Annotated in this window: 41 protein-coding genes and 1 tRNA gene (1 of these 42 only partly in view); 19 read left to right on the forward strand and 23 right to left on the reverse strand. The window is 68.5% G+C overall.

What is annotated here, in order from left to right:
* Nucleotides 1-572, forward strand: partial view of an ECF RNA polymerase sigma factor SigK gene (gene sigK / locus VHD82_RS32070; RefSeq protein ID WP_325712476.1) — the 3' portion only. It extends 16 nt beyond the left edge of the window; the window shows 572 of its 588 coding nt (coding positions 17-588); its start codon lies beyond the left edge, outside the window; its stop codon occupies nt 570-572.
* Nucleotides 569-1,327: an anti-sigma factor gene (locus VHD82_RS32075; RefSeq protein WP_325712477.1), complete on the forward strand. Its 759-nt coding sequence runs from the start codon at nt 569-571 to the stop codon at nt 1,325-1,327. Before sigK ends, VHD82_RS32075 begins: the two co-directional genes overlap by 4 nt.
* 30 nt (nt 1,328-1,357) lie before the next feature.
* Here VHD82_RS32075 and VHD82_RS32080 read toward each other — a convergent pair whose 3' ends face one another.
* The 3 genes from VHD82_RS32080 to VHD82_RS32090 are packed head-to-tail and all read right to left on the reverse strand — an operon-like array spanning nt 1,358 to nt 4,486.
* Nucleotides 1,358-2,551, reverse strand: coding sequence for a cyclopropane-fatty-acyl-phospholipid synthase family protein (locus tag VHD82_RS32080; RefSeq protein ID WP_325712479.1), 1,194 nt, complete (start codon nt 2,549-2,551; stop codon nt 1,358-1,360).
* Entirely contained in the window at nt 2,544-3,212 is a 669-nt protein-coding gene (locus VHD82_RS32085; protein ID WP_325712480.1) for a DUF1365 domain-containing protein, read from the reverse strand. The genes VHD82_RS32080 and VHD82_RS32085 overlap by 8 nt, the downstream gene beginning before the upstream one ends.
* Nucleotides 3,206-4,486: an NAD(P)/FAD-dependent oxidoreductase gene (locus VHD82_RS32090; protein WP_414637603.1), complete on the reverse strand. Its 1,281-nt coding sequence runs from the start codon at nt 4,484-4,486 to the stop codon at nt 3,206-3,208. The genes VHD82_RS32085 and VHD82_RS32090 overlap by 7 nt, the downstream gene beginning before the upstream one ends.
* A gap of 81 nt (nt 4,487-4,567) precedes the next feature.
* On the opposite strand from VHD82_RS32090, the gene VHD82_RS32095 reads away from it, so the two are divergent.
* Both VHD82_RS32095 and VHD82_RS32100 read left to right on the forward strand, forming a co-directional pair.
* A complete protein-coding gene (locus VHD82_RS32095; RefSeq protein WP_325712483.1) occupies nt 4,568-5,731 on the forward strand; it encodes a cyclopropane-fatty-acyl-phospholipid synthase family protein in 1,164 nt (387 codons plus the stop codon).
* The gene (locus VHD82_RS32100) at nt 5,728-6,432 is read left to right on the forward strand and encodes a DUF1295 domain-containing protein (RefSeq protein ID WP_325712484.1); all 705 of its coding nucleotides are present in this window, start codon (nt 5,728-5,730) and stop codon (nt 6,430-6,432) included. Before VHD82_RS32095 ends, VHD82_RS32100 begins: the two co-directional genes overlap by 4 nt.
* Here VHD82_RS32100 and VHD82_RS32105 read toward each other — a convergent pair.
* Nucleotides 6,422-6,736 (reverse strand): hypothetical protein, encoded by a 315-nt coding sequence (locus VHD82_RS32105; RefSeq protein ID WP_325712485.1) that lies wholly within the window; start codon nt 6,734-6,736, stop codon nt 6,422-6,424. The two genes, VHD82_RS32100 and VHD82_RS32105, sit on opposite strands and share 11 nt — an antisense overlap.
* 408 nt (nt 6,737-7,144) lie before the next feature.
* On the opposite strand from VHD82_RS32105, the gene VHD82_RS32110 reads away from it, so the two are divergent.
* The 5 genes from VHD82_RS32110 (at nt 7,145) to VHD82_RS32130 (ending at nt 11,482) form a co-directional block, all read left to right on the forward strand.
* Nucleotides 7,145-8,125, forward strand: coding sequence for a sigma-70 family RNA polymerase sigma factor (locus VHD82_RS32110; RefSeq protein ID WP_325712486.1), 981 nt, complete (start codon nt 7,145-7,147; stop codon nt 8,123-8,125).
* Complete coding sequence (locus VHD82_RS32115) at nt 8,122-8,694, forward strand: TIGR03086 family metal-binding protein (RefSeq protein WP_325712488.1); 573 nt, start codon at nt 8,122-8,124, stop codon at nt 8,692-8,694. The genes VHD82_RS32110 and VHD82_RS32115 overlap by 4 nt, the downstream gene beginning before the upstream one ends.
* A gap of 87 nt (nt 8,695-8,781) precedes the next feature.
* Nucleotides 8,782-9,477 carry a 4-carboxy-4-hydroxy-2-oxoadipate aldolase/oxaloacetate decarboxylase gene (locus tag VHD82_RS32120; protein WP_325712489.1) on the forward strand — a complete coding sequence of 232 codons (696 nt, stop codon included), beginning with the start codon at nt 8,782-8,784 and terminating at the stop codon, nt 9,475-9,477.
* Entirely contained in the window at nt 9,474-10,529 is a 1,056-nt protein-coding gene (locus tag VHD82_RS32125) for a 4-oxalomesaconate tautomerase (RefSeq protein ID WP_325712491.1), read from the forward strand. The genes VHD82_RS32120 and VHD82_RS32125 overlap by 4 nt, the downstream gene beginning before the upstream one ends.
* Complete coding sequence (locus VHD82_RS32130; RefSeq protein WP_325712493.1) at nt 10,526-11,482, forward strand: catechol 2,3-dioxygenase; 957 nt, start codon at nt 10,526-10,528, stop codon at nt 11,480-11,482. The genes VHD82_RS32125 and VHD82_RS32130 overlap by 4 nt, the downstream gene beginning before the upstream one ends.
* A gap of 156 nt (nt 11,483-11,638) precedes the next feature.
* Here the strand turns inward: VHD82_RS32130 and VHD82_RS32135 are convergent.
* Nucleotides 11,639-11,712 (reverse strand) — tRNA-Leu (locus tag VHD82_RS32135).
* Nucleotides 11,713-11,821: 109 nt separating this feature from the next.
* Here VHD82_RS32135 and VHD82_RS32140 point away from each other — a divergent pair.
* Entirely contained in the window at nt 11,822-12,043 is a 222-nt protein-coding gene (locus VHD82_RS32140; RefSeq protein ID WP_325712495.1) for a DUF3618 domain-containing protein, read from the forward strand.
* A gap of 2 nt (nt 12,044-12,045) precedes the next feature.
* On the opposite strand, the gene VHD82_RS32145 is transcribed toward VHD82_RS32140, so the two are convergent.
* Both VHD82_RS32145 and VHD82_RS32150 read right to left on the reverse strand, forming a co-directional pair.
* A complete protein-coding gene (locus VHD82_RS32145; protein WP_325712497.1) occupies nt 12,046-12,516 on the reverse strand; it encodes a hypothetical protein in 471 nt (156 codons plus the stop codon).
* 241 nt (nt 12,517-12,757) lie between these two features.
* Nucleotides 12,758-13,306, reverse strand: a complete 549-nt coding sequence (locus VHD82_RS32150) for a helix-turn-helix domain-containing protein (RefSeq protein ID WP_325712550.1) — start codon at nt 13,304-13,306, stop codon at nt 12,758-12,760.
* Between the two features lie 139 nt (nt 13,307-13,445).
* Here VHD82_RS32150 and VHD82_RS32155 point away from each other — a divergent pair, with 139 nt between their 5' ends.
* Nucleotides 13,446-14,930 carry an NAD(P)/FAD-dependent oxidoreductase gene (locus tag VHD82_RS32155; RefSeq protein WP_325712499.1) on the forward strand — a complete coding sequence of 495 codons (1,485 nt, stop codon included), beginning with the start codon at nt 13,446-13,448 and terminating at the stop codon, nt 14,928-14,930.
* A gap of 29 nt (nt 14,931-14,959) precedes the next feature.
* Here the strand turns inward: VHD82_RS32155 and VHD82_RS32160 are convergent, their stop codons facing one another.
* The 5 genes from VHD82_RS32160 to VHD82_RS32180 all read right to left on the reverse strand — a co-directional run bounded on the left by VHD82_RS32160 (nt 14,960) and on the right by VHD82_RS32180 (nt 22,633).
* Nucleotides 14,960-15,457, reverse strand: coding sequence for a helix-turn-helix domain-containing protein (locus tag VHD82_RS32160; protein WP_325712501.1), 498 nt, complete (start codon nt 15,455-15,457; stop codon nt 14,960-14,962).
* A gap of 191 nt (nt 15,458-15,648) precedes the next feature.
* Complete coding sequence (locus tag VHD82_RS32165; RefSeq protein ID WP_325712503.1) at nt 15,649-17,274, reverse strand: LCP family protein; 1,626 nt, start codon at nt 17,272-17,274, stop codon at nt 15,649-15,651.
* Nucleotides 17,275-17,382: 108 nt separating this feature from the next.
* On the reverse strand, nt 17,383-19,506 hold the full coding sequence (locus tag VHD82_RS32170) for a phospholipase A2 (protein WP_325712505.1): 2,124 nt from the start codon (nt 19,504-19,506) through the stop codon (nt 17,383-17,385).
* Between the two features lie 67 nt (nt 19,507-19,573).
* Nucleotides 19,574-20,809 (reverse strand): GGDEF domain-containing protein, encoded by a 1,236-nt coding sequence (locus VHD82_RS32175; protein ID WP_325712507.1) that lies wholly within the window; start codon nt 20,807-20,809, stop codon nt 19,574-19,576.
* 630 nt (nt 20,810-21,439) lie between these two features.
* A complete protein-coding gene (locus VHD82_RS32180; RefSeq protein WP_325712509.1) occupies nt 21,440-22,633 on the reverse strand; it encodes an MFS transporter in 1,194 nt (397 codons plus the stop codon).
* A gap of 432 nt (nt 22,634-23,065) precedes the next feature.
* Between VHD82_RS32180 and VHD82_RS32185 the strand changes: the two genes are divergently transcribed.
* Nucleotides 23,066-23,980, forward strand: coding sequence for an SDR family oxidoreductase (locus VHD82_RS32185; RefSeq protein WP_325712511.1), 915 nt, complete (start codon nt 23,066-23,068; stop codon nt 23,978-23,980).
* A 291-nt stretch (nt 23,981-24,271) separates the two neighbouring features.
* Here VHD82_RS32185 and VHD82_RS32190 read toward each other — a convergent pair whose 3' ends face one another.
* Together VHD82_RS32190 and VHD82_RS32195 are read right to left on the reverse strand one after the other, a co-directional pair.
* The gene (locus tag VHD82_RS32190) at nt 24,272-26,101 is read right to left on the reverse strand and encodes an AMP-dependent synthetase/ligase (protein ID WP_325712513.1); all 1,830 of its coding nucleotides are present in this window, start codon (nt 26,099-26,101) and stop codon (nt 24,272-24,274) included.
* Nucleotides 26,102-26,188: 87 nt separating this feature from the next.
* Nucleotides 26,189-28,777, reverse strand: coding sequence for a bifunctional FO biosynthesis protein CofGH (locus VHD82_RS32195; protein ID WP_325712515.1), 2,589 nt, complete (start codon nt 28,775-28,777; stop codon nt 26,189-26,191).
* Nucleotides 28,778-28,923: 146 nt separating this feature from the next.
* Here VHD82_RS32195 and VHD82_RS32200 point away from each other — a divergent pair, with 146 nt between their 5' ends.
* The gene (locus VHD82_RS32200; protein WP_325712517.1) at nt 28,924-30,495 is read left to right on the forward strand and encodes an IS1634 family transposase; all 1,572 of its coding nucleotides are present in this window, start codon (nt 28,924-28,926) and stop codon (nt 30,493-30,495) included.
* On the opposite strand, the gene VHD82_RS32205 is transcribed toward VHD82_RS32200, so the two are convergent.
* From VHD82_RS32205 to VHD82_RS32220, 4 genes are all read right to left on the reverse strand, one after another.
* Nucleotides 30,447-30,944 carry a hypothetical protein gene (locus VHD82_RS32205; RefSeq protein WP_325712519.1) on the reverse strand — a complete coding sequence of 166 codons (498 nt, stop codon included), beginning with the start codon at nt 30,942-30,944 and terminating at the stop codon, nt 30,447-30,449. The two genes, VHD82_RS32200 and VHD82_RS32205, sit on opposite strands and share 49 nt — an antisense overlap.
* A gap of 476 nt (nt 30,945-31,420) precedes the next feature.
* The gene (locus VHD82_RS32210) at nt 31,421-32,965 is read right to left on the reverse strand and encodes a glycoside hydrolase family 13 protein (protein ID WP_325712521.1); all 1,545 of its coding nucleotides are present in this window, start codon (nt 32,963-32,965) and stop codon (nt 31,421-31,423) included.
* A 254-nt stretch (nt 32,966-33,219) separates the two neighbouring features.
* On the reverse strand, nt 33,220-33,369 hold the full coding sequence (locus tag VHD82_RS32215; RefSeq protein WP_325712523.1) for a hypothetical protein: 150 nt from the start codon (nt 33,367-33,369) through the stop codon (nt 33,220-33,222).
* Nucleotides 33,370-33,442: 73 nt separating this feature from the next.
* Nucleotides 33,443-34,606, reverse strand: coding sequence for an aminotransferase class I/II-fold pyridoxal phosphate-dependent enzyme (locus VHD82_RS32220; protein ID WP_325712525.1), 1,164 nt, complete (start codon nt 34,604-34,606; stop codon nt 33,443-33,445).
* Between the two features lie 62 nt (nt 34,607-34,668).
* Between VHD82_RS32220 and VHD82_RS32225 the strand changes: the two genes are divergently transcribed.
* Both VHD82_RS32225 and VHD82_RS32230 read left to right on the forward strand, forming a co-directional pair.
* Nucleotides 34,669-36,060, forward strand: a complete 1,392-nt coding sequence (locus tag VHD82_RS32225; RefSeq protein ID WP_325712527.1) for a PLP-dependent aminotransferase family protein — start codon at nt 34,669-34,671, stop codon at nt 36,058-36,060.
* A gap of 29 nt (nt 36,061-36,089) precedes the next feature.
* Entirely contained in the window at nt 36,090-37,145 is a 1,056-nt protein-coding gene (locus tag VHD82_RS32230; protein ID WP_325712529.1) for a glycosyltransferase family 4 protein, read from the forward strand.
* Between the two features lies 1 nt (nt 37,146).
* Here the strand turns inward: VHD82_RS32230 and VHD82_RS32235 are convergent, their stop codons facing one another.
* The gene (locus VHD82_RS32235; RefSeq protein ID WP_325712531.1) at nt 37,147-37,884 is read right to left on the reverse strand and encodes a GAF and ANTAR domain-containing protein; all 738 of its coding nucleotides are present in this window, start codon (nt 37,882-37,884) and stop codon (nt 37,147-37,149) included.
* A 247-nt stretch (nt 37,885-38,131) separates the two neighbouring features.
* On the opposite strand from VHD82_RS32235, the gene VHD82_RS32240 reads away from it, so the two are divergent.
* On the forward strand, nt 38,132-39,274 hold the full coding sequence (locus VHD82_RS32240) for an LLM class flavin-dependent oxidoreductase (protein WP_325712533.1): 1,143 nt from the start codon (nt 38,132-38,134) through the stop codon (nt 39,272-39,274).
* A gap of 1 nt (nt 39,275) precedes the next feature.
* On the opposite strand, the gene VHD82_RS32245 is transcribed toward VHD82_RS32240, so the two are convergent.
* The 4 genes from VHD82_RS32245 to VHD82_RS32260 all read right to left on the reverse strand — a co-directional run bounded on the left by VHD82_RS32245 (nt 39,276) and on the right by VHD82_RS32260 (nt 43,204).
* Complete coding sequence (locus VHD82_RS32245) at nt 39,276-40,592, reverse strand: MFS transporter (protein WP_325712535.1); 1,317 nt, start codon at nt 40,590-40,592, stop codon at nt 39,276-39,278.
* Between the two features lie 56 nt (nt 40,593-40,648).
* Nucleotides 40,649-41,071: a cupin domain-containing protein gene (locus VHD82_RS32250; protein ID WP_325712537.1), complete on the reverse strand. Its 423-nt coding sequence runs from the start codon at nt 41,069-41,071 to the stop codon at nt 40,649-40,651.
* Between the two features lie 14 nt (nt 41,072-41,085).
* Nucleotides 41,086-42,063 carry an SDR family NAD(P)-dependent oxidoreductase gene (locus VHD82_RS32255; protein WP_325712538.1) on the reverse strand — a complete coding sequence of 326 codons (978 nt, stop codon included), beginning with the start codon at nt 42,061-42,063 and terminating at the stop codon, nt 41,086-41,088.
* A gap of 94 nt (nt 42,064-42,157) precedes the next feature.
* A complete protein-coding gene (locus VHD82_RS32260; protein ID WP_325712540.1) occupies nt 42,158-43,204 on the reverse strand; it encodes an AraC family transcriptional regulator in 1,047 nt (348 codons plus the stop codon).
* 143 nt (nt 43,205-43,347) lie between these two features.
* Between VHD82_RS32260 and VHD82_RS32265 the strand changes: the two genes are divergently transcribed.
* The 3 genes from VHD82_RS32265 to VHD82_RS32275 are packed head-to-tail and all read left to right on the forward strand — an operon-like array spanning nt 43,348 to nt 47,030.
* Nucleotides 43,348-44,730 carry a flavin-containing monooxygenase gene (locus VHD82_RS32265; protein ID WP_414637606.1) on the forward strand — a complete coding sequence of 461 codons (1,383 nt, stop codon included), beginning with the start codon at nt 43,348-43,350 and terminating at the stop codon, nt 44,728-44,730.
* Nucleotides 44,730-46,412 carry a GMC family oxidoreductase gene (locus VHD82_RS32270; protein WP_325712543.1) on the forward strand — a complete coding sequence of 561 codons (1,683 nt, stop codon included), beginning with the start codon at nt 44,730-44,732 and terminating at the stop codon, nt 46,410-46,412. Before VHD82_RS32265 ends, VHD82_RS32270 begins: the two co-directional genes overlap by 1 nt.
* A 9-nt stretch (nt 46,413-46,421) precedes the next feature.
* Nucleotides 46,422-47,030, forward strand: a complete 609-nt coding sequence (locus tag VHD82_RS32275; RefSeq protein ID WP_325712544.1) for an acetoacetate decarboxylase family protein — start codon at nt 46,422-46,424, stop codon at nt 47,028-47,030.
* Nucleotides 47,031-47,420: the final 390 nt, after the last annotated feature.

Raw genomic sequence — 47,420 nt, forward strand, 5'->3', positions numbered from 1 at the left:
GGGCGATGCGGCCGCCAGGTCCGGCGGGCCCCTCCCCGGAAGACCTGCTTTCGCAGGTGGCGCGGGGTAGTGAGACCGCATTCGAGCAACTCTACGACGTCGTCGCCGCGCCGGTGTTCGGCGTGGTGCGGCGCGTGGTGCGGGACGTGCCCCAGTCCGAGGAGGTCACCCAGGAAGTCCTGGTCGAGCTGTGGCGCACCGCGACGCGGTTCAATCCGGCCAAGGGCAGCGCGGTGAACTGGGCATTGACGCTGGCTCATCGCCGGGCCGTGGACCGGGTGCGCTCCGCGCAGGCGAGGACCGACCGCGAGCAGCGCGCCGGGGCGGTTTCGCAGGGGCCCGATTTCGATCAGGTCGCCGAGGCGGTCGCCTCCAGGCTCGAACGCGAGCAGGTGCGCCGCTGCCTGTCGAACCTGACCGAGCTGCAACGCGAATCCGTGGTGCTGGCCTACTACGGCGGGCACACCTACCCCGAAGTCGCCGAACTGCTCGACAGTCCACTCGGGACAATCAAGACGAGACTGCGCGACGGCCTCATCCGGTTGCGTGACTGCCTGGGGGTGATCCGATGACCGCCCCGGACGTGCACATGCTCACCGGCGCGTATGCCATCGACGCGCTCGACGAGTTCGAGCGGCGCCAGTTCGAACGGCACCTCGCCGAATGCCCCGAGTGCAGTCAGGAAGTGGCCGAACTGCGGGCTACGGCGGTGCGGCTCGGGCGTGCCGTCGCCGAGGAACCACCGCCCGCGATGAAGCACGAAGTACTCGGCAGGATCTCCGGCGTCCGGCAGGCCGCACCGCTCACTTCGCCGGTTACGCGACAGGGGAAGCGAAGGCGCGAGCGTAATCCGTGGGTCGTCCGGCTGGTGTCGGTCGCCGCGGCCGTCGCGGTCGCCATCGCGGTCGGGGCCGGCGTGGTGGCGATCCGCACCCAGGGCGAGCTGAGCCAGACCCGGGGCGAGCTGGCTCAGGCGCAGGGCCGCGAGAACTCGGTCGCGGAACTCCTTGCGGCGCCTGACCTCCGGGCGATCGCGGGCGCAGGCGCGAAGGTCGGCGAGGGCAGCGTGCTGGTCTCGCGGCGGCTCGACCGCGGGATGCTGCTGGTGTCGGGAATGCCGGACCAGCCGCCGAGTTCGACCTACCAGGCGTGGGCGATCGTCAACGGCACCCCGCGCTCGATCGGCCTGCTCGGCCCCGGCGGCACCTCCACCGCCCTGCTCGTGTTCGACGGTTTGCAGGGCGTCGATGAGATCGCGATGACGGTGGAACCGGCGGGCGGCTCGGCGCAGCCGACGAGGTCGCCCGCGGTGTGGTTCCCGATGTGAGGCCAAGGCCCGCCGGTTGGCCGGCGGGCCTTACGGCTTGGTCAGCCCGAACTGGTAGACGTCGATGTAGCTGCTCCGGAAGCCGGCCTCGGTGTAGGCCAGGTAGAACTCCCACATACGGCGGAACGTCTCGTCGAAACCCAGCTCGGTGATCCGGGGCCAGGCGGCCAGAAACCGTTGACGCCACAGGCGAAGCGTGCGGGCGTAGTGCTGCCCGAACCCGCGCCGCTCGTCCAGGCGCAGCGTCGTGTAGCGCCGGACGGCCTGCTCGAAAGCCTGCACGGACATCAGGTGCCCGCCGGGGAAGATGTACTTGTGTATCCACGTGTAGGAATTCCGCGTGGCCAGCATCCGGTCGTGCGGCATCGTGATGCCCTGCACCCCGACCCGCCCGCCCGGCGCCAAGAGCTTGTCCAGCGCGCGGAAGTACGCGGGCCAGTACTCCTCGCCGACGGCCTCGATCATCTCGACGCTGACGATGGCGTCGTAGCTCCCGGTCGCTTCGCGGTAGTCGCGCAGCTGCACGTCCACACGGTCCTCGACGCCCGCCTCCGCGAGCCGTTTGCGCGCCAGCGTCTGCTGTTCCGCGGAGATCGTCAGGCTCGTCACCTGCGCGCCCCGCTTCGCCGCGCGCAGCGCGAGTTCGCCCCAGCCGGTCCCGATCTCCAGCAGCCGCGTCCCGTCGCGCACGCCCGCGAGATCCAGGATGGCGTCGATCTTCCGGCGCTGCGCGGCCGCGAGATCGTCCGAACCGGGCTCGAACAACGCCGAGGAGTAGGTCATCGTCTCGTCGAGGAACTCCGCGAACAGCTCGTTCGACAGGTCGTAGTGCCGGTGGATGTTCTCCCGCGCGCCCTCGACGGTGTTGCGCTCGGAGCTCGGCTTGCTCGCGTCCACGAAGCGCCGCAACGACTGCAGCGGTTTCGGCACCAGGCTCGCCAGCCGCTCCGCGAACGGGGTCAGCAAGTCGGCCAGATCCATTCCGGACCAGTCGCCCGCCATATAGGACTCGCCGAAGCCGATCTTCGCGTCCACGCCGAGGCGGTGGAAGAACGCCCGGGGCCGGTCGATCCGCAGCACGGGACCGCCGCGGCCCAGCCGCTCGTCGCCCAGTTCGACCGTGACCTCGAGGTCCCGGACCGCGAACCGGAACAGCCGCTCGGCCGCCCAGGCCCGCGCGGTCGAGTTCGGCACGATCGCGAGTTCGGACCACGTCTCAGTCATCGGCGGCCGCCGGTTTCCGTGGAACAACCGGGACCCGGCGCAACCACAAACCTATGCCGTGCCATCGGATCGAAGCCGAGACTCGCTGGGGCAGGAAAGGCCGGGTGACCACCATCTTCACCAGGGTGGCTGAAGACGCGGGCCGCCGGCGGCCACGCAGTGTGGCGGCAAGACTGGTGTGACCGTCCTGGCGCAGCGAAACCACGAGGTTCAGCCACTCGTCCGGACGGGGCAAGTACAGCCGGTACTGGCCGTGCATGGGCAGGAACGGCGAGACGTAGAACTCCTTGTCCGCTGTGGCGCTGCCGTGATCATCCGGCTGCAGCAGGTAACGGTGCATGCCGCCGTAGGTGTTGCGCACCTCGGCGACCACAACGTCCTCGTCGCCCTCGCACCAGTAAACAGTAAGCGGATTGAACACGTACCCGAGCACGCGGGCCTGCGCGAGCATCACGATCCGGCGCGGGCGGGCGAAGCCCTGCTCCCACAACCACTCGACCAGGTCGCCGCCGCCATCGAACCGCGCGAACGGGCGCAGCCACCGCGGCAGCTCGGGCAGTTCGTCCAGATCCACCAGCCACAGGTACATCCGGTGCGAGAACCGGCTCTGCGGCGCGCGCCGGGTGTGCGTGACCACGGCGTCGTAGATCGCGTTCACCATCGGACACCGAGCGCGGCGGCCGCCCGCACGCCCGACGCGCAACCGTCCTCGTGGAAACCCCAGCCATGGTACGCCCCGGCGTATGCGGTGCGGTGGTCGTTCAGCTCGGGCAGCCGACGTTGTGCGGCAAGGGCTTCCGGGGTGTAGACCGGATGCTCGTAGACCATCTCCGCGATCGGCTCCGTGCCCGCGGGCTTGTTCAGCGAGACCAGGTAGCCGACCGGCTCGTCCAGCCGCATCAGGCGGTTCATGTCGTAGGTCACCAGCACCGGGCCCTCGCTGGTGCGGCACGCGGGCTTGAGGTAGTTCCACGACGCGCGGGCACCGCTTGCCTTCGGTAGCACGGATTCGTCGGTGTGCAGCACGGTCTTGTTGCGGGAGTACTGGAACGCGCCGAGTACTTCACGTTCGGCCGGGGTGGGATCGCCGAGCAGCCGCAGCGCCTGATCGGCGTGCGTGGCGATCACGACCTCGTCGAACTCGTGCCCCTCACCGGCTTCGTCGTGCACGGTCGTGCCGTCGGCATGGCGTACCATCGCGCGGACCGGGGTGGCGGTGTGCACGGCCACCAGGTTCTTCGCCACTCTGTCCACATAGGACCGTGAGCCGCCGACGACGGTGCGCCAGGACGGCGAACCGCTGACCGACAACATTCCGTGGTGGCGCAGGAAAGTGAACAGGTAGCGGGCCGGGTACTGCTTGCTCAGCTGGCCGCCCGCCGACCACACGGCCGAAACGAGCGGGATCAGGAAGTGGTCGACGAAGTAGGTGGAGTAGCCGCCGATGGCGAGGAACGCGCCGAGCGTGGTGTCGCCGGCGTCGGGGTGGTCGAGCACGCGGTGTGCGTGCCGGTGGAAGTGCTTGATCTCGGCCAGCATACGGAGATACCGCGGCTTGAACAGGTTCGAGCGCTGGGCGAAGACGCCGTCGAGCCGCCGGGCGCCCGCGTACTCCAGGCCGCAGCCCTGGCAGCGCACGCTCATCGACATCTCGGTCTCCTGCGTGGACACGCCGAGTTCGCGGAACAGTCGCAGCAGGTTCGGGTAGGTGCGTTCGTTGTGCACGATGAAACCGCTGTCCACCGGGATCTCGTGGTTGTCGGGTGTGGTCACGTCGTGGGTGTGGGCGTGTCCGCCGAGCCGGCCGTCGGCCTCGAAGAGCGTCACCTGTCGGTCGTTGCGCAGCACATAGGCCGCGGTGAGTCCGGAGACGCCCGAGCCGATCACGGCGACTCGGCGCTGGGTGGGGTTCGAGTCAGCTTGCACATCCGGCATTCGGAGCCGGCGGACGGGCGGATTGGACCCAATCCGGCGACGGGGTGGCTCCGAACCAGGGGGCACGACCGGAGAGGAGCGATGACAGTGACCGCAAGTGAGGTGCTCAGCTCGCTGTTCGGCGGCAAACTGCCCGTCGGCCTGCGTGCTTGGGACGGCAGTACCGCAGGTCAGGACGATTGTCCTAAAGTCGTGGTGACCCGCCGGGCGCTGCGCCGGCTGCTGTGGAATCTGAGCGAGCTGGGCCTGGCGCGCGCCTACGTTTCCGGCGATCTCGACGTGGAGGGTGACCTCACCGAAGGGCTGCGGCTGTGCTGGCAGTTCTTCCGGTCCGGGCAGCTCGACCGGCCCAGCCTGCGGGAGGTCGCGCGCGCCGCCGTCCGGCTCCGTGTGATCGGCCCCCGGCCGCGTCCGCCGGCTGAAGAGGCGCGGCCTGCGGGGCGGCTGCACACCCGCGCCCGCGACAAGTCCGTCATCGCGCACCACTACGACCTCGGGAACGACTTCTACCAGCTGATTCTCGACCCGAGCATGGCCTACTCGTGCGCGTACTTCGCGAACCCCGGGCAGCCGCTCGCCGACGCGCAGCGGGACAAACTCGATCTGGTGTGCCGCAAACTCGGGCTGCGACCGGGGATGCGCTTGCTCGACGTCGGCTGTGGCTGGGGTGCGCTGCTCGCGCACGCCACGAAGCACTACGGCGTCGACGCGACCGGCGTGACGCTGTCGGCGCAACAGGCGGAGCACGTGCGGGGCCTCGGGCTGAACGTGCGCCTGCAGGACTACCGGGATCTGAGCGGCGAGCCGTTCGACGCGATCGCTTCGCTGGAAATGGGGGAGCACGTCGGCGCCGGGAACTACCCGCGCTACGCCGCGACCCTGCACCGGATGCTGAGGCCGGGCGGGAAACTGTTGCTGCAACAGATGTCCCGGGGCACGGTCGCGCCGGGCGGCGGTGCGTTCATCGAGTCCTACATCGCGCCGGACATGACGATGGTGCCGGTCTGGGAAACACTCGCCAGGCTGGAGGCGGCCGGGTTCGAGATCCGTGGTGTGGAAGCGTTGCGGGAGCACTACGTGTGGACCGTGCGGGCGTGGGCGGAGCAGTTGGAGAAGCGCCGCGACGAGGTGGTCGCGCTGGCCGGCGAAGGACAACTGCGTGTCTGGCGGCTGTATCTCGCCGGGGGCGCGCTGGCTTTCGAGGAGAACCGGATGGGCGTCAACCAGATCCTGGCGCAGGCATGATCTTCGCGATCACCGCCGTCGTCACCCTCGTGCTGATCGGCGGCACGTACATCTTCGCGCGGTCGCAGGGCCGGTTCGACGTCATCGACACCGTGTGGGGCCTCGGGTTCGTGGTGATCGCGCTCGTGTCCGCCCGCTCCGTGCTGCCGACCCTGCTGACGTGTGTCTGGGGCCTGCGGCTGGCAGTGCACATCGAGGTGCGCCGTCGCGGCAGCGGCGAGGACAGGCGCTACGCCGACATCAACCCGGTGCGCGCGTACGCCACGCAAGCGATTGCGCTGTGGGTGATTTCGCTGCCGGTCCAGGTGGCGGGGTTCGGCTCGCCGCCGCTGTGGCTGGTGTGCGCCGGGGTCGTCGTGTGGTTGGTGGGCTTCGTGTTCGAGGCGGTCGGGGATTACCAGCTGCAGCGATTCCGCGGCGATCCGGCGAACCAGGGGAAGGTGCTGGACACGGGGCTCTGGCGATACACGAGGCACCCGAACTACTTCGGCGACGCCTGCGTGTGGTGGGGCTTGTACCTGCTGGCCTGCCACAGCTGGCTCGCCGCCGCGACGATCGTTTCGCCGATCGTGGTGACGGTGCTGCTGGCGAAGGGAACGGGGAAGCCGTTGTTGGAGAAGAACCTCGTCCGCAACCGCCCGGACTACGCCGCTTACGTATCCCGCACCAGCGGGTTCGTCCCGCTGCCGCCTAAACGCTGAAGCGCTCTGCTTCGGCGAGGAGCGCTCGTCGCATGTTCGCCTGGAGGCGCAAGCGAAACTCGATGTCCCCGCGCTCGCGGATCGGCAGCGAGTTGATGTATGCGCTGAATTTGGCGTCCCCGTACGCAATTTCGGCCGCCAGCTCGATCCGGGTCTCCGCGGACATCACGGCGAGCTTCATGTTGAGCAAGATTTCCTCGGCCGCAAGGTACTTCTCGTCTCGAAGAAGGGCCAAGTCCTCACGCACCCGGCGACGTTTGCAGCGGGCCTGGGTCATGTAGTCATATTCGGGGTTGACTGGCATTGTCGTTCCTCCGCTCCCGCGGGCTTCGTGCGAGCCTTCATCAAGGGGCCAAATCCATTCCATAAAACACCCGAGTCGCCTAATGGAACAGGATCGGGTTGCCGGGGATGGGGTAATTGACGACTGTCGAGGCGCATTGCCCCTGGTCGCGGGCCTGCGCGGCGCACCGCGCCGTATCGATATGTGACGTAGTTCACTCTAAAGGCGACTTCGATACACGGCGTGGCCGCCCGCTGCCGCCTAAACGCTGAAGCCGAGGACCTTGCGCAGAGTGACCCCAGCGTCGCCACCAGGTCACCGTCTGGTCGCCCGGCCGCCGAAAACTGGCCGTCCACCGACCGATGACTTTCCCGTTCCGCTGCGGTCTGTACAGGTAGCGCGAGGAAGGGAATCTTTATGACTATGACGATGACCGAAAGACCGGCAGGCGAGGATTTCCTCCGTCAAGCCGATCCCTTCAGACGCGAACTGCTCGCGCACTGTTACCGCATGCTCGGTTCGGTGCATGACGCCGAGGACCTGGTGCAGGAGACCTATATCCGGGCGTGGAAGTCCTACGAACGCTTCGAGGGTCGTTCCTCGCTGCGCACCTGGCTGTACCGGATCGCCACCCGGGTCTGCCTCACCGCACTGGAAAGCCGCGGCAAGCGCCCGCTCCCGACGGGGCTGGGCAACCCGGGTTCCCAGGCCGGCGACGAGCTGGTCGAACAGCCCGAGGTGCCCTGGCTGGAGCCGGTGCCGGACGCGATGGTCGGCGCGGACCCTGCCGACCCCGCCACGATCGTCACTTCCCGCGAGACCATCCGGCTCGCCCTGATCGCCGCACTGCAACACCTGCCGCCGCGCCAGCGTGCCGTGCTGATCCTGCGGGACGTCCTGCAGTGGCGGGCCGCCGAGGTCGCCGTGGTGCTGAACACGACCACCACCGCGGTCAACAGCATCCTCCAGCGTGCCCGCGCCCAGCTGGAACAGGTCACCCCGCACGAGGACGAGGTGGTCGAGCCGACCGCCGCCGACCAGCGCGAGCTGCTCGAGAAGTTCGTGGCCGCGTTCGAGGCCAAGGACATCAACGCGATGGTCGACCTGTTCACCAAGGACGCCATCTGGGAGATGCCGCCGTTCGTCGGCTGGTACCAGGGCAACGAGAACATCGCCCGGCTCATTGACGTGCAGTGCCCGGCGCAGGGCCCCGGCGACATGCACCTCATCCCGATCGACGCGAACGGCCAGCCCGGCTTTGGCCTCTACATGCTCGACGGCGACGTCTACCGCCCGTTCAACATGCCGGTGCTGACCCTGTCCGCCGACGGGGTCACGCACGTGTCCTGCTTCTTCGACACCAGGTTGTTCGCCAAATTCGGACTGCCGGAGAGCGTGCCCGCGAAATGATCGAAGACGGCGCGGCGGCGCTCCTCGGCGGGATCGGCCTGCTCGAACGCGCGGTCAACTACACCTTCGGCAGCCTGCATCTCGTCCGGCAAGAGCACCTCGCGCGCCCGACGCCCTGCCGGGACTGGAACCTGGAAACCCTGCTCGGGCACATGAACGATTCCCTGCTCGCCCTGCACGAAGCCGCCGATATCGGGCGCATCGAGCTGTTCGCGCCCGATGTCGCGGCCGAAGACCCGATCACCGCGCTCCGCGACCGCGCCCGGCTGCTGCTCGGCGCGTGGACGGACGGACCGGAGACCGTGTCGATCGGGGGGAACCAGCTCACCACCAGCATTCTCACCAGCGCCGGCGCGGTCGAGATCGCCGTGCACGGCTGGGATGTCGCGCAGGCTTGCGGCCTGCCGCGGCCGTTGCCCGGCGAGCTGGCCGAGGAACTGCTGGAACTCGCGCCGCTCTTCCTCACCATGGCCGACCGGCCGGGCCGTTTCGGCCCGGCCGTGCCGGTCCCGCCGACAGCCTCTGCCGGTGTGCGGCTGCTGGCCTTCACCGGACGCCGCGCTGCCTAAGCACCAAATGTCAACCAAATTGTTGACAATATTGGCGGGCGTCTCCTAATCTCGTGGCAGCGCTGTGAGGTAGGGAGATGTGCTGCTATGAGGAACGTGATCGTCACCGATACGCCGCGGGCCGACATCGAGAAGGTCGACAAGCTCGCCGAGTACGGGGTCGCCACTGTGCACGAAGCGTTGGGGCGCACGGGTTTCCTCGGTCCGCGGCTGCGCCCGGTGCACCTGGGTTCGCGGATCGGCGGTACCGCGGTGACGGTGGTCAGCTGGCCGGGCGACAACCTGATGATCCACGCGGCCGTCGAACAGTGCCGCCCCGGTGACGTGCTCGTGGTGACCACGACGTCCCCCAGTACCGACGGCATGTTCGGCGAACTGTTCGCCACCGCGCTGCAGGTCCGCGGCGTACGCGGGCTCATCACCGAGGCAGGCGTCCGTGACGTGACTGATCTAGACGCGATGGGCTTTCCCGTGTGGTCCGCCGCGGTCAGCGCCCAGGGCACGGTGAAGGCGACGGCCGGCGCGGTGAACGTGCCGGTCAGCATTGGTGGCCAGCAGATCCGCCCCGGCGACGCGATCCTCGCCGACGACGACGGCGTGATGGTGGTCCCGCGCGCGGACGTCGACCGCGGGTTGGAGCGATCGCAGGTGCGCCTCGAAAAGGAGGAAGCGACCCGCGCGGCGTTCCGTGAGGGTGAGCTGGGCCTCGACAGGTACGGGCTTCGCGCGAAGCTGGCCGAGCTCGGCGTCGAGTACGTGACGGCGGAGGAGTACGGACTGTGAACGGCGTGCGCTGCCTGTTGATGCGCGGCGGAACGTCCAAGGGCGCGTACTTCCTCGCCGAGGACCTGCCGTCGGACCCGGCCGAGCGGCATGACCTGTTGCTGCGTGTCATGGGCAGCCCCGACCCGCGCCAGATCGACGGCATCGGTGGCGCGCACCCGCTGACCAGCAAGGTGGCCGTGGTCTCCAGATCGACTCGAGAAGAGTCCGATGTGGACTATCTCTTCCTGCAGCTCGGCGTAGGCGAAGCGACCGTCTCCGACCGTCAGAACTGCGGAAACCTGTTGGCGGGCGTCGGCCCGTTCGCGGTGGAGCGCGGGCTGATCGAGCCAGGCGAGGAAACCACGACGGTCCGGATCCACCAGGTCAACTCGGATTCGGTGGCCGCCGCTACCTTCGAAACTCCCGGCGGAGTCGTGAAGTACGACGGCGAAACCGCCATCTCCGGGGTGCCGGGCACGGCCGCGCCGATCACGCTCGATTTCACCGGCACCGAAGGGTCCTCGTGCGGCAGCCTGCTGCCGACCGGCAACCTGCGCGACGTGCTCGATGGCGTCGAGGTCACCTGCATCGACAACGGAATGCCCGTGGTCGTGGTGGCGGCGAAGGATTTCGGCCTCACCGGCTACGAAACCCTCGACGAGCTCAGGGATCCCGCGCTCGTGGCACGCGTGCAGTCGTTGCGGCTGCAGGCCGGGAAACTGATGGGACTCGGCGACGTCGACGGTGCGTCGATCCCGAAGACCACGTTCGTCGCCCCGCCGCAGGACGGCGGAACCCTGTGCACCCGCACGTACATCCCGCTCGAACCGCACACGTCGATCGGTGTGCTCGGCGCCGTGACCGTCGGTACGGCGGCATTGCTGGAAGGCGCTGTCGGGCATGACATCGCGCGGCTGTCCGGCAACCGGCTCGACATCGAGCACCCGACCGGCCACCTCCAGGTCGAGGTCGAGCTGGATGGCCCGAAGGTGCGCCGCGCCGGTGTCGTGCGCACCGCGCGGAAGCTGTTCGACGGCACGGTTTTTCCCCGTAGCCAGGAGGATCGATGACGACCCTGCGACACGATGTCGCCCATGTCGGGCACGTGGAGCTGCTCACCCCCGAACCCGAGAAGAGCCTGTGGTTCTTCACGGAGGTGATGGGCCTGACCGAAAACGGGCGCGACGGGGATTCGGTGTACCTGCGCACCTGGGACGACTATGAGCACCACAGCCTGAAACTGACCGCGCACAACACTTCCGGCATCCGCCGCACCGCGTTGCGCGCGTCGAGCCAGGAGGCGTTGGAGCGCCGCGTCAAGGTGATCGACGAGGCAGGCCGCGGCATCGGCTGGATCGACGGCGACGCCGGAATCGGCCCGGCGTACCTGTGCACCGACCCGGACGGGCACGAATTCGAGCTGTACTGGGAAAGCGAATGGTACGAGGCGCCGGAGGAACTACGCCCGGCGCTGAAAAACCAGGCGCAGGCCTACCCCGGCCGCGGTGTGTGCGTACGCCGGCTCGACCACGTCAACTTCCTCGCCGCCGACGTGGAGGCCAACGGCAATTTCGTGCGCGACCTGCTCGGCGCGCGCGCGACCGAGCAGATCCGGCTGGACACCGGACGGCTGGGCGCGCAGTGGCTGCACTTCGGGAACAAGTCCTACGACCTCGTGTACACAAGCGACTGGATGGGCAGCACGGGCCGCCTGCACCACATCGCCTTCGCCACCGACACGCGCGAAGACATCCTGCGGGCCGCGGATATCTTTCTGGAGAACGAAGTCTTCATCGAGACGGGCCCGCACAAGCACGCGATCCAGCAGACTTTCTTCCTGTATGTGTACGAACCCGGCGGCAACCGGATCGAACTGTGCAACCCGGTCGCCCGCCTGATCCTCGCGCCCGACTGGCCCACCATCACCTGGACCGAGGCCGAACGCGCGAAGGGTCAGGCTTGGGGTTTGAAGACCATCGAGTCCTTCCACACGCACGGAACGCCGCCGGTACCCAACGCCTGAACCGTGGCCGCGGTCGCGGACCACCTAAACCGCTCCCGCGGCACGGAAGCGATCTCCTGACCTCGCACCGAATATGTGAGGTCGCGAGTCCCGCGGCCGGAGACGGGGGAGTGACCCCTTCGTGCCCCGGCCCCGCCGGGAGCCGGGGCGGACGGGTGCGCCCGGAGAGACTCGAACTCTCACTGGCACGGACCTAAACCGTGTGCCTCTGCCAATTGGGCTACGGGCGCGACATCTGCCAGCCTAGCGTCGGCACCCGCGCCGTGTTTGCGGCGTGGCCGGTACGCCCCGCCCGGGGCCGTGATCTACGGTGGTGCCCTGTCAAGCTGAGGAGGACTGGTGGCCCGCGACCCCGACACCATCGAGCGTGAGATCGAACAGGCCCGCGAGGCACTGGCGTCGACGTTGGACGAGCTCGGCGAGAAGGCCAACCCGAAGAAGTTGGCCGACTCCGCCAAGACCAGTGTGCTGGCCAAGCTCGAGGACCCCAAGGTGAAGTACCCGCTCATCGGCGCCGGCGTGGTGATCGTCGCGCTGCTGGTGCGCAAGCTGTTCCGCTGAGCTCAGCTCCGGGCTGACGGGACCGTGGCCTTGGCCACGGTCACCGAGCCCGTGGCGGCCGGCAGGTTCTGCGCAGGTTTCGCGCTCTCCAGCGCGTCACCGATGTCGGCGGTCAGCTTCGCCTTCCTGGCCGCCTTGTTCTTCGGTTTTCCCGCCGGTTCGTCCTTCGCCTGCTCGGGGACCGTGTCCGGCTTGCCGGAGCCCTGCGCGGGCACTTCGAGCGGAGCGGATTCCGGCCGGGTCAGCCGCGCAGTCATGTACGCCGCGGTGAACTCCAGCGCGCTGCCGTTGAGCAGATGGACGACGGTCGCCCCCTTCGCGGCCGCCCCCAGTTGGTCAACTAGTTGATCGACGCTGTCACGCGCCGCGATGATGCCCGGCGCGCGACTGGTCAGTGTCTTGTCCTGACCCGCGACGGTGACGGTCCAGTCGTCGTCCTCCTGGACATAGATGGCCGTGATCGGTTCCGCCATTGTCTCCACACCCCTGCCACTGGCTGCTGTTCCGCTGCTGAGAGCGGATTACCGCCGTTCCGTGACGCCAGATCCGGTTAACCCGATCGGGCGCACTTGAGCCGCCGTTCGCCGAACTTTTTGTCGACCTCTATCGATACCCCAACACGACTCTGTGTGACAAGCAATCGACACAAATGTGCTGTGCGTGACGACCACTTGGTCTAATGCACGTGCATCTGCACGGTTGCCGCAAAGAGCGTCACTGAGCGCGTTCGCGAAGACCGGTCCAGAGCACGTCCATCGCGAAATCCGTAGCCCGATCAGGTGTCACTTCTTCGTGCCGCTCGCACCAGATGGCGAGTCGTTCGCACGCTCCGACAACGAATTCGGCGGTCGCTTCCACCCGCAGGGGGGACCCTCCGTCGAAATATCCCGTCATCAGCTTCGCGATCAGATCGGTCTGCTGGAGCCGGGTCGCCTCGATCTCGTCCGACGCGGTGGTGCCGATCAGCGCCATCTCGTGCCGCAACAGCGACCACGACTGCCGCCGCTCACGGATGTACACGAAAAATGCTCGCAAACCACGCCTGAGCGCCTCCTCGGCGGACGTGGCACCCGCGACCGCCTCTTCGGTCACCTCGCGCAGTTCGGCGCGCGACTGGGCGATACAGGCCAGCAACAGGCCTTCCTTCGAATGGAAGTACTCGTACAGCATCGGTTTGGACACGCCGACCCGTTCGGCGATCTCGTCCATCGACGCCGCCACGTACCCCCGCTCGGCGAACACCGCCTCCGCGACGTCGAGCATCTGGCGCTCGCGCTCGGCCCGGGGCATGCGCTTCCGGCGGTTGGGGGTGTTGCTCACGTGATTGACTCTACCGGAAGTAACCTACTTCAAGTAAGGTGGACTCGCGGTAACACCTAAGACGCTCGATGCGGAGGAAGTAATGGGTGAGCGGACCGAGACGGGCGTGGTCATCGTCGGCACCGGGTTCTCCGGCCTTGGCATGGCCATCCAGCTGCGCAAACAGGGGCGCGAGGACTTCGTGATCCTGGAGAAGGCGCACGAGGTCGGGGGCACCTGGCGGGACAACACCTATCCCGGATGCGCCTGCGACATCCAGTCGCACATGTACTCGTTCTCCTTCGAGCAGAACCCGAACTGGACGCGTTCGTTCTCCCCGCAGCCCGAGATCTGGGACTACCTGCGCGGGGTCGCGAAGAAGTACGACCTGTACCGGTTCATCCGGTTCGGCCAGGAGATGACCGGCGCGCGCTGGGATTCCGACGAGCACCGCTGGCACGTCGCCACGAGGGGCGGCGACGAGTTCGCGGGCAGGCACCTGGTCAACGGCGTGGGTGCGCTGCACCTGCCGCAGATTCCCGACCTGAAGGGCATCGAGAACTTCGAGGGCGAGAAGTTCCACTCGGCGCAGTGGAACCACGACTACGACCTGCGGGGCAAGCGAGTCGCGGTGGTGGGCACCGGTGCCAGTGCGATCCAGTTCGTCCCGGCCATCGCGCCCGACGTCGAGCGGCTGACACTGTTCCAGCGCACCCCGCCGTGGGTCATGCCCAAGCCCGACCACGCCATGCCGGAGTGGTCCCGGAACCTGTTCGACAAGGTTCCCGGCGTCCAGCGCGCCTACCGCAGCCTGCTGTATTGGACGCTCGAAGCCCGGGCGGTCGGCTTCAACGGGCATCCGAGCGTGATGAAGATCGGCCAGCTGCTGGCCAAGTCCAACATCGATCGCAGCATCAGTGACCCCGAGCTGCGCGCGAAGCTCACCCCGGACTACGTGATGGGCTGCAAGCGGGTGCTGATTTCCAACGACTACTACCCGGCGCTGGCCAGGGACAACGTGGACGTGGTCACCGACGGGGTGGCCGAGGTCAGGGCACACAGCATCGTGGACAGCGCCGGCGTGGAGCACGAGGTGGACGCGATCATCTTCGGCACCGGCTTCCACGTGACCGATGCCTTCGACAACCTGGACATCATCGGCGAAGGCGGCCGCAACCTGTCCAAGGAGTGGGCGGGCGAGGGGATGCAGACCCACCTCGGCATCACGGTCGCCGGGTTCCCGAACCTGTTCTTCCTGCTCGGGCCGAACACCGGGCTCGGGCACAACTCGGTCGTCTTCATGATCGAGTCGCAGATCCGCTACATCGCCGAGGCGATCGAGCTGGTCGAGCGGAACGACGCGGGTGCGCTGGTGCCGCGGACCGATGTGCAGGCGCGGTTCAACGACGAGATCCAGCGCAAGCTGAACAAGGGTGTCTGGACGCAGGGCGGTTGCAAGAGCTGGTACCTCGACAGCAAGGGCGTGAACCGGACCGTGTGGCCCGGCTTCACCTGGCGGTACTGGCTCAACACCCGCAAGCTGCGCCCCGCCGACTTCGAACTAATCGGCAGCGCAGGCAATAAGTAGCGCCTGAGCCGGCGGGGCCTTTGCGGGGCCTACCCGCCCCCGCCGGGATCCAGGCCGCCCGGCGCCGGCGCGGACATGGTCCGCAGCCTGGTCATCAGGTCGGTGACGGGGATGCCGCACAGCTCGGCCATCCGCTCCAGCGCGGGCCGGTCGAGCTGCACCTCGGTCGCCCCGGCGGCCTGGCGCATCCGGTCGTCGGCCCATCTGCGCAACGGCAGCAGTTCGACCTGGTGGTCCGCGACGATCCGCGCCAGGTCGAGCCGTACCTTCCCCGGCTCATCGGTGAAGACGCGCCGGTGCACCCTGGCCAGCAGATCCTGTGGCAATTCGTCCATCGCCAGGCACAGCTCCACCAGTCGCACCACCGAGCACTGGCGCGTGCCCAGTTCATAGGTCGCCAGCGTCTGCAGTGAGATGTCGCTCTGCAGGTGCTGGTTCAGCTCTTTGCGCGTCCAGCCACGCCGTCGGCGCAGCTTCCGAAGTTCCTCCCCCAGGACCCGTTGATAGACATCACTGTCGATGAGCACTCCTAGTCCCCTGCCTTGACCCTCGGTCGTACCGCACCCCTGCGCCGGTACTTCCGGTCCAACCCGAGCGGTGTCCACGGGTATGTAAGTCGCTGACGGGCTCGCTCTTACGCCACTTCGGCCGAGTCGTTTGAAGTTCAGCGACGGATTAGGCCGTTCGGGCTAATGCGGCTGGACTGAAAAGAGCATGATCAGTTCACGCAAGTGATGCCGTCGGCGGTGATCGGCTTGGTGTCGTCGGGCGGCGCCTGCGTCGTGCTGGCCGCCGAGGACTGGGCTGCGGCGGGCGCGATGTTCTCCGAAGTGGCCGGGCTGTAGTCGGAGCCGACCACCACGACCACGTGCCCGCCGGGAACCGACGCGTCCTGCTGCAGGGTGGGGTTCCCGCCCAGCGCGTCGGCCACGGCCTGCGCGGCGTCCTTCGCCCCGGACGGGTAGCGGACCGTGCTGCGGCTGGTGCGGCCGGTCGCGTTCTTCGTTTCGCCGCCGGTGAAACCCTTGGCGGTCAGAGCTTGCGAAACCGTCGCGGCCAGGCCTTCCTTCGCGGTCCCGTTGTGCACGTCCACCGTGGTTCCGGCGTTTTCCGAGGACGTGGGCGCCGGTGCCGCGGGCTTCGGCGCGCCGGTCAGGCCCTGCACGAACTGGTGCACCTGGTTCGGGTCGACCTTGATCGCGCTGCCGTCCTCGGGGGTGTTGTAGTCCATGTTGACCACCGGGATGGTCTGGAACTGCAGCTGCCCGCCGGTCAGGCCCTTCATCTGCTGGGCGAAGCCCAGGATGTCCCAGCCCTGGTTGAGCACCACCGACTTCTTGATCGCGGCGGTCAGGTCCGAAAGCCTGCCGGGGTCGGTCAGCATCCCGGCCGTGAGCACCTTCTGCGCCATCCCGGCCATGAAGACCTGCTGCCGCACCACCCGGTCGAGGTCGCCGCGCGGCAGGCCGTGCCGCTGCCGGACGAACTCCAGCGCCTCCACCCCGGAGATCGTGTGCCTGCCCTTGGTGAACTTGGCACCGGAGTAGCTGTCGTCGACGTCCTCGTTCAGGCAGACGTCCACGCCGCCGATGGCCTTGGTGATGTCGGAGAATCCGAGCAGGTTGACCGAGGCATAGTTGTCGATCGCCGAACCGGTGAGCTGTTCCACGGTCGCGATCAGCGTTTTCGCCCCGGCCTGGCTGCTCTTGAGCTCGACGTCCTTGGCGTCCGAGTCGCCCGAATCCTGCAGCTTCTTGCGCTCGGCCGCCTTTGCCCGCGCGTACGCGGAGTTGATCTTGTGCTGGCCGTAGCCGGGGATGTTCACATACGAGTCACGCGGCAGCGAGATCGCGACGGCTTTGCTGCCGTCGTTGGGAATGTGCACCATGATCAGGGTGTCGGTGTTCTCCTCGCCGTCGGAGATACCGGCCCGCAGTTGGGCCAGCAGCGAATCCGGCAGCGGATTGCCCTGCGCGTCGGTCCGGCTGTCCATCCCGACGAGCAGGATGTCGCGGGCGCCGTCCGCGGGCTGGTCGCCACTGATCACGTCGGCGGTGGTCAGGCCGTTGACCAGACCCTGCATCGCGGCCCACGCGTAGCCGGTCAGGCTCACCACCAGCAGCGAGACGACCGCGACCACGATCTTCGCGCCGAACTTGCGACGTCGTGGCGGCGGTGGCGGGGCGATCGGGCGGCGCTTCGGCGGGGGGCCGGGGCGCCGGGGCGCCGGCCGGTCACCGGCGGCGGGCCGCCGTGCCGGGCCGACGTAGCGGGCGTCGGTGGGGCGTGCCTGCCGCGGTACGGGCCGTCGCTGCCCACGTTCGTTCCGCGGCGGATTGTCCACGCCAACGCCTCCTTCCCGACGGGTGTCCAGACCGATGGACGTGTCGACCCGTCACCCGGTTGCCGTAGCGTCGCATATCGATCAATGAATGTGGTTCACAACACCCGCTTAAGTGTTCTGCACCACCGTTCTGGCCGGGCGCAGCGTGCTCGCCGCGGCCACGATGGCGAACAGCGCCGTGAGCCCGTGCAACGCGACCGTCACCACGTCCCGGTCGTAGCCGTCGGCCACGTCCAGCAGTGGCGGCACGCAGGCCAGCGCCGTCACCACCCAGGTGCTGGTGGCGCCGCTCAGCCCGATCCGGACCGTGTGCAGCAGGAACACCCCGAGCAACAGTTGGATCAGGTTCTGGATCGGGTCGAGCGGGAGCCCGAGCATCGTGCCGCCGGCATCCCCGCCGAACTGGGTCAGCGCGAAGCCGAACAGCCCGATGGTCGCGAACCCGGTGCCGAGGACGGTGGCCGCGTGTGCCAGCCAGCCCGTCGGCCGTTGTTGCTGGAACAGGACATACCCGTCCGTATGCCTTTCGAACCACCAGAACACGATCAGCGCGGGTACCGCGAGCAGCGCCAGCGCCGTCAGCGTGCGCGGGCCGACGAGCCAGGCCAGCGCATCGTTGACCGGAAGGTAGACGAGCGTGACCAGTAACAGCACCGCGGCGAGGAAACCCAGGTAGAGGCTCATCGGAGCGCGCATCGCCAGCCGGACCACGCCGGAAAGCACGGGCCGCGCGGTCATCCGGTTCAGCGGTCCGGCGAACAAGCCGAGCAGGCACAGTTGCGCCGCACCGAGGAACAGCACCGGCAACGTCGGCGCGGCCAGCGCGCTCGGCGCCCCCGGAGTGCCGAGCAGATTCGGATCCACGCCGCCAACGGTGACCAGCAACGTCAGCCCCACGGCGGCGAGTACGGCTCCGCCGATCAGCTTGCGGGTGCCGCCGATGCGGCTGAACGACACCTGCTGCGCGAGCAGTGCGAGCCCGAAAGCGCCCAGATAGCGCGGAATCTCGGTGCCCAGCCAGCCGGCCGAAAGGTCCGCGAGCACGACGAAAGCGAGTAGCCCCAACGTGGTCGCGGCCCCGCCGCGCCGGTGCAGCGCGAGCATCACCGGCGCGGCCACCATCGTCAGCAGGTAGACCGCGAGCAGCCACAACGGATGCAGCGCGATCCGCACGATCGTCGCGTTCGTACTGTCCGGAATGCCCAGCAGTTCCAATGCCAGTGGTACCACCAGGGTGACCACCACGAAGATCAGCGCGGGCCGGAGCAGCCAGCTTGCCCGGTGCGAGAGGTACTGGCGATATCCGCCGCCGCCGTCCCGGATGGCCTCCCAGCCCGCGCGGTTCGCCCGGCCGCCGGCGAAGTAGAACACCGGCGCCAGTTGCGCGAGCCAGGTGAACGGCCACAGCCCGGACTCGTCCGCGCCGGCCCAGCGGGCCAGCGAGATCACCGATTCACCGAAGATCAGCAACACCAGACTCGTCACGCCGAGCGTGACCCACGGCGACGCGGGCGCGGGTGCCGGCCTGGCTTCGAGCTTGCGGACCGGCCGTGCGCGGCGCATGCGCAACCAGCCGCGCAGCCGGAACACCAGCAGGCAGCCGATGACGGAGACCCCGGCCAGCATGGGGCCGATCGGGTCGCCGACCGGCGGACCCCAGCGCTGGTGCCACGAGTTCACCTTCAACCCGGCCGAATACAGCGATGCCACGACATTGCACGTCCGCGGCGAATCCATCGGGTTGATCCGGCAGGCGTTGTGCATGTCGGCGGACAGGCGCGCGTCGAGCGAGGCGCGGACCTCCGGGCCGAGCGGATGCCCGACTTTGTCGGCGTAGCGCAACAAGTCGTAGCCGAGGTCGTGGGCCTTGCACGGGACGCTGTAGTCCCACTTGGTGTTGTCGTCGCCCCACGGCGTCGAACAACCACCGTCGACGTGCACCGCGCGCGTCGTGCCGTCGCGCGCTTGCAGCGCGCCCGGGACGACACCGGTGACCTGGGTGAAGTCGGCGGGCAACAGGCTCAGCGCGCTGGGTTGCGGACCGGGGTGGGTCAGCGCTTCGATGGCGCGCTGCGCCGCGGCGGCACCGCCGGTGGGCGGGCCCTGGTCCGCGGGCGTGGCCGCGCGCGAAGCCACGAACCCGAAACCGACCAGTGCGAGGATCAGCGCGAGCAGCCAGGCCGACGTGGACAGCGGCCGCCGCAGGCGAGGGGTCTCGGCTGGGTCGATCATGAACTCCAGAGTGGCAGGATCAACGGCTTTCCAACACCGGGGAAACCCCCGGGGTCGGTCCGCCACCCTAATGGTTCGCCGACCGGTGCTCTGCCACCCGCACCTGGTTCCGGCCGCCTTCCTTCGCTTCGTACACCGCCGCGTCGGCCGCCTGCATGAGTTTCTCCAGGGAGTCGCCGTGCGCGGGGTAAACCGCGACACCGATCGAAGCCGTCCGTTCGCCGACCGTGGTCTGATCCCCACGTTTGTCCGTGGTGACGATCCGTAGCTCGGCCACTGCCGACCGGATACGCTCGGCGGCTCCGGTGGCGGTCGCCTGGTCGGTGTCGGGCAGGAGCACGAGGAACTCCTCGCCACCGAACCGGCCGACCACGTCGGTGGGCCGGGTGACCTCGTCGAGCAGTTGCGCGAGATTGCGCAGCACGTCGTCCCCGGCGGGATGGCCGTAGGTGTCGTTGATCCACTTGAAATAGTCGAGGTCGATCATCAGGATGCCGAGGCCGTCGTCGGACTTCATGGCCCGGTTGAGCGCCCGTTCCGCCGACTCCATCCAGCCCCGCATGTTGTACACCTGGGTCTTCGGATCGGTGCGCACGTCGTCCTGTAGTTGATCGAGCTCCGCGAGCCGGTTGAACACCACGGTCACCACCGCCATGATCGCGACTGTCGGCGGCAGCACCACCAGCAGGATCGCGGTGACCGCGCCCAGCCCGACCGTGATCGCTTCGAGCAGGTTGTCCGCCTTGCTGCCGAGGACACTGTGCACGCTCGGCTTGCTCGCCAGGCTCAGAATGCTGCTGACGTAAAGGATCTGGACCGCTTCGTAAACCAGGCCGACCAGGACGAGCTTGCCGAATTCGGTCAGCGAGCCCACGACGGACAGTGACTCCCAGTGCTGACCCCCCAACGTCACGAAGACGGTGTGCGCCACCGTCGCGGCGAGCATGTGCGTGATCGATGAGAACACGAAGTTGTGCGCCGGGCGTCGCGCGACGAACCAGTGCTGCACGCGAATCAGCAGCACCAGTAGTACGGTCAGCGGCACTGGAAGAATAATCGCGGCGGGGAACACCCACACCGCGGTGAGGTCGATCAGGACTGTCCGAACGCGATTCCGTCGACGCTCTTCCTGTCGCCGCGTGAGTTGGATGTGCACCGTCGCGCCGGCGGTGAGAATCGCGAACCGTAGCCAATCGAGAACCGTTAGGCCCGGTGAGTTCGCGATTGCCACCGCGAACCAGACAATGGCCGCCAGTTCCGCGACGATCAGGAATGCGATGAATCCCTTCGGGCGCCGCCACAAAGCCCAATTTCGCGGCCGAAATGAGCGGCGCGTGCCCGAGGAATCACTGGTTGTGTCCGAGTGTGGGGCCTCGGCCGGGATTTGGCCCTGGCCCGCCGGGTGCGAGACCTCCGGCGTGGCCGATTGGCCGGGAAGCGTGTGCGATCCCCGCCTGGAGGAGGGCGGTCCCACTGGGTCACCTTCTCTCGACGAGCCCGGTCGCGGCGGGGTAACTTTGCTGTGCCCGGAAGGACGCCGGGTACTTTCCTTCAACAGGTATCATCCCACCGCATACGAAGCGACGTGCACGCGAGGACCTCGCCCATGCCGAAGCTTCGCTGCTCCACAGCGAGCACCGATTGGAGGTGTTCTCCTTGGCTAACCGCGACTTCTGAGAGTTGGGTGTCGTTGATGCTTTGTTTGCGTGGTGTGTGGAGGTGGCCCGCTGTGTCGAACCGTGACTTCTGATAGTTGTGCCGTGAATCGTGTTCGTTTCGCAACCGCGGAAGAGGTGTACTCCATGTCCAACCGTGACTTCTGAGCCGGCGAGTCGGTTTGTAGGAGTTTGTTTCGTCGGGAAAAACAGGAGGTGACTGGTTGTGGCAAACCGCGACTTCTGATGAAGATCGGGCGGTGGCCCGACGGCGTTACTCATATCGCTGTGGCGGTTTCACTGGAGGTCCGTTGCAACCGGGCCCAGGAGACCGCCAGCGGTATTCCGAGCACCACACCCGCCGCGCCCGCGATGACGATGGCGGTGGTGGCCGAGCCGAGCAGCTGCGCCAGGACGCCGCCGATCGCGACGCCGACGCCTTGGGCGACCCGCAAGCCGGTGCGGTACAAACCGCCCGCGCCGCCGCGTAGTTCGTTGGGAACCCACGTGATGAACGAGGCGCCCACCGTGACGATGTAGGCCCCGGCCGCGCCCGCGGCCGCGAGGGCCACCAGTGCCACCACCAGGCCGGGCCGGACCGAGAACACGAGCAGCACGGCGGTCGGCACTATCGCCAGCACACCGAGCGCACGTTTGCGCGCCTCGGCGGAAACGTACCGGGACAACAGGAAAACCCCGACGACGAAGCCGAGCGGATCCGCCGCGAGCAACCAGCCCACCGCCTGGTCGGGCGCGCCGATCTCCCTGGCGAGCGGTGCCACGAGCCCCTCGGGGATCACGGCGAGGCCGACCAGCCAGGAAAACCCGAGCAGGATGCGCAGCTTCGGCTGCCCGGCGACCCACCGGATCGCGCCGAACCAGCTGCCCTGACCGCCGTCGGCGGCCGGACGCGCGACCACCCACCTGTGCAAGGCCAGCGCGCTGATCGCGAACGTGGCGGCGTCGATGGCCAGCGCCCACGACGTGCCGGCCGCGGTGACCAGCAACCCGCCGCCGGCGAGCCCCAGCAGCATCGCCGTGTTCGTGGTGATGCCCCGGATGTCCTGGCTGCGCAGATAAAGCTCGTCGTCGGTGAATATCTCCCTCGTAAGCGCGTTCTGCGCCGCGTTCGACGGCGCGCCTGCCAGCCGCGCGCAGACGACCAGAACGCACAGCAGCACCAGCGGGATGCCGGGCACCGCCATCACCCCGACGAACGCCGCCTGCACCGCGGCGGTGGCCACCAGGATGGTCCGGCGCGGGTAGCGGTCGGCCAGCTGGGCCAGGCCGAGCCCGCCGGCCAGCGCGGGCAGGAAGGTCAGTGCGTATGCGACGGCGGACAGCAGCGCGGAGCCGGTGCGGTGGTAGACCAGCAGCGCCAGCGCGACGGTGGTGAGCTGGTCACCAAGGGTGGACTGCGCCTCTGCGAGCCACACCGTGCGGAACTCCCCGCTGGCCAGGGCAGCACGCATCGATGGTCGGGCCTCAGTCCTCACCATCCGTCCCTACTCCCCCCTACCGGGTGAACGCACCGCGTCCACGCATTCTGTCGTCTGCCGTGGGGTACCGGGTACGGGCACTCACCCAAGCGACAGGAAAGACAACAGCCAGTATGCCGCTTACAGCCCGGAAGCGAACAGTCACAGCACGACCGTAATCCGGGTTTGGGCCCATCCGGTGGTAAACCCACCGCTTCGGGCTACGACGAACGGCGGATACCCGGAGTGCCGCTGACCGGTCGGAGAGTAAGTCCCACTGGTCATTGCTCACTCATTCGGCGCAACGAGCTGACCGCTCGTCGTCAACTCGGTGGCATCGGTGTGCGGAGGGCGAAGACTGGGGCCGAGGCCGGTGGAGCCGAGGACAGGGCTGCGTCGGGGCCGGCCAGTGGGGAGTTGAACAGGATGAACATGCAGCTGGCGGGCCTGGACGGGCGGGCGGTGGTGGTGACCGGAGCCGGGCGCGGGCTCGGCGAGGCGTTCGCGGTGCACCTGGCGCAGGCCGGATGCCGGGTGGTGGTCAACGACGTGGACCTGGAGCTGGCAGAACGCACCGCGGGCAACATCCGGGCCCACGGCGGTGAGGCGGTGGCCAGCGGGCATTCCGTGACCGATCCAGCCCAGGCCTCGGCATTGGTCCAGTTGTGCGTCGAGGAATTCGGCGCGATCGACGGGCTGGTCAACAACGCGGGCCTCAACTACGAGGCGTTGCCGTGGCAGGAGGAGCCCGAGCAGGTCCGCGAACTGGTGGAAGTCAATGTGCTGGGGGTGATGTACACCGGGATCGCCGCGGTGAAGGCGATGACGGCGCAGGGCCGCGGCGGCGCGATAGTCAATGTCTCTTCGGGAGCTTCGCTGGGCCAGCGCAAGCTCGGGGTCTATTCGGCGAGCAAGGGCGCGGTCGCTTCGCTCACCTATTCCTGGGCGCTGGACCTGGAGGAGGTGGGAATCAGGGTCAACGCGATCTGCCCGCTGGCGCACACGCGAATGGTGTGGAAATCGGAGCGATCGCTGCGCAGTTGCCCGCCGGACCGCACTCCTTCCCGGATCGCGCCGCTGGTGCTGTTCCTGCTTTCGGACAATGCCGAGGGAATCACCGGCCAGCTGGTCCGTTGCAACGGACCGCAGCTGCACATCATGGGCCAGCCCTACCTGAAGTCGCCGATTCTCGAGCGGCAGACCTGGGACACCGAAACGGTGCGGCGCGCGTTCGACGAGGTGTTTTCCGCGCACCTGGAGCCTTACGGGCTGGAGAAGCGGGTGCCACCGCGCTTGCGTAAGTGGACGGAGGGCAGCTCCACACCGCTGCGCACGGCGTGACCGACCCCGGACGGCCGGCGTTTTCGGGCCCGGGGATCGTCCGAAAATCCGGCTGTCCGGGGTTGCCTCGTTTTGTCAAGACCGACTTTGGTCTCCTGTGGACAACTCGAAAAAGGCCCGAGTTGTCCACAGACGGCGAAAAAGTGGTGCGGTGGGTGAGCTGTTGTGTCCACGATGGATCACGTGCAGCTCTTCGTGACCGTTCCCCTCGATGCCCGCCCGTTGCTTCGTCCTTTGTGGACTTTGCTGTTTCTGTTGGCGGCCAGGGTTTTCCGTGTGCGCCGACGATGCCTATTGGTACAGGGCGGAGATCTCGGGCTCGTACCTGGCGTTGATCACCCGGCGCTTGAGTTTGAGTGTTGGCGTCAGCTCGCCGGATTCGGGCGTCCACGGTGTCGTCACCAGGCAGTAGCGCTTGATCTGTTCCACCCTGGCGAGCCGGCTGTTCGCGGATTCCACCGCGCGCTGGATCTCCTGCCGCACCGCCGGATGGTTGGCGAGCATCGCCACGTCGGTGCCTTCGATCCCTTGCGCGGCGGCCCAGCCGGGCAGGATCTCGTCGTCCAGCACGATCAGCGTGGTCACGTAGGGCCGGTCGTTGCCGATCGCCACCGCCTGCCCGATCAGCACGTGTTCCTTGAGCAGCCCCTCGATCCTGGTCGGCGCGATGTTCTTGCCGCCGGAGGTGATGATCAGTTCCTTCTTCCGGTCGGTGATCCGGACGAAGCCGTCGGCGTCGATCTCGCCGATGTCCCCGGTGGCGAACCAGCCATCGTCGTCGGTCACGGATTTGACGGAGCCGTCCTCCTGCAGATAGCCGAGGAACACGAGCGGTCCGCGCACCAGCAGTTCGCCGTCCTCGGCCACCTTCACCTCGGTGCCGGCCACCGGGCGGCCGACGGTGCCGGCCCGGAAAGCCCGCAGGGAGTTGGAAGTGACCGCGCCGCTGGTCTCCGACAGGCCCCACACCTCCTGGATCTCCACGCCCAGCCCGGCCATGAAGTAGAGCACTTCCAGCGGCAGCGCGGCGGCCCCGCTTGCGCAGAAGATCAGCTTGTCCAGGCCGAGCAGCTGCCGGACGGGAGCCAGCACGGCGCGGTCGGTCTCGGCGATCTGCTCCGCCAGTTCCGGCGGCAGTTCCTCGCCTGCGTCGCGCAGTTTGTAGCCTCGCTGCAGCAGTTCGTTCGCCTGCAAGAGGGCATTGCGCCGCTCCTCCGGCACACCGGAGAGCATGTTCTTCAAGCCCGCCACCATTTTCTCCCACACCCGCGGCACCCCGAAGAATCCTTCGGGGTGCACCCGGCCGAGCGCGGAAACGATCCCGGTCGCATCGGCCAGGGTGTGCACATGCCCGGCGTAGACGATCGGCATGTAGATCGAGATCTCGCGTTCGGCGATGTGCGCCAGCGGCAGGTAGGCGATGTTGTTGGTGTGCAGGGGAGTGTCGTGCAGCGCGTGCACGGCGTAGGCCTCGTGGATCACGTTGTGGTGGGAAAGCACCACACCCTTGGGCTCGCCGGTGGTGCCCGAGGTGTAGATCATGCACAGCGGGTCGTCCGGCTGGATTCCGGCGGTGGCCCGCTCGACGGCTTCCGGGTCGGCGGCCAGCAGTTCGGCGCCGCGAGCGCGCACGTCGGCGAGGCTGATGAAGCGCTCGTCCCCGGCCGGGATGGCCGTGGCGTCGATCATCACGATCCGGCGCAGCGCGGGCAGGTCGCCGAGCGCCGGTTCCCAGCGTTTCAGTTCGTCCATGCCCTGCAGCACCACCACCGGGGCGGCGCTGTGCCTTGCCACATAGCCGATCTGCTCGGGCGAGAGCGTCGCGTAGGCAGTGCAGGAGATCGCGGCGACATGGGCCGCGGCCAGGTCCACCACCAGGTGTGCCGGGCTGCTGGGAGCCATGATGAGCATCCGGTCGCGGGGGCCGAGGCCGAGGTCCGCCAGCCCTCGGGAGACGGCGGTGACTTCTTCCCGCAGCCCGGCCCAGCTGAGCGTGGGCTGATCCGGATCGTCCAGCGAGCTGAGCGCGGGCAGCTCGCCGTACTCCGAAGCGTTGCGCTGCAACAGCTTTATGATCGTCTGGCCCTTGGCCTGTTCCGCGACGGACAGCTGGGTGGTCACCTTCGGCCTCCTGGAGTCAGCACTGGCTCCCCACCCTATGTGACTGCCGACACAGGGCGGAAGGTGCTGACCAGGAGAGCTCCCGGCTCAGCTCACGATCGGCAGCGGATGGCGCACCGCGGCGGCGACCCCGTCACTCGCACGCGCCGCGGCGATACGTTCCGCATCCGGCCTGCCATAGGAAGTGGTGCGCTGCACCAGCGGACGTCCGAGCGGCTCGACCATGGCCTCCAGATCGCTGATCGTCTTGTAGGAGCCGTTGGCGGCGCCGGCCATCCGGCTGATCGTCTCCTCCATGAGCGTCCCGCCGAGGTCGTTGACGCCGCCCTGCAACACGGCACGGCAGGCTTCTTCGCCGAGCTTCACCCACGAGCACTGGATGTTGTCGATCAGGCCGTGCAACAGGATTCGCGCCAGCGCGTGCACCGCGCGGTTCTCGCGCACGGTCGTGCCTGGCCGGGCGAGGCCGGCGAGGTAGATCGGCGCGTTCTGGTGGATGAAGGGCAGCAGCACGAACTCGGTGAACCCGCGCCGCCCGGTGTTTTCCAGCGCCCGTCGCTGCAGCTGCGCGATCAGCTTGATGTGGCCGACCCAGTGCGCGGGGGTGTCCACGTGCCCGTACATCATCGTCGACGTGGTCGGGATGCCGAGTTCGTGCGCGGTGCTGACCACCTCGATCCAGCTGGAGGTCGGCAGCTTGCCCTTGGTGAGCACCCAGCGGATGTCGTCGTCGAGGATCTCCGCCGCGGTACCGGGCAGCGAGTCCACACCGGACTCGTGCGCCTTCGAAAGCCAGTCCCGAATGGACAGGTTCGTCCGGGACGCGCCGTTGACGACCTCCATCGGGCTGTACGAGTGCAGGTGGATGTCCGGCTGGCGCCGTTTCACCTCCTGCGCGAGGTCGAAGTACGCGGTGCCCGGCATGTCCGGGTGGATCCCGCCCTGCATGCAGATCTCGGTCGCGCCGGCTTCCCAAGCCTGGTCCACCCGGTCGCCGACCTGCGAGAGCGAGAGCGTGTAGGCGTCGGCATCGGTGCGGCGCTGGGCGAAGGCGCAGAACCGGCATCCGGTGTAACAAACGTTGGTGAAGTTGATGTTCCGCGTGACCACGAACGTGACGTCGTCGCCCACCGTGTCCCGGCGCAGGCCGTCCGCGAGCTCCGACAGCGCGTCCAGCTCGGCGCCGTCGGCATGCAACAGTGCGAGAGCGTCCTCATCGGACAGTCCGGCCGGGTCGCTTTCCGCGCGGCGCAACGCTGTCGCGATATCGGTGTCCATCCGCCGCGGCGCGGTCGGCACCTTCTCGGCAAGCTCTTTCCAGTCGCCGTAGACGGAGTCGAAGTCGCTGCGGCGGTCGCCCGTGCGGCCGATGGTGTCCACCTCGACGTGCAGGTCGGTGCGGCCCTGCTGCTGCCAGCCGCCGTCCGGCTCCTGCCAGGGCTTGCCCTCGGGGTTGACGTCCTTGGCGAGCCCGGTCTCCGGGTCGGCCAGTGCGGCGACGTGACCGGCCACCCGCGGGTCCAGCCACGGCTCGCCGGCCAGGATGTACTCCGGGTAGATCGTCAGCCGCTCGCGCAGCTCGTAGCCTGCCGCGGCAGTCTGCCTTGCCAGCTCGTCGATCTGCGGCCAGGCACGTTCCGGGTTCACGTGATCCGGGGTGAGCGGCGAGACGCCGCCCCAGTCGTCGATCCCGGCGCGCACCATCTGCTCGTACTGGCGGCCGATCAGGTTCGGCGGGGCCTGGATGCGCATCTTCGGGCCGAGCACGAGCCGGGCCACCGCGATGGTCGCGGCCAGCTCCTGCAGATCCGCGTCGGGGGTGGCGCGCATCCTGGTGTCCGGCTTGGCGCGGAAGTTCTGCACGATCACTTCCTGGATCCCGCCATAGGTGCGGGCTTCCTTGCGGATCGCGAACAGCGCGTCCGCGCGCTCCTCGTAGTTCTCACCGATCCCGATGAGGATCCCGGTGGTGAAGGGCACCGAGTGCCGGCCGGCGTCCTCGAGCACGCGCAGTCGTACGGCCGGGTCCTTGTCGGGAGAGCCGTAGTGCGGGCCGCCGCGTTCGCTCCACAGCCGGGTCGCGGTGGTCTCCAGCATCATGCCCATCGACGGAGCCACTGGCTTGAGCCGCTGAAGGTCCTGCCAGGTCAGCACACCCGGGTTCAGGTGCGGCAGCAGGCCGGTCTCCTCCAGCACGAGGATCGCCATCGCGCGCACGTAGGAGATCGTGTCGTCGTAACCGTGGGCGTCGAGCCATTCGCGAGCGGCTTTCCACCGGTCCTCCGGACGGTCGCCGAGGGTGAAGAGGGCCTCCTTGCAGCCCATCGCCGCACCCTCGCGGGCGATCGCCAGCACCTCGTCCGGCGACAGGAAGGGGGCGTCCACCTTGCCAGGGACGGTGGCGAAGGTGCAGTAGCCGCAGCGGTCTCGGCAGAGCCGGGTGAGCGGGATGAACACCTTGCGGCTGTAGGTGATCACGCCTTCCCTGCCGATCGCGGCCAGCCCGGCGTCCCGGACGCGGGAGGCGTGCGCGGAAAGCGTTTCGAGGTCTTCGTCGCGGGCGTGCAGCAGCACGGTCGCCTCGGCGATGTCCAGCGTCTTGCCATCGCGCGCGCGGGCGAGCGCCCGGCGCATGGCGGAGGCGGTCGGACGGTCCTGCTGATCAGCGGAAGCCATAAGCCAAACGGTAGGACCGGCGCGCGAGCCTTCTCCATGACCGCTCAGGTGATCCTCCCCGGGCGTTTCTCCCAGTGTGGTGTTTCCGCAGCTCAGCGGTATCGAATTCGTTGCGCCCGGCCGCCGCGTTGTGTATTACCTAAAGCGTGGGATCGATTGTCGGCAAGCGCATCAACGGGCGGACCTACTACTACTTCGTCGAGTCGGCGCGGGTGGACGGGCAGCCGCGGATCGCGGCTCAGCGCTACCTCGGCTCGGCGGAGGACGTCGCGGCGGCGGTCGATGGCGGGGGCGGGATGCCGGAGTCCACCCGGCAGTTGTCGTTCGGGGATGCGGCCGCGGTCTGGGGCACCCTGGAGCGACTCCAGGTGGCCCGGACGATCGATGAAATCGCGGGACAACGCAAGGAATCCGTGGGCAAGCACCTCGCCCTGGCCGTGCTGCAGCGCGCCACGGCGCCGTGCGTCACGCTTTCGGACTGGTGGGCCGAGACGGCGGCGGAACGGTTCATCCGGCCGAAGCTGTCGGCCGAAGCGGTTCGGGACGAGAACTTCTGGCGGGTCACCCGGCGGTTGAGCCGCGCTCAGCTGGAGCGGATCGAAGAGGAGGTGGTCGCCAGGATCCCGCTCGATGCCCCGGCCACACTGGCCGTGGACATCCCCAATTTCGCGACCTACGCCGAATCGGACACGGCGGACGCCGCGCTGGCCGGCCTCAGCGCGGTGGTCACCCGGGATGGCGCCATTCCGCTTGTTTCCCATGTCTACCAACGGGGAGTGCCCTTCGAGGTGGCCGCGTCCCGGCTCGCGGCGCGGCACCGGGGTGAGGTCACCGTGGTGTTCGACGCGGGTCAGCAGGCGCAGCTGGACCTGGACTCCGGGCGGCATTTCGTGGGTGCCTTACCGCTGGCGGACTACCCGGAGCTGCTCACCAGGTCCGCGTCGCAGCGCGCTCCGGTGGATCCGGCGCGGTTCGCGGGGCTGACGGCGCTCGACACGCACGCGGTCGTCTCCGGGATGCGTCGCCGGGTGGTGCTGACCCACTCCGCCCGACTGCACGCCGCGCAGGCGCGTGGGTTCGCGCAGGCGTTGAGCACCGCGACCCGGCAGCTGGACGGGCTGGCGTTGACACTGGAGGCGGGCACCCACCGGCGGACGCGGGAGCAGCTGGTCACCGACCTTGCCCGGATCACCCGGGTGCGCTGGGTGGACCGGGTGCTGACGGCGCGGCTGACCGGCGGCAAACCCGGCGAGTTGCGGTTGGAGTACCGGATCGACGAAGCCGCACGGGCGCGGCTGGATGAGGAGTTCTTCGGAAAGCAACTACTGGTCACCGACCACGACGACTGGTCGGTGCTCGACGTGATCACCGCCTACCGGGCGCGCTACCACCTGGATTCGACGTTCCGGATGTTCCACGGCTCCTTCGTCGCCGCGCCGGCGCCGCGGTGGGACTGGACCGAGCAGCGGATCGCCGTGCACTCGCTGGTGAGCACCCTGGCCGCGGCGGTCACCCACCTCATGCGGCAGGACGCCGACCGGGCCGGTCTCGACCTGTCCGTGCGGGAGTTGCTCGAGCAACTCTCGCGCATCGGGGAGACGGTGCTGCGGTACCCGTCGACCGGCGGGCGGCCCCGGACGCGCCGGGTACTGACGTCGCTCAACGGTACTCAGCGGCAGCTTTTCGAGCTGTTCAACCTGGCGGCATATGCCCCGTGATGCGGGACCCGATGATGGCGCCGACCAGCACGAGCACGCTGCCACCGAGCACCGGCCAAGCGCCGGCGCCGATCAGGTCGAAGTCCTTTGTAGAAGAGGCCGATGATGCGGGCGACGTGGATTCCCAGCATGACCGCGGCACGCCCGCTGAAGACGGTCCGGAACCACCAGAGGTTCTCGCGGGTGAGTTCCCGGCGCCGGATCCCCTGAGGAAAAAGGCCGACTTCTTCCCGTGCAGTGCGCCGAGCGTCCACGGCAGCGGGGTTGGCCAGCTGCGCGAACGCAGCGAGGTAACCGATGATCGCGGCGTACGCCTTGCTCTGCTCGCCGCCCGAGGTAGTGCCGTCTCGGGCGAGTTCGCCTCTGTCGATGAGGGAGGCCGTCTGGCCCATCACGCTCAACCACGGCACCGCGAACAGGCCGACGAGGATCAGAATGATCCCGGCCACCGCGGGAATCGCGCCGAGCCCAGGCAACGTCGGCGACCCCGCTTGGCCGCCTTCCCCGGCCCGGGATACGCCTGCCCTGGGCAGCCCGGCCCGGGTAACCCTGCCCCGGGGTAGCCGAGCTGCGGGGTGGACTGTGCGGGGTAGCCGAGCTGCGGGGTGGACTGTGCGGAGTAGCCGCACTGCGGAGCGGACTGTGCCGGGTAGCCGTACTGCGGAGCGGACTGCCCCGGATACCCCGGTCCGAGAGGTGCCTGCGCTGAGTATCCCGGCCTCGGCGGGGCCTGTGCCGCGTAGCAGGCCCTGGGTATCCCTGCCCTGGAGTGACCTGCCCGGGATGCCCCTGCGCCGGGTCTCCCGGTCCGGGAGGTGACTGCTGCGGATTCCCCGGCAGGGGGACAGCCCTGGGCGAATCCCCCGGCTCGGTCGCGGTAGTAATCCGATCAGAACGGCAGTGTCACTCAGACCGGCGGATTCGGTCAGATCGCCAGCCACGCGGCGGTATCGGAGGGGAGTTTGCCGTTGTCGAGCGGGGTGCTCGCCAGCAGTACACGGTTGTGCTCGGGCAGGGGATACGGCGCCGGTGACAGGTTGGCCACGCACAGAAAACCTTCGCCACGGCGGAAGGCCAGCACTCCGGCCGGACTGTCCAACCAGGACAGTCCGCCGTGCCCGATCTCTCGGCGCAGGCGCAGCGCCGCGCGGTAGAGCGAGAGCATCGAGCCTTCGTCGGCGGCCTGCGCCTCGGCTGTCAGCGCGCTCCAGCGGACAGGCTGCGGCAGCCACGGCGTGCCGGTACCGAAACCGAACGGCGGCGTTTTTCCCTGCCATGGCAAGGGAACCCGGCAACCGTCGCGGCCGCGTTCGGTGTGGCCGGAACGGTCCCAGGTCGGGTCCTGCAGCACCGACTCCGGCAGATCCTCGACCTCCTCCAGGCCCAGCTCCTCGCCCTGATAGAGATAAACGCTCCCGGGCAGCGCATCCATCAACAACAACGCCGCGCGCGCTCGTCGGCGCCCCAGTTCGCCGCCGCCGTAGCGGGTCACGTGGCGGATCACGTCGTGGTTCGACAGCACCCACGTCGCCGGTGCGCCGACCGAGGACATCGCGGCCAGGCTCGTGTCGATCACCCGGCGCAGGTCCGCCGCATCCCAGTCACAGCGCAGAAAATCGAAGTTGAAGGCGGTGTGCAGCTCGTCCGGCCGAACGTACCGGGCCAACCGCCCGGGCGAAGCCACCCAGGCTTCCGCCACGAAAACCCGGTCCGGGCCATAGGTTTCGCTGATCCGGCGCCAGGACCGGTAGATCTCGTGCACCTCTTCGCGGTCCCAGTGCGGGTGGTCGAGCCGGTCGGTCGGCCGCACCAGTCCCGCGGTCGAGACGCCGAGCGCAGGCAACCCCTCTTGCTTCGCGAGGCCGTGCGCGACATCGATGCGGAAACCGTCCACCCCACGGTCCAGCCAGAACCGCAGGATGTCCTCGAACTCCGCGGCCACCTCGGGATGTGCCCAGTTCAGGTCCGGCTGGCTGCGATCGAACAGATGCAGGTACCACTGGCCGTCGGCCACCCGCGTCCACGCCGGGCCACCGAAGACGCTGCGCCAGTCGTTCGGCGGTTCGTCACCGTCGCGGAAGATGTAGCGCTCGCGTTCGGGCGAACCGGGTTCGGCGGCCAGCGCGGCCTGGAACCAGCGATGCTTGTCCGAGGTGTGGTTCGGCACCAGGTCGATGAGCACCCGCAGGCCGTACTCATGCGCCTCGGCGATCAGGGCTTCGGCCTCCGGCAGCGTGCCGAACAACGGGTCTATGTCCCGGTAATCCGCGACGTCGTACCCGCCGTCGGCCATCGGGGACGGGTACCACGGCGTGATCCACACCGCGTCCACCCCCAGTTCGGCCACATACGGCAACCGGGACCGGATTCCGGCCAGGTCGCCGATTCCGTCGCCGTTGCCGTCGGCCAGGCTGCGTACGTAGATCTGGTAGATCGCCGCGTCGCGCCACCACCCGGAACCCGCTGCCACCTGCGCCCCTTTCGCCTCGGCCGATGAACGAAGCGTAACGGGGCGATCGGCATCCGTGACCGTCCTCGTGCCTTGTGCACCCGGGTGGCCCAGTACGTTCGGCCACAGTGGACGGTCGGCAAAGCCTCCGCGGATCATGTTTTGTTTTCACCGGAGGCGGGTACCTGATGTTCAGACCTCGGCCGGAGCCCGCCGTTCCGGCCGTGCCGGCGGCGTGACCGTTGTGCCCCCTCCGGTCACGCCGCCAAGCAACTTCACCGCTTCCGTTCGGATTCCTTCCGGTCCGGTTCGGACTTCTGCTTGTCGCGGCTGTGCCGCTGCGGCTCGCGGGCCTTGTCCTCGGACAGCGCCGGGCCGCCCCACTTCTCGTCTTTCGCGTTCTCGTCGAAACGATGCCTGCCCATCGCGCCTCCCGGGATCACCGTCCGTCGGGAATTCCCGGTTCGGGACGTTTTGAAACAGGTGTCACAGGTTCTGTCACCTTGGCAGCCGCTTGAGCGCCTGCTCGATGTCGGACCACAGATCGTCGGGGTGCTCCAGGCCGAACGCGAGCCGGACGAGCTGGGGCGTCACGCCGGTCGCCCGCAGCTCCTCGCCCTGCAAATGCCGGTGCGTGGTCGAGGCGGGATGCATCGCCACGGTCTCGGTGCCGCCGAGCGAACCCGCCCGGAAGATCAGGTCCAGCCCGCTCATGAACCGCTCCGCGTCCCCGTTCACCTCGAACGACAGGGTGCCGCCGTAGCCGGACAACAGCCGGCTCGCCCGGGTGTGGCTGGGATGCGTGGGCAGCCCGGGGTGGTGCACGGCGGTCACGGCGGGATGGACGGCCAGCCGGTGCGCGATGTCGCTCGCCGTGTTCGCCTGGCGTTGTACGCGTAGCGGGAGCGTCTTCAAGCCGCGCAAGGTCAGCCAGGCCGTGAACGGGTCGATCACCGCGCCGAACTTGATCGCCTGGGCCCACGCCTTCTCGTACGGCTCCCGCTCGGCGAACACCGCCACACCGGCGACCAGGTCGTGGTGGCCGCCGAGGTACTTCGTGGCCGAGTGCACCACGATGTCGGCCCCGTACTCGATCGGCCGGCACAGCAGCGGGGTCGCGAACGTGTTGTCGACGATCGTGGTCAGTCCGGCGGAATGGGCGGCGCCGAGCAGGTTCGGCAGGTCGGGCACATAGCCGGTCGGGTTGGCGATCGTCTCCAGCAGCAGCACCCTGGAGTTCGGCTGGAGCGCGGCGCCGAACTCCGCCAGATCGTGCCCGGCGATCCAGGTGACCTCGATGCCCCACTGTTCTTCGAGATCCTTCAACAGCCCGGAAGTGCCGCCGTAGACGGCTTTCTGCGCGATCACGTGATCACCGTGGCGGAGCACGCCGAACAGGCTCGCGTTCATCGCGCCCATGCCGGACGCCGTGGCGAGGGCGACCGTCCCGCCCTCCAGCGCGCTGACGGCATCCTCCAGCGCGCGCGACGTCGGGTTGGTGTAGCCGCTGTAGAAATGCGCCCCGTCCGGGCTGCTCATCGCCGCCGCCATGGCCGCCGGCTCGTCGAAGGAGAAGATCGCGGTCTGGAAGATCGGCACGGTGACCGGACGGCCTTCGATCTGTTCGGGCACGGACAGCCGGAGCGTTTCACGATGCGTCATGGTTCGACCCTGTCAGCAAAAACCGCTTGTCACAGAGCCAATCCGCGGATATTGGTTTGTAGGTGAGTCCACTTGACCTGGTGGGTCGCCTCGGCCGGTGGTCGGCCGGGCGCGGGCCGTTGTACGTGCTGCTGGCCGCGCGGTTGCGGCGGATGATCGACGACGGGGACCTGCGCCCCGGCGACACGCTGCCGCCCGATCGCAGGCTGGCGGCCGCGCTCGCGGTCGGTCGTACTACCGTGGTGGCCGCGTACGACCTGCTCAGCCAGGAGGGCCGGATCGTCCGCAGGCAGGGCAGCGGCACCACGGTCGCCCCGGCCGCGACGATCGGCGGGGAGTCCGTCGAGACGGCGAACCCGCTGTTCCTGCATCTGCTGGAGCCGCCTGACGACGTGATCCTGCTGACCTGCGCGTCGCCGAACGCGATGCCGGACGTGGTGACCGCCGCCTACGGCCGGGTGCTGTCGGCGCAGGACGGGATGGGCTACTACCCGGCAGGGCATCCGGTTTTGCGGCGCGCGCTGGCGGAGCGGTACACGCGGCGTGGGCTTCCGACGTCGCCGGAGCAGATCCTGGTCACGGCGGGCGCCCAGCAGGCGTTGTCGCTGCTGGCCCGGCTGTTACTAACTCCGGGGGACAGAGTGCTGGCCGAGACGCCGACGTATCCGGGCGCGCTCGAAGTCTTCCGCGAGTCGGCGGCGGTGTTCCGCTCGGTGCCGCACACCGACGCGGACGAGTTCGTCCGCGCGCTGAAGGAACGCCCGGCGCTCGCTTACCTGATCCCGACCCACCACAACCCCACCGGCGACGTGCTGCCCGCGTTGCTCCGGCGCCGGGTCGCGGAGGCGGCGGTGGGCGCCGGGGTACCGGTGATCGACGACGAAGCGCTGGCCGATCTCGGCACCGCCGACGTGCCGCCGCTGGCCGCGTTCGGGCGCGATGACCTGCTGCTGACCACGGGCTCGCTCAGCAAGATCATCTGGGGTGGGTTGCGGATCGGCTGGGTGCGGGCGGCCGAACCGGTGGTGATGCGGCTTGCCCGGCTCAAGGCGGTGCAGGACCTCGGCGGTGAGGTGTTCAGCCAGCTGGCGGCGGCCGAACTGGTGGCCGGTCTGGAGCTGCACCGGGAACGGCGGGTGGCCGAGCTGCGGGAGCGGCACGACCGGTTGTGCGCGGAGCTGAAGCGGTTGCTCCCGTCTTGGCGCTTCCGGCCTGCTGAGGGCGGGCAGACGGTGTGGGTGGAACTTCCCCACGGTGACGGCCTTTCCTTCGCGCAGCTGGCGATGCGGCACGGGGTCGCGATCCTGCCGGGCGGGGCGCTGGACGTGACCGGCGGCAGCACCGCCTGTTTGCGCATTCCGTTCCTGGCGCCGCCCGAGATACTGGCCGAAGCCGTCCGGCGGCTGGCCGCGGCTTGGGACGCGTACGGGGTATCCACGCCGATGGCTGTGTAGCCGTCGCGCAGGGCGGGTACTTCCGACATATGGGACCACTGCACGTCGCGTTGGTGGTGGACAGTGGCACCTTCGGCGCTGCTGAGCTGTACACGACACGGCTTCTGCGCCACCTGCCGGCGCAGGTGCGCCGCAGCCTCGTGGTCAACCAGGAGATCGCGGGCCCGTTCCTGCGTGAGTTCGGTCCGGCGATGGACGTGAAGGTGGTTCCGCTCGGGCGGCACGGGTCGTGGGCGCCGGAGGTGCGGGACGCGTTGCGGGATCTGGCCCCGGACGTGGTGCAGGTGAACCTCACCGATCCGGCGAGCAACCTCGCGCTGTTACGTGCGGCCGAAGCCGTCGCGCCCACCGTCGCGACGCTGCATCGCGGCGGCGCGACAGACACCTTTCTGCCCGACGCGTGGCAGGCCTACCGGGGCTTGGCGGGCGCTGTTGCCCCGACGAACGCGCTCGTCGCGCAGCTGAGGACGCTGGGGGCGCCGAAGGTGCGGCGAATCCTGCCAGGGGTGGAAATCCCGGCCGCGCCGGTGCAGCCGCGCCGCCGGACACCCCTGGTGCTGGGTGCCATCGCGCCACTGGTGCTCGGCGACGGCCTCGATCTGCTGATCCGCGCCCTGGTGCAGCTGCGGCGGCGTGGACGGTCGTTTCAGCTGCTGCTGGCGGGCGCCGGGCCCGATCGGACGCAGCTGGTCGAGCGCACCCGCGGCCTGCCGGTGCGGGTGCTCGGCCCGCCGCCGGACAACGCGAAACTGTTGCGCCGGTTGGATGTCTTCTGTGAGCCATCGCGATGCGAGTCGTTGCCGTACCCGATGCTGGACGCGCTCGCGCACGGCCTGCCCACCGTCACCACGGCGATCGGCGGCACGATGGACCTGCTTGCCGGAGCCGCGACGATCGTGCCGCCCGCGGACGTCGGCGCGCTCACCGCGGCGCTGGACCGGTTGATCGTCGAAGACCGGCTGCGAGAGAAGCTCGCCCCCGCGGCACGAGCGCTGGCGTTGCGGGAGTTCGACGTCCGGGTGATGGCCGCGCGGACCGCCGAGGTGCTCGCCGAGTCCGGTGTGGACAGTGCACGGGCCGGCTGAGTCAGCGGTTCCGCACCGATTCCAGCAGTTCGCGCGCCACCTCGCGGAGCTTGCGGTTCTGTTGCTGGGACTGCTCGACGAGGCGGGCGAACGCGTCGTCGGGGCCGATCCCGTGCACCGCCATCAGCACGCCCTTCGCCTGGTCGATCTCCGCCCGTGACGTGAGCGCGACCTCCAGGTGCCGCACGCGGTCGCGGGCGTGGTGCCAGCGGCGAGCGTTGCTGATCGCGGCGGACGCGGTGTTGGTGAACAACCGCATCAGGGTTTCGTCGAATGGGTCGAAGGCGCTCGCCGTCCGGCTGTAGACGTTCAGCGCGCCGACGAGTTCTTCCTCGGCTTCGAGCAGCAACGGCATCGACAGGTACGCCCGGATTCCGGCGGAGCGGGCCGCGCGGACGAACTCCGGCCAGCGTTTCTCGTCGTCGTCCACCACCGAGCGCACCGGCTGCCGGGTGGTGGCCGCGTGCAGTGCCGGCCCGCTTTCGGCGCTGTACTGGACCCGGTCGATGTCGGCCATTTCCGGGTCGGTCGTCGCCTGTGTCTCCGGCCCGTCGGCGGCGAGCACCGTCACACTCACCGCGTCCGCGTCGGTCGTCCCCTTCACCGCGGTCTCGGCCAGCCGCTGCAGCACGGCGGGCAACGGTTCCTCCGTCGCGACGTGGGTGCGCAGTTCTTCAAGCGCCGCAGCGACTTCGTCCAATCGGAGCAACGGCTCGGGCCGTTCGGGGATGATGCTCATCTGCGGCGTGCCGCTCGCCCGGGCAGGACGCGATCGGAAAAACTCGTGTGGTCAGCCACTTCGGCGCCGCCTTCCAGCCTTTCGGCTTGTGATCTTTGAGGCGCCGGCTGCTTGACGCGTGGAAAAGCATACGTTCGCGCGACGCATTGCCCGGCACGGGCCCACTCCCGCATGGTGGGAACCGCTGCGAGAGCCGAAACGGCTCCGGCATCGTGGGACGAGTTGCCGTATTTCGAGGAGTTGCCTTATGTCGCTGGATTTCCACTGGTTCCTGCCCACCTACGGGGACAGCCGGTACCTGGTGGGCGGCGGGCACGGCGTGTCGACGACGACCGCGGGCGGCGCGCGTCCCGCGACGCTCGGTTATCTGGGCCAGATCGCGCGCAGCGCGGAGCAGCTGGGGTTTGTCGGCGCGCTCACGCCGACCGGTGCCTGGTGTGAGGACGCGTGGCTGTCGACGGCGATGTTGAGCGAGGTGACCGAGCGGCTCAAGTTCCTGGTCGCGTTCCGGCCAGGGCTGCTCTCGCCGACGCTGGCCGCGCAGATGGCCGCGACCTTCCAGCGCCATTCCGGGCAGCGGCTGCTGCTGAACGTGGTGACCGGTGGGGAAAGTCACGAACAGCGCGCCTACGGGGATTTCCTCGACAAGAAGGCGCGCTATGCGCGCTGCGACGAGTTCCTGTCGATCGTGCGGGCGCTGTGGCGCGGCGAGCGGGTCGATTTCGACGGCGAGCATCTCCACGTGGAGGGTGCGGAGCTGACCCGAACTCCGGACCCGGTGCCCGACGTGTACTTCGGCGGTTCGTCGCCGGAGGCGGGAGTGGTCGCCGCGCGGCACGCCGACGTCTACCTCACCTGGGGTGAGCCGCCGGCTCAGGTGGCCGAGAAGATCGAGTGGATCCGCGGACTGGCCGCCACCGAGGGGCGTAAGCCCAGGTTCGGGATCCGGTTGCACGTGATCGCGCGGGACACCGCGGAGCAGGCGTGGGCGGAGGCCGAGCGGTTGCTGAAGGCGCTGGACGCGGAGACGATCGAGCGGGTGCAGGGCGGGCTGGCGCGCAGCGAATCCGAGGGGCAGCGCCGGATGCTCGAACTGCACGGCGGTTCGAGCGCGAACCTCGAGATCTACCCCAACCTGTGGGCCGGGGTCGGGCTGGTGCGTGGCGGCGCGGGGACGGCGCTGGTCGGCAGCCACGCCGAGATCGCGGAGCGGATCGAGGAGTACCACGCGCTGGGCATCGACGAGTTCGTGCTGTCCGGGCACCCGCATCTGGAGGAGGCCTACTGGTTCGGCGAGGGCGTGCTGCCGTTGTTGGCGCGTAAGGGTTTGTGGCAGCACCCCGCCGGGGCGCCGAGCGCAGGCCCGGCCCCGGTCCCGTTCGCCTCGTAGCTCAGACGGCGAAGAACAGGTCGCGGTTGCGCAGAGCGGCGGTGGCGGTGGCGCCGATGATGCCGGTCAGCACGAGGTAACCGCAGGCCAGCCACGGGGTCCCGCCGCCGGCCGCGAGCAGCGCGGTGATGATCAAGGGCGTCAGCCCGGACGCGTAGATGCCCGAGAACTGGTACACGAAAGACATCCCGGTGTACCGCAGCCGCACCGGGGAAAGCTGCGCGTACAGGGTTCCCTGTGGTGCATAGAAAACCGCGTGCACGACGCCGAGCACCAGCACGAGCACGATTCCGATCAACGCCGGGTTCCTGGTCTGGAAAGCCACGAACGCCGGATACACCGACAGGGCATACAGCCCGGCGCCGATGACGTACAACCGCCTTGGCGAAACGGAATCCGTGACTCGCCCGAACACCACCAGCATCAGCGTGAGCACCACCGACGCGAGCATCACCTGCACCAGCACGGTGTTCCGGGGCAGCTTCAGGGTCGCCGTCGCGTACGAAATGAAGAACACCGCCCACGTGTTGAACGCCGCGCCCTCCGACCAGCGCGACAGCAGGCCGAGGATGGTGTTGCGGCGTCGCACGCGGTCGCCGAACAGCTCCACGAACGGAATCCGCGCCGTGCCCTGCAACCGGCGCATTGCCTCGAACGCCGGGGTTTCGTCCACCTTCAGCCGGATCACCAGCCCGACCACCACGAGCACCAGGCTCAACCCGAACCCGATCCGCCAGCCACAGGTGAGGAACTGGTCGTCGTCGAGCAGATTTCCCAGCAGCGCGAACAAACCCGTGCCGAGGCCGAGGCCGAGCGCAAGCCCGAGCTGGGGCCATGCGCCGTAGCGGCCGCGTTTGCCCGGCGGCGCGTACTCCACCGCCATCAGCACCGCGCCGGCCCACTCGCCGCCGATCGCCAGCCCCTGGAACAGCCGCAGCAGCACCAGCAACAACGGTGCCGCGACGCCGACCTGTTGGTAGGTCGGCAAAGCGCCCATCGCCGCGGTGGACAGGCCCATCAGGACCATCGTCGTCACGAGGGTGCGCTTGCGGCCGATCCGGTCCCCGATGTGTCCGAAAAGGACACCGCCGATCGGGCGGGCGACGAACCCGACGAAGAACGTGACGAACGACAGCATGGTGCCGACGAACGCGTTCTCCGCCGGGAAGAACAGCTTGTTGAACACCACCCCGGCGGCGGTGCTGTACAGGAAGAAGTCGTACCACTCCACCGTCGTGCCGAGCACACTCGACACGAGCACGGTGCGTACGTTCGCGGTCTGGTCCGGGGCGGGCGCGACGTCCAGATCGGTAGTCATCGGGGAGAAGCTACCGACCCTGGCCGTGAATTCCAGTCCGGTCCGCTATGTGGGAACTAGTTTTCGTCGACCGGCGCCCAGAGGCTGGGCAGGTTCACCACGATGCCCTCCTGGCTGCTGCGCGCGATGATCACCACCGCGTCCTCCTCACCGGGATTTTCCTCGCGGTGCGGAACGTACGGCGGCACGAAGATGTAGTCGCCGGGGCTCGTCTCCAGCCGGACCTCTTTGTCCCCTTCGGCGAAGACGAAGACCGGATGCCCGGACTTGACGTAGATCGCGGTCTCCGCCTCGCCGTGGTGGTGGTCGCCGGAGTTGGTGGCCGGGCCGACGTGCGTCTCGCCCATCCAGACCTTCTCCGAGCCGACGGTTTTCCCGGACACGGCTTCCAGCCGCCGCATCCCGCTCGTCTGGTTCGTGTCCCCGCTGAGCTCGCCGCCCCGGATGTGCCGCAGTGGCTGATGCCATTGGTCGCTCATCCGGCCATTGTGGCTCACGCGAAGGCGTTCACGCCCGTCAACTCGGCCGACAGCGTCCACAACCGGGCGGCCTGCTCCGGGTCGACCGCGTAGTCGCGCACGCCGAGCCGGACCGCCGGGCGCCTACCGCCGGCGGGCAGTTCCTCGTCGCCCGCCAGTTCGGCGATGTCGCAGTCCTCGCAGTACTGCCCGCCCAAGTCTTCGAGCTGCGGCGAGGTGGCTGCCCAGGTCTGCGTGGCGGCGCCCTGTTCGGTGGTCTTGAAATGGGTGGCGATCGTGTTGCCCTGTTCGTCGATCCACCCGTTGGCGACCTGCTCCTCGAACGGGATGTAGCGCTGCAGTGGGGTCAGGATGCTGCCCGGGTGCAGGGAGAACGCGTGCACGCCCCGCTCCGCGCCCAGCTTGTCCAGGTGTAGCGCGAACAACGCGTTCGCGGTCTTGGCCTGCCCGTAGGCCTGCCACTTGTCGTAACCGCGCTCGAACCACGGGTCGTCCCAGCGGATGCCGGAGAAATGGTGTCCCCGCGAGGAGACCGACACGACGCGCGCGCCGTCGGCGATCGCCGGCCAGAGGCGGTTGACCAGCGCGAAGTGGCCGAGGTGATTGGTCGCGAACTGGGCCTCCCAGCCCGGGCCGATCCGGGTCTCGGGGCAGGCCATGATCGCGGCGCTGTCGATCACCATGTCGATGGTGCGGCCCGACGCCAGGAACCGCTCGGCGAAGGCGCGCACGCTCTCCAGGTCGCCCAGGTCGAGCTGCTCCACCTCCGCTCCGACAGCGGCGACGGCTTCGCGCGCCGCGTCCGGGCGACGGGCGGGAACCACGACGTGCGCGCCCGCCTTGGCGAGTGCGCGGGTGGTTTCCAGGCCGAGGCCCGAGTAGCCGCCGGTGACGACGGCGAGTTTGCCGGACAGGTCGATCCCGGCGAGCACCTCGTCCGCGGTGCTGTCCGCGCCGAAGCCCGAGCCGATTTTGTGCTGTGTTGTGGTCACGCGATCGAGGCTACGAGCTGGAGTGCGCTCCAGGTCAAATCAACGTGGTGAGCCCGGGCGAGGACGGTCATCTGGACTGTGTGACCAGCCGAGCCTAACGACTCGGCAGCCCCGCTTGTCGAGAACGGACGAATGCCGCCGGGGTGATTCCCTTCCAGCGTTTGAACGCGTGGATGAAGCTGGACGCTTCGGCATACCCGAGTCGCACCGCGACGTCCTCAATGGACAGTGCGCCGGTGGTCAGGAGCTCCTCGGCCAGCGCCTCGCGCACCTCGTCGAGCAGGGCGCGGAAGCTGGTGCCGGACTCTTCGAGCTTGCGCCGCAGGGTGCGGGTGCTCATGTTGAGCTCGCGGGCGACCCCGGGCATACCCCCGGCGATCGCACCGATGCGGGTCAGCCGCTCGCGCACGTCGTGCGCGATCCCGGCCCGGGTGCGCCGGCGGGAGACCAGTTCCCGGCACTGCGCTTCGCACACCGCGACGGTCTGCGGGTTCGCCTGCGGCAGGGGCCGGTCCAGGTACGTCGCGTCGAAGGTGGCCAGGTTGGCGGTCCGGCCGAACCGCGCCCGCAGGCCGAAGATCCGCTCGAAGTCGTCCACAGCGGATGGTTCGGCGAAACGGAATCCGAGACTGGTCAACGGAACCCCGGTGGGCAGCAGTTCGCCGATCACCGTGTGGATGGCGGTGAGATCGCGTTCGACCAGGAACCGGGACACGTCCGGGGGCAGCGTGCTGTCGTCCAGCTCCAGGTGCACCTGCCCCGCCACGAGTGTCGCGCGCGGGATGCTGAAGGTGAAGCTGAGGTCGAGGTAGCGCAGCGCCAGGTTGACCGCGTCCCGGATCGTCGGGCTGCTGATGAACGCGAACCCGAAGATGCCGAACGTCGTCGCGTGGTACTCGCTGCCGACGGCGAGCCCGGCCTCCGGCAGCTCGGCCGCGAGGTTGCGGACCACCTGCAGCTCCTGGTGCGCGTCGACGAGCGCGCCCGGGTCCGCGAGCTGGGCCGACGTGAGCCCGCTGCCCGCCAGCAGCCGCCGCTCGGGGACGCCGTGCTCGGTGCCGAACCGGGCCAGCAGGCACACGCTCGCGTTCCCCCGCGGGAAGTCCCAATGCCGGACGACCGGCTCCGCCAGCTGGGTCATGGCCGAAATTATGGATCGTCTGACCGCTGTTGTCCTGGCCTGGTCCTGCGTGCCGCTCTACCGTCATTCCCGTGAGTGAGCCACAGACGTCCCACCACCGTCCGACGGTCGCCATCATCGGCGCCGGTTTCGGCGGTATCGGCATGGCGATCACCCTGCAACGTGCGGGCTTAACCGACTTCACCGTGTTCGAGCGGGCTGACGACGTCGGCGGAGTCTGGCGGGAGAACACGTATCCCGGCGCGGCCTGCGACGTGCCTTCGCCGCTGTACTCCTACAGCTATGCCCCGAACCGTACGTGGCCCCGCCGCTACTCACAGCAGCCGGACATCCTCGACTATCTGCGCCGGACGGCCAGGAAGTTCGGGGTGCTCGACCGGGTCCGGTTCGGCACCGAGGTCACCGGCGCCGAGTTCGACGAGGACAGCCGGCGTTGGCGCGTCGAGACCGCGGACGGCGGGACCTTCGAGGCTGACGTGCTGGTCCCAGCCGTCGGGCAGTTGTCGCGGCCCGCGCTGCCGGACATTCCCGGTGCGGACAGCTTCACCGGCGAGATGTTCCACTCCGCCGAGTGGAACCACGACGTGGACCTGACCGGCAAGCGGGTCGCGGTGATCGGCACCGGGGCGAGCGCGATCCAGTTCGTGCCGGAGATCCAGCCGAAGGTGCGCTCGCTGACGGTGTTCCAGCGCTCGGCGCCCTACGTGATCCCGAAGACGGACCGGCGTTACACGCGCTGGCACCACCGGATCTACCGCTCGCTACCGCTGACCCAGCTCGCCGGGCGGCTCGGCACCTGGAGCATCGGTGAGGTGCTCACCATGGCGCTCACTTCGGTGCAGCCGCTGGGCAAACTCGTCGAACTGTTGTGGCGGTTGAACCTCCGGCGCGGCGTGCCGGATCCCGCGCTGCGGAAGAAGCTGGAGCCGGGTTACCGGATCGGCTGCAAGCGGGTGCTGTTCTCCAACGACTGGTACCCGGCGATCGCGAAGTCCAATGTGGACATCGTGACCGAGAGGATCGCCGAGCTCACCCCGGATGGTGTGCGTACCGCGTCAAGGGTACACGAGGCCGACGTGATCATCTACGGCACCGGGTTCAGGGCGAAGGAGTTCCTGGCGCCGATGAAGATCCGCGGCCGCGGCGGGCGCGAGCTGTCCACGGAATGGGCCGGCGGGGCGCACGCGTATCTCGGGATCAGCGTGCCGGACTTCCCGAACATGTTCCTGGTGTACGGGCCGAACACCAACCTCGGCGGCAACTCGATCATCTTCATGATGGAACGACAGTGCCGCTACATCCTGCAGCTCCTGCGGCGCGGGTCCTGTGTGGACGTTCGCCGCGACGTGGCCGAGCGGTTCGACGCGGAGGTGCAGCAGCGGCTCGCGCACAGTGTGTGGAGTGGGTGTTCGAGCTGGTATCGCGAGTCCGACGGCCGGATCTCGACGAACTGGCCGGGACTGGTCTGGGAGTATCACCGGCGCACGGCGAAGGTGGACTTCGGCGCATATCGTGAGGTGGCCTGATGACCGGGTTCGACTACGACGTGCTGGTGATCGGTTCCGGGTTCGGCGGCAGCGTGAGTGCGCTCCGGTTGACGGAGAAGGGCTACCGTGTCGGCGTGGTGGAGGCTGGGAAACGCTTCGCGGACAAGGATTTCGCGAAGAACTCCTGGCACATCCGGGACTATCTGTTCGCGCCTGCCGCCGGCTGCTACGGCATCCAGCGGATCACCATGCTGCGTGACGTGCTCGTGCTCACCGGCGCCGGTGTCGGCGGTGGCTCGCTGGTGTACGCGAACACGTTGTACGAACCGCCGGACGCGTTCTACCGGGATTCGCAGTGGGGCCACATCACGGACTGGCGGGACGAGCTGGCGCCCTACTACCACCAGGCGAAGCGGATGCTCGGGGTTTCGGAGTACCCGCGGGTCAGCCCGCCGGACCGGGTGATGCGGGGCGTCGCCGAGGACATGGGCGTGCCGGAGACCTACCATCCCGCGCAGGTGGGCGTCTTCTTCGGCGGGGAGCCCGGGGAGCGCGTGGAGGACCCGTTCTTCGGCGGTCTCGGCCCGGCGCGCAACGCGTGCACGCACTGCGGCGAGTGCATGACCGGCTGCCGGCACAACGCGAAGAACACGCTGATGAAGAACTACCTCTATCTGGCCGAGCAGGCCGGGGCGACGGTGTACGCGCTGACCACGGTGACCGACGTGCGCCCGCGGACCGGTGGAGGTTTCACGGTCCACACGAGACGCACGGGCGGCCGCGCCACCCGCACGTTCGCCGCCGAGCAGGTCATCTTCGCGGCGGCTTCGCTTGGCACGCAACGGCTTCTGCACAGCCTGCGGGATCGCGGCAGCCTGCCGTTCCTGTCGCCTCGACTGGGGACGCTGTCCCGCACGAACTCCGAGGCCGTACTCGCGGCGAAGGCCCGTGGTGACGATGTCGACTACTCCGTGGGAGTTTCCATCACGTCTTCGATCCATCCGGATGAGCACACGCATATCGAGCCGGTGCGGTACGGGCACGGCAGCAACCTGATGGGGATGCTGATGACCGTGCTGGTGGATGCGAAGAAAGGCCGCCCGCGCTGGCTGCTCGGGCTTCGCGAGCTGGTGCGTCAGCGCAAGGACCTGCGTCGCCTGCTGAACCCGCGGCACTGGTCGGAGCGCACGATTTCGTTGCTGGTCATGCAAAGTCTGGACAACTCGCTGACCACCTACACCAAGCGCGGGCTGTTCGGCCGGAAAATGACCACGAAGCAGGGCGACGGCGAACCGAACCCGGTGTGGATCCCAGCCGGGCACGAGGCCACCCGGCGCGTGGCCGAGCGAATCGACGGCATCCCGGGCGGGGCATGGCCCGATTTCGTGAACATCCCGCTCACGGGACATTTCATCGGCGGTTGCGCCATCGGCGATTCGGCGGATACCGGGGTGGTCGACCCGTACCATCGCTTGTACGGTAACCCCGGGCTGCACGTCGTGGACGGTTCGACCATCTCGGCGAACCTCGGCGTGAACCCGGCGCTGACCATCACCGCGCAGGCCGAGCGTGCGATGTCCTTGTGGCCCAACAAGGGCGAGGCCGATCAACGTCCCGCGCTCGGTGCCGGGTACGTCCGGCTCACGCCGATCGCCCCGAAGAACCCGGTCGTCCCCGAAGCCGCACCCGGCGCGCTGCGGTTGTCGATCACGCCCAAGTGAGGTTCCATAGTGGACTATCCTGACGAGCCCTGGGACCTGCACGGGCACGGATACATTTCGTTGTGGCTGGTCCCCTCGCGCGAGCTGCCTTCGCTGCCGCCCGAGGTGACCCCGATTTCGTTGCTGGGCAAGGCGGTTGTCGCCACTGCCTTTGTCGACTACCTGCCGGGCAGCCTGCTGCCCTATCATGAGCTGCTGGCGGCCGTGGTGGTGCGTCAGGGTTTGCGGCCGGGGTTGACCATCACCGACATCTGGGTGGACAGCCCGTCCTCACGTGCTGGTGGCCGGGAGCTTTGGGGGATTCCCAAGGAGCTGGCAGAGTTCAAACTGGTGCACGAGCCGACTTTCACCGGCACCGCCTCGGACTCTTCGTTGCTGGCCGAGGCCGGCGTGCGCCCGGCGACTCGGGGCTTGCCGTTGCCTTTCCCGGTGACCGGCACCGTGCTGCAGACGCTCCGGGGCGAGTTGGCGCGGACTCCGGTACGCGCCAGCGGCCGGATCCGCTGGGCGAAGGGCATTTGGCGGACTTCCGGCGCGCTGGGTTGGTTGGCCGGCCACCGTCCTTTCGCGACGGTGAAGGCGGAAGAGTTCAAGCTGAGGTTCGGGCCGAAGAGTTGAACTCAACACAACCCGAGTCGGTGGTCATCCCGTCGCCTGCGACCCCGAAATCACTTTGACCCAGGCCCGCACCCTGCGCCGGGACCGGCGGCCGAAAGACCAAAGCGTGCGGGCCTGGGTCAAAGTGATACTCCTGGGAGTAGGCGACGGGATGACCACCGACGCAACCACCTGCATGTGGTGACTGTGACTGCGTTCCCCTGGGCATCCTTGAGCCTGCCCCTCCGGCCAATACCGCTAACTTAGGCTGCTCCCTGGCGAGGTTCGAGTCGGGACACGCGTGGTGAATGTCCAATGGCGGTGGGATTTTCTTCTATTATTTCGACGTGCCTCGAGTTGGTCAGCAGAGAAGGTCAAGCGGTTCCGTGTCTGCGGGTGTGCGGTTAACGG

It is taken from the genome of Amycolatopsis sp., from assembly GCF_035546795.1.
Classification (GTDB): Bacteria; Actinomycetota; Actinomycetes; order Mycobacteriales; family Pseudonocardiaceae; genus Amycolatopsis_E.

Excerpts from the sequence above, each read along its gene's own strand:
- VHD82_RS32075 (WP_325712477.1), top strand. The coding sequence starts at position 569 with ATGACCGCCCCGGACGTGCACATGCTCACCGGCGCGTATGCCATCGAC.
- VHD82_RS32080 (WP_325712479.1), bottom strand. The coding sequence starts at position 2,551 with ATGACTGAGACGTGGTCCGAACTCGCGATCGTGCCGAACTCGACCGCG.
- VHD82_RS32085 (WP_325712480.1), bottom strand. The coding sequence starts at position 3,212 with ATGGTGAACGCGATCTACGACGCCGTGGTCACGCACACCCGGCGCGCG.
- VHD82_RS32090 (WP_414637603.1), bottom strand. The coding sequence starts at position 4,486 with ATGCCGGATGTGCAAGCTGACTCGAACCCCACCCAGCGCCGAGTCGCC.
- VHD82_RS32095 (WP_325712483.1), top strand. The coding sequence starts at position 4,568 with ATGACAGTGACCGCAAGTGAGGTGCTCAGCTCGCTGTTCGGCGGCAAA.
- VHD82_RS32100 (WP_325712484.1), top strand. The coding sequence starts at position 5,728 with ATGATCTTCGCGATCACCGCCGTCGTCACCCTCGTGCTGATCGGCGGC.
- VHD82_RS32105 (WP_325712485.1), bottom strand. The coding sequence starts at position 6,736 with ATGCCAGTCAACCCCGAATATGACTACATGACCCAGGCCCGCTGCAAA.
- VHD82_RS32110 (WP_325712486.1), top strand. The coding sequence starts at position 7,145 with ATGACCGAAAGACCGGCAGGCGAGGATTTCCTCCGTCAAGCCGATCCC.
- VHD82_RS32115 (WP_325712488.1), top strand. The coding sequence starts at position 8,122 with ATGATCGAAGACGGCGCGGCGGCGCTCCTCGGCGGGATCGGCCTGCTC.
- VHD82_RS32120 (WP_325712489.1), top strand. The coding sequence starts at position 8,782 with ATGAGGAACGTGATCGTCACCGATACGCCGCGGGCCGACATCGAGAAG.
- VHD82_RS32130 (WP_325712493.1), top strand. The coding sequence starts at position 10,526 with ATGACGACCCTGCGACACGATGTCGCCCATGTCGGGCACGTGGAGCTG.
- VHD82_RS32145 (WP_325712497.1), bottom strand. The coding sequence starts at position 12,516 with ATGGCGGAACCGATCACGGCCATCTATGTCCAGGAGGACGACGACTGG.
- VHD82_RS32150 (WP_325712550.1), bottom strand. The coding sequence starts at position 13,306 with ATGCTCGACGTCGCGGAGGCGGTGTTCGCCGAGCGGGGGTACGTGGCG.
- VHD82_RS32155 (WP_325712499.1), top strand. The coding sequence starts at position 13,446 with ATGGGTGAGCGGACCGAGACGGGCGTGGTCATCGTCGGCACCGGGTTC.
- VHD82_RS32170 (WP_325712505.1), bottom strand. The coding sequence starts at position 19,506 with ATGATCGACCCAGCCGAGACCCCTCGCCTGCGGCGGCCGCTGTCCACG.
- VHD82_RS32180 (WP_325712509.1), bottom strand. The coding sequence starts at position 22,633 with ATGCGTGCTGCCCTGGCCAGCGGGGAGTTCCGCACGGTGTGGCTCGCA.
- VHD82_RS32185 (WP_325712511.1), top strand. The coding sequence starts at position 23,066 with ATGAACATGCAGCTGGCGGGCCTGGACGGGCGGGCGGTGGTGGTGACC.
- VHD82_RS32195 (WP_325712515.1), bottom strand. The coding sequence starts at position 28,777 with ATGGCTTCCGCTGATCAGCAGGACCGTCCGACCGCCTCCGCCATGCGC.
- VHD82_RS32215 (WP_325712523.1), bottom strand. The coding sequence starts at position 33,369 with ATGGGCAGGCATCGTTTCGACGAGAACGCGAAAGACGAGAAGTGGGGC.
- VHD82_RS32220 (WP_325712525.1), bottom strand. The coding sequence starts at position 34,606 with ATGACGCATCGTGAAACGCTCCGGCTGTCCGTGCCCGAACAGATCGAA.
- VHD82_RS32230 (WP_325712529.1), top strand. The coding sequence starts at position 36,090 with ATGGGACCACTGCACGTCGCGTTGGTGGTGGACAGTGGCACCTTCGGC.
- VHD82_RS32235 (WP_325712531.1), bottom strand. The coding sequence starts at position 37,884 with ATGAGCATCATCCCCGAACGGCCCGAGCCGTTGCTCCGATTGGACGAA.
- VHD82_RS32240 (WP_325712533.1), top strand. The coding sequence starts at position 38,132 with ATGTCGCTGGATTTCCACTGGTTCCTGCCCACCTACGGGGACAGCCGG.
- VHD82_RS32245 (WP_325712535.1), bottom strand. The coding sequence starts at position 40,592 with ATGACTACCGATCTGGACGTCGCGCCCGCCCCGGACCAGACCGCGAAC.
- VHD82_RS32250 (WP_325712537.1), bottom strand. The coding sequence starts at position 41,071 with ATGAGCGACCAATGGCATCAGCCACTGCGGCACATCCGGGGCGGCGAG.
- VHD82_RS32260 (WP_325712540.1), bottom strand. The coding sequence starts at position 43,204 with ATGACCCAGCTGGCGGAGCCGGTCGTCCGGCATTGGGACTTCCCGCGG.
- VHD82_RS32265 (WP_414637606.1), top strand. The coding sequence starts at position 43,348 with ATGGCGATCACCCTGCAACGTGCGGGCTTAACCGACTTCACCGTGTTC.
- VHD82_RS32270 (WP_325712543.1), top strand. The coding sequence starts at position 44,730 with ATGACCGGGTTCGACTACGACGTGCTGGTGATCGGTTCCGGGTTCGGC.